Source organism: Glaciecola sp. SC05 (assembly GCF_041380235.1).
Classification (GTDB): domain Bacteria; phylum Pseudomonadota; class Gammaproteobacteria; order Enterobacterales; family Alteromonadaceae; genus Glaciecola.
In genome coordinates, this window is sequence record NZ_JBGIYY010000025.1 from 1 (window position 1) to 57,230 (window position 57,230).

The 57,230-nt window shown below is 43.6% G+C and carries 57 protein-coding genes (1 of these 57 running past the window's edge); 38 read left to right on the forward strand and 19 right to left on the reverse strand.

Features of this window, described 5'->3' with window-relative positions; translation table 11 throughout:
• Both AB9H30_RS17920 and AB9H30_RS17925 read right to left on the reverse strand, forming a co-directional pair.
• Positions 1–239, reverse strand: a 239-nt coding sequence (locus AB9H30_RS17920) for an IS3 family transposase (RefSeq protein ID WP_371196106.1), incomplete at its 3' end; no start/stop codon positions are given.
• Positions 240–298: 59 nt separating this feature from the next.
• Positions 299–607 (reverse strand): transposase, encoded by a 309-nt coding sequence (locus tag AB9H30_RS17925; protein ID WP_371196107.1) that lies wholly within the window; start codon positions 605–607, stop codon positions 299–301.
• A 76-nt stretch (positions 608–683) separates the two neighbouring features.
• Here AB9H30_RS17925 and AB9H30_RS17930 point away from each other — a divergent pair, with 76 nt between their 5' ends.
• Positions 684–1,112, forward strand: a complete 429-nt coding sequence (locus AB9H30_RS17930; protein WP_371196108.1) for a hypothetical protein — start codon at positions 684–686, stop codon at positions 1,110–1,112.
• Between the two features lie 20 nt (positions 1,113–1,132).
• Here the strand turns inward: AB9H30_RS17930 and AB9H30_RS17935 are convergent, their stop codons facing one another.
• The gene (locus AB9H30_RS17935; RefSeq protein ID WP_371196109.1) at positions 1,133–1,303 is read right to left on the reverse strand and encodes an RHS repeat domain-containing protein; all 171 of its coding nucleotides are present in this window, start codon (positions 1,301–1,303) and stop codon (positions 1,133–1,135) included.
• 257 nt (positions 1,304–1,560) lie between these two features.
• Here AB9H30_RS17935 and AB9H30_RS17940 point away from each other — a divergent pair, with 257 nt between their 5' ends.
• The 4 genes from AB9H30_RS17940 to AB9H30_RS17955 all read left to right on the forward strand — a co-directional run bounded on the left by AB9H30_RS17940 (position 1,561) and on the right by AB9H30_RS17955 (position 4,010).
• On the forward strand, positions 1,561–1,839 hold the full coding sequence (locus AB9H30_RS17940; RefSeq protein ID WP_371196110.1) for a type II toxin-antitoxin system RelE/ParE family toxin: 279 nt from the start codon (positions 1,561–1,563) through the stop codon (positions 1,837–1,839).
• 12 nt (positions 1,840–1,851) lie between these two features.
• On the forward strand, positions 1,852–2,142 hold the full coding sequence (locus AB9H30_RS17945; RefSeq protein WP_371196111.1) for a HigA family addiction module antitoxin: 291 nt from the start codon (positions 1,852–1,854) through the stop codon (positions 2,140–2,142).
• A 205-nt stretch (positions 2,143–2,347) separates the two neighbouring features.
• Positions 2,348–3,571 carry an RHS repeat-associated core domain-containing protein gene (locus AB9H30_RS17950; protein ID WP_371196112.1) on the forward strand — a complete coding sequence of 408 codons (1,224 nt, stop codon included), beginning with the start codon at positions 2,348–2,350 and terminating at the stop codon, positions 3,569–3,571.
• Positions 3,564–4,010 (forward strand): hypothetical protein, encoded by a 447-nt coding sequence (locus AB9H30_RS17955; RefSeq protein ID WP_371196113.1) that lies wholly within the window; start codon positions 3,564–3,566, stop codon positions 4,008–4,010. The genes AB9H30_RS17950 and AB9H30_RS17955 overlap by 8 nt, the downstream gene beginning before the upstream one ends.
• Before the next feature lie 400 nt (positions 4,011–4,410).
• Here AB9H30_RS17955 and AB9H30_RS17960 read toward each other — a convergent pair whose 3' ends face one another.
• Positions 4,411–4,965, reverse strand: a complete 555-nt coding sequence (locus tag AB9H30_RS17960; protein ID WP_371196114.1) for a hypothetical protein — start codon at positions 4,963–4,965, stop codon at positions 4,411–4,413.
• The gene (locus tag AB9H30_RS17965; RefSeq protein ID WP_371196115.1) at positions 4,956–5,942 is read right to left on the reverse strand and encodes an RHS repeat domain-containing protein; all 987 of its coding nucleotides are present in this window, start codon (positions 5,940–5,942) and stop codon (positions 4,956–4,958) included. The genes AB9H30_RS17960 and AB9H30_RS17965 overlap by 10 nt, the downstream gene beginning before the upstream one ends.
• Before the next feature lie 182 nt (positions 5,943–6,124).
• Between AB9H30_RS17965 and AB9H30_RS17970 the strand changes: the two genes are divergently transcribed.
• From AB9H30_RS17970 to AB9H30_RS17985, 4 genes are all read left to right on the forward strand, one after another.
• The gene (locus AB9H30_RS17970) at positions 6,125–6,658 is read left to right on the forward strand and encodes a hypothetical protein (RefSeq protein ID WP_371196116.1); all 534 of its coding nucleotides are present in this window, start codon (positions 6,125–6,127) and stop codon (positions 6,656–6,658) included.
• Complete coding sequence (locus AB9H30_RS17975) at positions 6,648–7,589, forward strand: tyrosine-type recombinase/integrase (RefSeq protein ID WP_371196117.1); 942 nt, start codon at positions 6,648–6,650, stop codon at positions 7,587–7,589. The genes AB9H30_RS17970 and AB9H30_RS17975 overlap by 11 nt, the downstream gene beginning before the upstream one ends.
• A gap of 113 nt (positions 7,590–7,702) precedes the next feature.
• Complete coding sequence (locus AB9H30_RS17980; protein WP_371196118.1) at positions 7,703–8,680, forward strand: NYN domain-containing protein; 978 nt, start codon at positions 7,703–7,705, stop codon at positions 8,678–8,680.
• A gap of 337 nt (positions 8,681–9,017) precedes the next feature.
• Entirely contained in the window at positions 9,018–10,373 is a 1,356-nt protein-coding gene (locus AB9H30_RS17985) for an alkaline phosphatase (protein ID WP_371196119.1), read from the forward strand.
• Positions 10,374–10,389: 16 nt separating this feature from the next.
• Here the strand turns inward: AB9H30_RS17985 and AB9H30_RS17990 are convergent, their stop codons facing one another.
• Both AB9H30_RS17990 and AB9H30_RS17995 read right to left on the reverse strand, forming a co-directional pair.
• Positions 10,390–11,097 carry a VC0807 family protein gene (locus AB9H30_RS17990; protein ID WP_371196120.1) on the reverse strand — a complete coding sequence of 236 codons (708 nt, stop codon included), beginning with the start codon at positions 11,095–11,097 and terminating at the stop codon, positions 10,390–10,392.
• 31 nt (positions 11,098–11,128) lie between these two features.
• Positions 11,129–12,190 carry an ion channel gene (locus tag AB9H30_RS17995; RefSeq protein WP_371196121.1) on the reverse strand — a complete coding sequence of 354 codons (1,062 nt, stop codon included), beginning with the start codon at positions 12,188–12,190 and terminating at the stop codon, positions 11,129–11,131.
• A gap of 284 nt (positions 12,191–12,474) precedes the next feature.
• Between AB9H30_RS17995 and queA the strand changes: the two genes are divergently transcribed.
• The 5 genes from queA (at position 12,475) to secF (ending at position 18,067) form a co-directional block, all read left to right on the forward strand.
• Positions 12,475–13,512, forward strand: coding sequence for a tRNA preQ1(34) S-adenosylmethionine ribosyltransferase-isomerase QueA (queA, locus tag AB9H30_RS18000; protein WP_371196122.1), 1,038 nt, complete (start codon positions 12,475–12,477; stop codon positions 13,510–13,512).
• A 128-nt stretch (positions 13,513–13,640) separates the two neighbouring features.
• Complete coding sequence (gene tgt / locus AB9H30_RS18005) at positions 13,641–14,753, forward strand: tRNA guanosine(34) transglycosylase Tgt (protein ID WP_371196123.1); 1,113 nt, start codon at positions 13,641–13,643, stop codon at positions 14,751–14,753.
• A 118-nt stretch (positions 14,754–14,871) separates the two neighbouring features.
• On the forward strand, positions 14,872–15,210 hold the full coding sequence (gene yajC, locus AB9H30_RS18010) for a preprotein translocase subunit YajC (protein ID WP_371196124.1): 339 nt from the start codon (positions 14,872–14,874) through the stop codon (positions 15,208–15,210).
• Between the two features lie 56 nt (positions 15,211–15,266).
• Positions 15,267–17,111, forward strand: coding sequence for a protein translocase subunit SecD (gene secD / locus AB9H30_RS18015; RefSeq protein ID WP_371196125.1), 1,845 nt, complete (start codon positions 15,267–15,269; stop codon positions 17,109–17,111).
• Positions 17,112–17,128: 17 nt separating this feature from the next.
• Positions 17,129–18,067, forward strand: coding sequence for a protein translocase subunit SecF (secF, locus tag AB9H30_RS18020; protein ID WP_371196167.1), 939 nt, complete (start codon positions 17,129–17,131; stop codon positions 18,065–18,067).
• An 11-nt stretch (positions 18,068–18,078) separates the two neighbouring features.
• Here secF and AB9H30_RS18025 read toward each other — a convergent pair whose 3' ends face one another.
• Positions 18,079–18,837: a hypothetical protein gene (locus AB9H30_RS18025; RefSeq protein ID WP_371196126.1), complete on the reverse strand. Its 759-nt coding sequence runs from the start codon at positions 18,835–18,837 to the stop codon at positions 18,079–18,081.
• Between the two features lie 191 nt (positions 18,838–19,028).
• Between AB9H30_RS18025 and AB9H30_RS18030 the strand changes: the two genes are divergently transcribed.
• From AB9H30_RS18030 to AB9H30_RS18045, 4 genes are read left to right on the forward strand one after another with little or no spacing between them, the layout of a single operon-like run.
• Complete coding sequence (locus AB9H30_RS18030) at positions 19,029–19,781, forward strand: tellurite resistance TerB family protein (protein WP_371196127.1); 753 nt, start codon at positions 19,029–19,031, stop codon at positions 19,779–19,781.
• A 21-nt stretch (positions 19,782–19,802) separates the two neighbouring features.
• Complete coding sequence (locus tag AB9H30_RS18035) at positions 19,803–20,432, forward strand: YceI family protein (protein WP_371196128.1); 630 nt, start codon at positions 19,803–19,805, stop codon at positions 20,430–20,432.
• 4 nt (positions 20,433–20,436) lie between these two features.
• A complete protein-coding gene (locus AB9H30_RS18040; protein ID WP_371196129.1) occupies positions 20,437–21,009 on the forward strand; it encodes a cytochrome b in 573 nt (190 codons plus the stop codon).
• On the forward strand, positions 21,006–21,539 hold the full coding sequence (locus AB9H30_RS18045) for a YceI family protein (protein WP_371196130.1): 534 nt from the start codon (positions 21,006–21,008) through the stop codon (positions 21,537–21,539). The genes AB9H30_RS18040 and AB9H30_RS18045 overlap by 4 nt, the downstream gene beginning before the upstream one ends.
• 104 nt (positions 21,540–21,643) lie before the next feature.
• Here the strand turns inward: AB9H30_RS18045 and AB9H30_RS18050 are convergent, their stop codons facing one another.
• Complete coding sequence (locus tag AB9H30_RS18050) at positions 21,644–22,444, reverse strand: inositol monophosphatase family protein (protein WP_371196131.1); 801 nt, start codon at positions 22,442–22,444, stop codon at positions 21,644–21,646.
• Between the two features lie 165 nt (positions 22,445–22,609).
• Here AB9H30_RS18050 and trmJ point away from each other — a divergent pair, with 165 nt between their 5' ends.
• From trmJ to der, 12 genes are all read left to right on the forward strand, one after another.
• Positions 22,610–23,368: a tRNA (cytosine(32)/uridine(32)-2'-O)-methyltransferase TrmJ gene (gene trmJ / locus AB9H30_RS18055; RefSeq protein WP_371196132.1), complete on the forward strand. Its 759-nt coding sequence runs from the start codon at positions 22,610–22,612 to the stop codon at positions 23,366–23,368.
• 12 nt (positions 23,369–23,380) lie between these two features.
• A complete protein-coding gene (gene cysE / locus AB9H30_RS18060; protein WP_371196133.1) occupies positions 23,381–24,190 on the forward strand; it encodes a serine O-acetyltransferase in 810 nt (269 codons plus the stop codon).
• Positions 24,191–24,381: 191 nt separating this feature from the next.
• Complete coding sequence (locus AB9H30_RS18065; RefSeq protein WP_371196134.1) at positions 24,382–25,593, forward strand: IscS subfamily cysteine desulfurase; 1,212 nt, start codon at positions 24,382–24,384, stop codon at positions 25,591–25,593.
• Between the two features lie 251 nt (positions 25,594–25,844).
• A complete protein-coding gene (gene ndk / locus AB9H30_RS18070; protein WP_371196135.1) occupies positions 25,845–26,276 on the forward strand; it encodes a nucleoside-diphosphate kinase in 432 nt (143 codons plus the stop codon).
• 141 nt (positions 26,277–26,417) lie between these two features.
• Positions 26,418–27,578, forward strand: a complete 1,161-nt coding sequence (locus tag AB9H30_RS18075; RefSeq protein ID WP_371196136.1) for a bifunctional tRNA (adenosine(37)-C2)-methyltransferase TrmG/ribosomal RNA large subunit methyltransferase RlmN — start codon at positions 26,418–26,420, stop codon at positions 27,576–27,578.
• A 127-nt stretch (positions 27,579–27,705) separates the two neighbouring features.
• Positions 27,706–29,295 carry a type IV pilus biogenesis/stability protein PilW gene (gene pilW / locus AB9H30_RS18080; protein WP_371196137.1) on the forward strand — a complete coding sequence of 530 codons (1,590 nt, stop codon included), beginning with the start codon at positions 27,706–27,708 and terminating at the stop codon, positions 29,293–29,295.
• Positions 29,288–30,394 (forward strand): RodZ domain-containing protein, encoded by a 1,107-nt coding sequence (locus tag AB9H30_RS18085; RefSeq protein WP_371196138.1) that lies wholly within the window; start codon positions 29,288–29,290, stop codon positions 30,392–30,394. Before pilW ends, AB9H30_RS18085 begins: the two co-directional genes overlap by 8 nt.
• Entirely contained in the window at positions 30,394–31,533 is a 1,140-nt protein-coding gene (ispG, locus tag AB9H30_RS18090; RefSeq protein ID WP_371196139.1) for a flavodoxin-dependent (E)-4-hydroxy-3-methylbut-2-enyl-diphosphate synthase, read from the forward strand. Before AB9H30_RS18085 ends, ispG begins: the two co-directional genes overlap by 1 nt.
• 89 nt (positions 31,534–31,622) lie before the next feature.
• A complete protein-coding gene (hisS, locus tag AB9H30_RS18095) occupies positions 31,623–32,894 on the forward strand; it encodes a histidine--tRNA ligase (RefSeq protein ID WP_371196140.1) in 1,272 nt (423 codons plus the stop codon).
• A gap of 144 nt (positions 32,895–33,038) precedes the next feature.
• Positions 33,039–33,674, forward strand: coding sequence for a YfgM family protein (locus AB9H30_RS18100; RefSeq protein WP_371196141.1), 636 nt, complete (start codon positions 33,039–33,041; stop codon positions 33,672–33,674).
• Positions 33,667–34,890 carry an outer membrane protein assembly factor BamB gene (bamB, locus tag AB9H30_RS18105; RefSeq protein ID WP_371196142.1) on the forward strand — a complete coding sequence of 408 codons (1,224 nt, stop codon included), beginning with the start codon at positions 33,667–33,669 and terminating at the stop codon, positions 34,888–34,890. The genes AB9H30_RS18100 and bamB overlap by 8 nt, the downstream gene beginning before the upstream one ends.
• 97 nt (positions 34,891–34,987) lie before the next feature.
• Entirely contained in the window at positions 34,988–36,430 is a 1,443-nt protein-coding gene (gene der / locus AB9H30_RS18110; protein WP_371196143.1) for a ribosome biogenesis GTPase Der, read from the forward strand.
• A gap of 6 nt (positions 36,431–36,436) precedes the next feature.
• On the opposite strand, the gene AB9H30_RS18115 is transcribed toward der, so the two are convergent.
• The 3 genes from AB9H30_RS18115 to wecB all read right to left on the reverse strand — a co-directional run bounded on the left by AB9H30_RS18115 (position 36,437) and on the right by wecB (position 39,623).
• A complete protein-coding gene (locus tag AB9H30_RS18115) occupies positions 36,437–37,261 on the reverse strand; it encodes a glycosyltransferase family 2 protein (RefSeq protein WP_371196144.1) in 825 nt (274 codons plus the stop codon).
• 297 nt (positions 37,262–37,558) lie between these two features.
• Positions 37,559–38,467: a glycosyltransferase family 2 protein gene (locus tag AB9H30_RS18120; RefSeq protein WP_371196145.1), complete on the reverse strand. Its 909-nt coding sequence runs from the start codon at positions 38,465–38,467 to the stop codon at positions 37,559–37,561.
• A gap of 25 nt (positions 38,468–38,492) precedes the next feature.
• Positions 38,493–39,623, reverse strand: coding sequence for a non-hydrolyzing UDP-N-acetylglucosamine 2-epimerase (gene wecB, locus AB9H30_RS18125; RefSeq protein WP_371196146.1), 1,131 nt, complete (start codon positions 39,621–39,623; stop codon positions 38,493–38,495).
• 481 nt (positions 39,624–40,104) lie between these two features.
• On the opposite strand from wecB, the gene AB9H30_RS18130 reads away from it, so the two are divergent.
• Positions 40,105–40,479: a PH domain-containing protein gene (locus tag AB9H30_RS18130; protein WP_371196147.1), complete on the forward strand. Its 375-nt coding sequence runs from the start codon at positions 40,105–40,107 to the stop codon at positions 40,477–40,479.
• Between the two features lie 96 nt (positions 40,480–40,575).
• Here the strand turns inward: AB9H30_RS18130 and AB9H30_RS18135 are convergent, their stop codons facing one another.
• Positions 40,576–41,595 carry a hypothetical protein gene (locus AB9H30_RS18135; RefSeq protein WP_371196148.1) on the reverse strand — a complete coding sequence of 340 codons (1,020 nt, stop codon included), beginning with the start codon at positions 41,593–41,595 and terminating at the stop codon, positions 40,576–40,578.
• Positions 41,596–41,810: 215 nt separating this feature from the next.
• Positions 41,811–43,232: an exodeoxyribonuclease VII large subunit gene (gene xseA / locus AB9H30_RS18140; RefSeq protein WP_371196149.1), complete on the reverse strand. Its 1,422-nt coding sequence runs from the start codon at positions 43,230–43,232 to the stop codon at positions 41,811–41,813.
• A gap of 107 nt (positions 43,233–43,339) precedes the next feature.
• Here xseA and guaB point away from each other — a divergent pair, with 107 nt between their 5' ends.
• The 4 genes from guaB to AB9H30_RS18160 all read left to right on the forward strand — a co-directional run bounded on the left by guaB (position 43,340) and on the right by AB9H30_RS18160 (position 48,905).
• Complete coding sequence (guaB, locus tag AB9H30_RS18145; protein ID WP_371196150.1) at positions 43,340–44,809, forward strand: IMP dehydrogenase; 1,470 nt, start codon at positions 43,340–43,342, stop codon at positions 44,807–44,809.
• 70 nt (positions 44,810–44,879) lie between these two features.
• Positions 44,880–46,457, forward strand: coding sequence for a glutamine-hydrolyzing GMP synthase (gene guaA / locus AB9H30_RS18150; RefSeq protein WP_371196151.1), 1,578 nt, complete (start codon positions 44,880–44,882; stop codon positions 46,455–46,457).
• A gap of 182 nt (positions 46,458–46,639) precedes the next feature.
• Positions 46,640–47,866, forward strand: coding sequence for a YjgN family protein (locus AB9H30_RS18155; RefSeq protein ID WP_371196152.1), 1,227 nt, complete (start codon positions 46,640–46,642; stop codon positions 47,864–47,866).
• A gap of 7 nt (positions 47,867–47,873) precedes the next feature.
• Positions 47,874–48,905 carry a M48 family metallopeptidase gene (locus AB9H30_RS18160; protein WP_371196153.1) on the forward strand — a complete coding sequence of 344 codons (1,032 nt, stop codon included), beginning with the start codon at positions 47,874–47,876 and terminating at the stop codon, positions 48,903–48,905.
• Here the strand turns inward: AB9H30_RS18160 and AB9H30_RS18165 are convergent.
• From AB9H30_RS18165 to tsaA, 4 genes are all read right to left on the reverse strand, one after another.
• The gene (locus tag AB9H30_RS18165) at positions 48,902–49,864 is read right to left on the reverse strand and encodes a phospholipase A (protein WP_371196154.1); all 963 of its coding nucleotides are present in this window, start codon (positions 49,862–49,864) and stop codon (positions 48,902–48,904) included. The two genes, AB9H30_RS18160 and AB9H30_RS18165, sit on opposite strands and share 4 nt — an antisense overlap.
• 22 nt (positions 49,865–49,886) lie before the next feature.
• Positions 49,887–50,726: an MBL fold metallo-hydrolase gene (locus AB9H30_RS18170; RefSeq protein WP_371196155.1), complete on the reverse strand. Its 840-nt coding sequence runs from the start codon at positions 50,724–50,726 to the stop codon at positions 49,887–49,889.
• Positions 50,727–50,734: 8 nt separating this feature from the next.
• On the reverse strand, positions 50,735–52,441 hold the full coding sequence (locus AB9H30_RS18175) for a proline--tRNA ligase (RefSeq protein ID WP_371196157.1): 1,707 nt from the start codon (positions 52,439–52,441) through the stop codon (positions 50,735–50,737).
• 90 nt (positions 52,442–52,531) lie between these two features.
• Positions 52,532–53,230, reverse strand: a complete 699-nt coding sequence (gene tsaA, locus AB9H30_RS18180) for a tRNA (N6-threonylcarbamoyladenosine(37)-N6)-methyltransferase TrmO (RefSeq protein ID WP_371196158.1) — start codon at positions 53,228–53,230, stop codon at positions 52,532–52,534.
• 133 nt (positions 53,231–53,363) lie between these two features.
• Here tsaA and AB9H30_RS18185 point away from each other — a divergent pair, with 133 nt between their 5' ends.
• The 3 genes from AB9H30_RS18185 to AB9H30_RS18195 are packed head-to-tail and all read left to right on the forward strand — an operon-like array spanning position 53,364 to position 56,844.
• Complete coding sequence (locus tag AB9H30_RS18185) at positions 53,364–54,293, forward strand: ABC transporter ATP-binding protein (protein ID WP_371196159.1); 930 nt, start codon at positions 53,364–53,366, stop codon at positions 54,291–54,293.
• Positions 54,290–55,024 (forward strand): ABC transporter permease subunit, encoded by a 735-nt coding sequence (locus tag AB9H30_RS18190; protein WP_371196160.1) that lies wholly within the window; start codon positions 54,290–54,292, stop codon positions 55,022–55,024. The genes AB9H30_RS18185 and AB9H30_RS18190 overlap by 4 nt, the downstream gene beginning before the upstream one ends.
• A 2-nt stretch (positions 55,025–55,026) precedes the next feature.
• On the forward strand, positions 55,027–56,844 hold the full coding sequence (locus tag AB9H30_RS18195) for a GldG family protein (RefSeq protein WP_371196162.1): 1,818 nt from the start codon (positions 55,027–55,029) through the stop codon (positions 56,842–56,844).
• A 24-nt stretch (positions 56,845–56,868) separates the two neighbouring features.
• Here AB9H30_RS18195 and AB9H30_RS18200 read toward each other — a convergent pair whose 3' ends face one another.
• Positions 56,869–57,230, reverse strand: partial view of a DUF1415 domain-containing protein gene (locus AB9H30_RS18200; RefSeq protein WP_371196164.1) — the 3' portion only. The gene runs 202 nt beyond the window's last position; the window shows 362 of its 564 coding nt (coding positions 203–564); its start codon lies off the right edge, out of view; the stop codon is at positions 56,869–56,871.

Here is a 57,230-nt window from a genome sequence, read left to right on the forward strand (position 1 = left end):
GGGTCAAATTTAAACTGCCGTTGACAAGGTTGTTTGCTGACCAATCCTTGCTCTTTCATTAAGCCTGCAACTTTGCAGCGTCCTAATGTTAAGCCTTCGTCTTTTAGCATGCCGATCAGCGTTCTCGTGCCTGCTGAGCCTCTACTTTTATCAAACAAGCGTTTCACCTTGGCTCGTAGAATGCGTCGCTTAGCCTGGATTAAAACGCGACGTTGACGCCGCTCATAATAACTACTCACGCCAACACCTAGCGCTCTACAGACCAATTCGGTGGTGTCGTGCTCCCTTAATCGATCTACTAACGAATATATTTCAGATCTTCGGACATCAAGAGAGCGGTAGCCTTTTTTAAAATGGTTTTTTCCCGTTCTAATCGATCCACTCTAGCTTCTAACTCTTGAATACGCTGTTGTTCAGCGGTTAATGCCTTCGAGGTCGGCGTTTCTCCTCCTCTCTCTGACTTCAACTGCTGTGCCCAGTTGCGCAATGTGTTCTCATGCACATCGACGGCTCTGCTTGCTTCAGTAAAGCTATATCCTTGATCCAAAATCAGACTAGCTGCATCATGTTTGAATTCAGTACTAAAACTACGACGTTGTTTTTTCATTAAACACCTCTTTCTTAGGGGAATATTACCACCTAAAAACGTGTTCGGGTTTAGTTTGCCACTTCAAGGGGAATATATGAATCATATTAAGTCAATGTATATAATCATACTACTGATTTTATGCTTTCAAAGCTCTGCTAAGGAGACAAATGAGCTTCGGCTTGTCTTGCAAGTAAAAGATGAGGTTTACGTTTTTACAGTTGAAAATTGGTCGTCGATTTCAATAAGTGATAAGTTCAATTTATGCTTAAACGAGCCTAATGGTATAGAACTTGGTAGGTTTGTTGAAGGACGTTTCGTGTTGATGGATGTTATAAGTCAATATTCTTCAAGCTGCATTCTTGAAGACCCAATTTCATTAAAAAAATATTCGACGATGGGAGTAATATATAGCCAAGTTATACTTTATGACATTTTTGATTTTACACGTGAGCATGATAGTCCTATAGCATTTAGAATTTGCATTAATGACAAATGCCACTATTCAAATGTGATTACACCTTAATTTGTATTTATATGAATTTTTTAAGTCAACACCGCTTTGGGACTTATTGACTTTTTGAACTCGTTGCTAACGAAGTGATTATTTAACACATAAGAATAACGATTAAAGCTCTGGCTATTCTTAGGCCCTTGTATAAAGGGGTCTGCCTGCAAGAATCTTCCCAAAATAGGATCGTAAATCCTTCCATTCATATGGACTAGTTGTCCCTGATATCTTTCTAGCCTAACAATTTTGAGCCTTTTAAAAAAATCTGTTATCAATCCAAATGAGTGTACGATACCAATAAGAACGAGAGTTTTACGTTCTGATATTTTTTTTCAACTGTCTTGAGCAGTATCCAGTATAGCGATAAATGAATAAATACAGATGTCAGATAGAATATTCCATGCGGCCATTGATTTCCGTATCGATGCGCGATACTCTAAAGTCACGTATGTAAGGGCGCGCAATGATCAAATCGTTTAAACACAAAGGTCTAGAGACTCTATTCAAGACCGGAAACACAAAAGGCGTAAAGCAAGATCAAGTTAAGAGATTGAGAAGCATATTAGCTAAGCTCAATTCAGCAACAGATATTGAAGACATGAGGTATCCAGGCTCTAACCTGCACCCTCTAAAGGGTGATTTTCAGGACCATCATGCTGTTACTGTTAGCGGTAATTGGCGAGTGATATTTAAATTTGAAAACGGTGATGCAGAGGTCGTTGATTACCTCGATTACCATTAGAGGAAAATGATTATGCAGATGTTTAACCCCCCACACCCAGGTGAGACTTTAAAAGAGTTGTATCTTGAGCCTTTAGAATTGGGGATCAAAAGCACGGCTGAAAAAATGAATATGACTAGAGCAGCACTTAGCGAGATTGTGAATGGTCGACGTGGTATTACGCCTAAAGTAGCCATAAAACTCGCTAAGGCATTTGGCGGCACTGCCCAGTCTTGGATGAACCAGCAGGCAAATTATGATCTATGGCAAGCTCAGCAGGTGTACACTGCAGATGACGTTGAAGAGATCTATCACGCAGCCTAAGGCGGTTCGCCGAACACCTAAACCTTTTAATATGAGCGCAGTAGTAAATCGAATGATTTATGCAAGTTAATTATTATCTGCCATGAGCAATGCAATTTTCTTCGCTACCATGCTTTAGACCGTAATTGTATTTTTATCAATTAGTCACCTTTCTAAATCCCTGATTATTTCTAAGCTTAATGGAGATCGGGGATAATTAATCCATATGAATGGAAGGATTTACGATCCAACCTTGGGGAAGTTTCTTCAAGCTGATCCGTTTGTTCAGGCGCCGAATAATTCGCAGAGCTATAATCGTTACAGCTATGTTATGAATAATCCGATGAGTGCCACAGATCCATCTGGCTTCATCAGCATTTTTAAAAATGTGCGTAAGTTTCTAAAAAAGAACTGGCGGGTAATAGCTGCGGCGGCCGTTACATACTTCACCGCTGGTGCTGCCAGCGGTTGGGCTGCAGGCTGGGGGTTCACAGGTGCAACAGCTGGAGCGGTTTCAGGTGCAATTGCTGGTGCAGCAGGTGGGTTTGTAGCGACAGGGACATTAAGAGGGACATTAACTGGTGCATTTACAGGAGCGGCATTTGGTGCTATCGGTGGCTATTTTAAAGGTACTTCCTTAGAAGGAGGGCTTGCACATATTGGTTCACACGGTTTGGCTGGGGGAGTTATCTCAGACTTACAGGGTGGGAAGTTTGGCCACGGATTTTTTAGTGCAGGCCTCACAAAAGGATTGAACATAAATGCTTCATTCGATAAATTTGGCGCTGGTTGGGACATAGTAAGAATAACAACGGCTGCCATTGTTGGCGGAACTATCTCAAAGATCACTGGGGGTAAGTTCGGGAACGGTGCGGTAACTGCAGGAATGGCTCAAGCTTTAAACGGGAACTCACAAATTGAAGATCCTGATATTGGTGGTTATTCGCCAGCATCAGGAAACTATGCAACTGAAAATGGTGGAAGAGTCGAGTTTCTGCAAGCAAATGGAACTAGCTCATTGCTCACTGATCAAGCCGGAAACTGGTACGAAATTGATCCTACCTCAGGAATTGCTTCAATTAGGTTCGAAGCTGGGAATGGAGCAGCAGTGAGCGTTTCCCCTGAATCTTATCTAATGGGTGGACTTGGTTTAGGTAGAGCAATTGTCGCAACAGGATATAAAGCAATAGCATATGTAACAGGACGAGGTACTCCTACTTATGCAAACTTTGCCCGAGGGGCGAATGCAAGAAACATGTGGAAAACAATGACGTTTGGCCGTGCTTTTAGAAGTTATCAACAGCCAGCTTCCTTTTATTGGAATAAAGCCGGCGGGAATTTTGGCAACGCTGTAAATTCACTTGGCAGGTCGAATGCCATGTATAATAGGGCATTAATTCCTTTGGGACCTGTTGGTGGAGCTGGCATAGCCATAAACAATTATGAATAACATTGTAATACTTGATAACTTTAATGATGAAGGGATATATGAATTACATACCCAATTACCATTGCGGTATAGTTTAGTTCATAGTGCTGAGCAACCTGTGACTGGTTTCGGGCAGCAATTTAAAACTAAAATATTTTCAAAAAAGGATAGTTTCATTGCCCTCTTCCAAAATGAAAATAAGCTTTTTATAAGCTTGGATGGAAAAACTCATGACCTTACAGAGGGTGACTACAAATTCAACACAGAATATTTGGGATGCTGGAAAATACGGTTCGAAGCAGCTCGTAATGGAGTTGTTTTGTTTTCAACTGTGTATGTCGGGTTAAAATCTGAATTATATTCAGCGCCGATGGATTGTAATATTTTTCAAGAAATCATTGCTCGTTCGAATGATGTTAATTCAAGGCGTAATTTTATCGAGTACTACGGGCAAAAATAAAGTAACTACTACAAAAATAAAGTAACTACTATATATTATTCGATTGGTTGAATGGCTACGTCCATTTGAATCAGAGAGCTGGTCCAAACAAAGAATGTCAATGGTACTGCTCGTCAATTTGCATGGTCCAAAGTGACCGTAATGTGCAAATGCTAAGTACGGCGACCCTGAACCAGCAGCAAGATAAAATTGGCGCACCTACTTTTTCTATTTGGACCATATAAAACACCAAAGCGGACCAGTAAGAAAAAATATAAGCATTCCATTTTTTTAGAGGGCGTTCAATATCCCACCAACACAAACATTTAACATATATTCTTATGTGCATGTCAGCAAAGCTGCGTGCAGGGAATAGGCGCGCTAGCTCAGCTAATTAATCCAAAATAATTGAGTAATATATTTATTTGGAATAAATAGTCCCTCGAACCAAATGTCCATCTTTAGGCTCGCGAACTATTTTCAATCGGCCAAGATCGTCTTCACTCAAAATCATTCTAAATTCATCGCAGATGTAAAACGTGGCTGAAAGTGCGCCTTCAGGGGGGAAATATAAAAGAAAACCACCCACTTCGTCCTCACTCGCAAAACGTATACGCTTATTTTTTGCATTTTGTATCCGTGTCGCGATTGTTTGATAGAACTCAGGCTCGAGAATATTAATAAAAAATTTGCCGTTGTCGATGGTCTGATTATATATCCCATCACTATCGACACTTCTAAACTCCAAAAAACTCATATTTTCAATAGATGAAAGCTTAACTTCTGCCCCGTCGGGAATGAACACGCCTTGCTCAAAATAAGTAGTGTCTTCTACTAATGCATAATCTTTGAGTTTGGCTTCACAATTTTGAGGAGACACTTCATATTCTATATCTGATTGGACTATTACTTTTTCAGAGTCACATCCGAAGCTTGGCAATACTAACGAAGCTAAAAAAATCAGTCTTAAAAACATTGAATTTCCTTTTGACAATTGTTGATATAATAGTCAGTAGCTGAGAGTTCAAGCATTCTCAATCGGTCCTCAAACCTAGGGTTTTTATCAAAAAATTTATTGTCAACTTGCGACCTATTGTAAAAATCACGGAGAGAATTAACCTGCCCAACGGCACCTATAAGTTTCCCATATTTGTTATCCATGCTACCCCCTAACAGGATAGCAGCGCTTTGCGCATCTTGCGGCACTGAGCTCGCACCGGTCACTATTGCTATGCTAGTTAGATGAACGCTGAGGAGCACATCAACATTTAACGCATTTACCATTTGGTTTCGTTCGAATTCCGCATGCCTGCGGCTTCTAACCAAAGCGGCAGCGTGACTGTGTGTGTTACGAAAACCTAATACTTTTGCGTGCGTTGCAATCTGTATTCTGCCCATGAGTGTCCGAGGATCTAACTCTGCAATGTATTGCCTGTATTGAAAAGCATAGTTCTTTAAGTCTTCGTCAGAAACCGATTGCATTTGCATAAAGCGGGTGTTTTGGTCTTTTGTATTCACTGAACTTTCAAGCGCAAAGTTTATAGCTGCCTTTTGAAAGCCATTGATACTCTCGCTTGCGCCAATATATCCACCGACTACTGCGGTAAACGCTGCCCTTAAAGCACCTGATGATGAAGCTCCGTGAGCGCGCGCAAACTCGTAGTTCCAGTAACCAGAACAAGCTGGCGCAGCAGGACCGCATGCGAGTGAAGCAATATTGCCCAAGCTTTGAACCAAGTTCTTACCAAACACTTTAGACAGCCCTTTGATAACTGCTCGCTGAATCTTTTTGAAAGGATTTAAACTTATGTATCCGCTTGGGTCTGTCATCGTCATCGGATTATTCAAGACGTATGAATAACGGTTAAAACTTTGGCTATCATTTGGAGCCTGAATGAAGGGGTCGGCCTGAAGAAATCTACCCAAAGTAGGATCGTAAATCCTTCCATTCATATGAATGTGTTACAAAAGCCTACAACTATTATTATTAAATTAGTANAATGTGTTACAAAAGCCTACAACTATTATTATTAAATTAGTAGGTTAGAAGCAAGTAAATAAATGTCAAAACTCATTTAAGGTTCAAAAAATGCTTCTTGTTAGTTGGTTCAAAATCAACTTATAGGAGAAGAATAATGAATCACTTAAATTCAATGAATATCGCTGTAGGCGCAATGTCAAACATGCGAGTATTGATCTCTTGCGTCGATTACAATCACGATATTTTGTCTGTTTCGGATTTTCAAGAGCAAGTCATCGAACAACTACTTGATTATTATCACAGTAGGCTATTGTGTAACTTGGCAACGCTCAGAAAATTAGAATCTATTGGCGTATCAAAGACAATTATCAAAAAGTACAAAATTGGGTTATGTGATAGAACACTTAACCATCATGTTGACCATTCTAGGACGCCTGAAGGTGCAAGCGTTAGAGGTGTTTTAGAGGTTCACGGACTTATCCGTCCTTCAGGTCATGAAGAATTGAGAGGTTGTCTTGTCGTTCCTTTGTTTGATGAAAATGGACTGATTGCGGGTGTGTTTGCGAAACGTTTGGCGCAATATATTCGTAGAAATGGCCGTCGATTCACTCTATGGCTTGCTACTCAAAATGCAATAAATACCTTAGTTTTTCCAAACATCATAGAGGTACTTAGGCATGAAAACTAATCCATCATCGCTCCAAATAAATGAATGTATTTCTTTTTACCTGAACAATCTCCTTATTAAAGATTACACTATGAAGACAATAGATAACAAGTCTGAAAATCTTCGCTTTTTTCGTGAATGGCTGCATAGTCAGAATATTCAAAATCTTCAATCCGTCGATTTAGATGTTTTTGAAGATTACATGGCTTTTTTGAGAAATAAGAAATGTAATAATAAAGATAAAAATTTAGCGCCAAGCACAGTAAGAAGCAGATTGACTAGCGTGCGAGTGTTTATCCAATTTCTAACGAAAAGAGAAATAGTCACTCACAGAGAAGTCGAAAAATTTGAATTACCTACAATAGGGCTCATACTGCCTAAACCAATATTAAGCTATGAAGATGTATTACGCATTATTAAACAAATACCTCAAAATACAGTTAAGGGGATCCGTGATCGTGCCATAGTAGAATGCTTTTACGCATCCGGCATTAGACGAAGTGAATTAGCAGCCCTGAATTTGTTGGATGTTGATTTCTCCAACTATCAGTTAAGAGTTGTACAAAGTAAGAATAAAAAAGACAGGTATGCACCATTTGGTAAAACGGCTGGTAAGTGGCTAAAGAAATATTTAAGGGATGTTAGACCATTATACGCCAGTTTATGTTCAGGAAATGCGTTCTTTTTGAATACAGCAGGCATGAGATTTGGCACATCAAACTTATCAAGTCTGATGAGTAAATACATTAAAAAAGCGAATATAAATAAAACGGGAGCCTGCCATCAATATCGACATGCAGCGGCTACTCATATGTTAGATAATGAAGCGGATATCCGTCATGTGCAAGAGTTTCTTGGACATGCAAGCATATCAACCACACAGCTGTATCTCCACGTTAGTAAAGCTAAGCTCCGTCGTGTTTATACTAAAACCCATCCGAGGGCGGACTGATTGTTTTTAATGTCGAATACACAAAGTTTCCTTGTGCATATTCGTTTATTTAGTTAGACTCTAAATCAACAACTGACTCGATTTCTCACGCGTGGCATTATGACCCCTGGAAGTTGAGTGAAAAAGCCGGCATCTATGTCGGTTTTTTCATTTCTGATAATGGCAATATGAAAACAAGAATATACGTAGATGGTTATAATTTTTATTATGGTTGTCTAAAAGGTACCCCTTATAAATGGCTAAATCCATTGACTTTATTTAGCCAGCACATTATTCCGAGCTCCGCTCAGCCCCTACACCAACCATCGAGTTTGGATATACGTTATTTTACTGCAAGGATAAGTGGTAAAGTGGCTAGAAATGACCATTCTGTCAACGACCAAAACACCTATCTTAGAGCATTAGAAGCACTATATCCTGAGGATGTTTTGTCAATTATTGAAGGGTATTTTTCTGTATCAGACACTGAAGCGTTTAAGATAGACGTTAACAATCCACAACTTGCTCCCAGATTTTGTGAAAAGGTAAAAATATGGAAGTTGGAGGAAAAACAGTCGGATGTGAACATTGCTGTAGAAGCTCTATTCGATGCGCTAACTGAAACAGACATTGAACAACTCATTTTTGTGACCAATGATACAGATATTGCACCTGTAATGAGAAAAATCAGAAAGCACACTAACAAAACTTTAGGGCTTATCGTGCCAACAAAACCGAACACCAGGCCTCCCAGTTCGAAACTTATAGATTATGCCGATTGGACTAGACATAGTATTAAAAACTACGAACTGAAAGCTTCGCAAATGCCTCGTGTCATAGCTAAGTCCTCTAGGGCAACTTTAAGAAAGTCTATCATCAAACCTACATCATGGTATGGTCATCCAGAATTGCTTTCTAAAATTTTTGATACATTACAACCTTGCATGAAAGGCAAAGTAAATAAAGTTTGGCAATGGCTAGAAACTGAGAAACCGAATGTTGAAGGGCTCCCTATTTTAGATAAATTACCCATTGAAATGCTTGATACAGTTGAAGATGCGAATGCCGTGCTTGCTCATGCCATCGCATATGCTTATTATCATCAAAGATAGAACATACTTGTAAATTTATTTTTTTGACTTTTGTGAATACTCATATTTCGTGCAGTTTTTAGCTAGGTTAACATAACACATTCATATGGGTGGTCGGATTTATGATCCGACGAGGCTGCGACAAGGGCGGAGACCTGCAATTACAACGACACTAAGGATATTCAGTATTCAAGGGAAAATCCGAAAAAATCAACAACCAACCCTCAACAATTTCTTACTCTTAATTATCCTTAATAAGTTGTATACTTTTAAGCTAGAGCATCTGCATGCTGTTTTTAAGCAAGGTTTTAGACTTAATAGCGAATAATAAAACGCGCATACAACTATGAGAATGAATATGAAAATAAGTAAATTTTGGGGGCAGTCTTCTGTGGTTTTGGCTGGCATCATTGTGTTGGGCTGCGCTAGCGCGACTGTGCCGCCACCGGTCAAAGACGAGCTTAAAGCCAATGCTGCTCCGCAAAACATTATTATGGTTGTGGCCGATGGTATGGGACCAGCCTATGTGTCTGCGTATCGTTATTTCAATGACGACCCGAACACGCCAGAGGTAGAAACTACGATATTTGACAATATATTGCTTGGAACGGTGCGCACGTACCCGCATCTGCAATCGGGCTATGTCACCGATTCTGCGGCAAGCGCCACGGCCATGGCGGCAGGCGTAAAAACCTACAATGGTGCAATTGGTATGGATGTTAATAAGCAAGCTGTTGAAACAGTGCTGCATCGTGCCCGCAAACTCGATATGAAAACAGGTTTGGCAGTGACCTCTACCATTGTGCATGCAACCCCCGCAGCTTATATGGTCGCAAACGAAGCACGCCGCAATTATGCGCAAATCGCCGATAGCTTTTTTGACGACCGTATCAACGGTAAATTTTTAGCCGATGTTATGTTAGGTGCTGGCACCGATCATTTTATTAGAGAAGACCGTAATCTCGTTGATGAATTTGTTGCCAATGGTTTTCAATATGTGTCTAGCTACGACGAGCTTGGCAGCGTGCATGCAAACAAACCTCTAATTGGCCTATTTGGCAAAAGTAGTTTGCCGTGGTCGCTTGACGACAGCAACCCCAATCGTCTGAGTGCCCTAACAGCGGTTGCACTCGAGCAACTGAATAACGATAAAGGCTTCTTTTTATTGGTTGAGGCCAGTCAAGTTGATTGGGCAGGCCATGGTAACGAAATCGCTTCGGCAATGGCAGAGATGAATGATTTAGTGGCGACCATGAAGGTCATTGAAGCGTTCACTCAGAATAATCCAAATACGCTTGTACTGTTAACTGCCGACCACAGCACAGGGGGCTTAACGGTTGCTGGTAAGGACGGTTATCGTTGGGATCCAAAGTGGATAAAAGCCTTTAAGGCCTCGGTGCCTACTATTGCCGCTGGCATGATGAAAGCAGAGGACCGCACCGCCTATGTTTCTGAAATGTTTGGCTTTGAATTAAGCGAGCAAGAAAGCGCAAACTTGACGGCTGCAAATTCTGAAATGACTGGTAGAGACATTGAAAACATGCTGAAAAACATTGTTGACGAGCGCACTAACACCGGATGGACCACAGGTGGTCATACGGCGGTAGACGTCAATATGTATGGCTATGGCCCGGGCGTAAGCCACTTTATGGGCAACATGAATAATACTGATATCGCGCATCGCTTATTTGATATTTTAGATGCCCGTCAGTAACTGCTAGCCTGTGGGCCTATTGATTAAGAAAAGTATCAATAGGCTCGCCAGTACAGCGCGAGATTTGCTTGAACAAATAAATAAGCGCGGTGACTAACAAAATCATACTCGGAATAACAATCACTGGATAGCTCAAGGCCGTCATTCTGCCGAGCTCTTCAGTGTAGGCGGTGGTGCCTGGTTCTGAGACCAATATCCACTTAGCGAGACCATAGTTTAATCCTGCAGATAAAAAGAAAGACGTAGCGACTATATAAGAACTGACGGCGACCTTTTTATTAAACTCTGCATTTGCATTATGTTCGTCTAAGCTCGCGTTGAGCTTATCCCAATTAATTATCTGATCGTTTAAAATAAGCATTTTAACTAAAGGTTTTTTCCCAAATTGCGTCACCAATACTGCAATTCCAATCGCGGCAGGAATAGCCGCTTCTTTTATAGCCATGTATTCAGCGGGCAGTTTCAGCAAGCTGATACCGCCGGTTAACAAAACGCTGATGATGCCCAATATTGAAAAGCCATTCACTTTTTTAGTCTTTTTTAAGTCGTAAATTCCAAAGCATAAGGGAAAGGCTAGAGCAACCAACACACTCCAAGCGGGGCCTAAGTATTCTTCGGAGCTCGCGTAACTCATGATCAGTACGGGTATCGCAATATTAAAAACGAGATTGCCGAAGAAGCCGGTTTGCGGTGGCTTAGTAGGCGGGGTATTTTGCTCTGTCATTTACTACTTGCTCTTTGTATGTGAGGTGAATTTAGTCACTTTGAATGTTAAAAGTATGCCAAGCGATGTTATGGATGCGTTTGTCGGCGATGTAAAACACTTTATCGCCAGCGTGCATTATGGCATCTAACGAAGGGTTTACCGCAATATTATGAAAATCATTATGTTCAGCATACCCGATAAATGTCGCGTTATAGCGTTTTTTAAGGGCCAAAAATAAATCTTCAACTTTTACGTTATCGGCATCCTCTGGGATCGTTGCAGAAAATTGCGCTTGCCCTTCGTAAACGTCTAATAGGTCATGGTGGAGTAAACTTGAGCCGGGATCAAAAGCAGATTTAGCTAGCATTTCAACCGCGACACTGGGTGTACATTCAATTTCGGGGCAGTGCTTTTGCAATAGAGGGACAAGACTCTCATCGTCAAAATAAGCGACTTTATGGGCTTTTAGATTTCGCTTTGAGCAATACAGGGCCGTAGTCATGGTCATGTCGTCCTGGGGATTATCGATAATGATGGTGGCCGCAGTAGCAACGCAGGCTCGGTTCATATCGTCATCATTATTAAACGAATGCACTTTCACAAAATCAATTTTTGATGGCATGGGGTTTTCAATATCGGCTTTCACGCACAGCACAATATCGGGATTGTCGGAGGTATTGGCTTTTTCAATCAGCAATAACTTGAGCAGTTGCATGGTGCGTTTGCCATTCCAACCAATGATTAACACATGATTTTCTAAATTAAGATCGTTCAAACCCTTTGCTCCTTTTTGCCACTGCTTACCTACCCAATTAGCCACTCTGCCTAACAACAACGCAAATATACTTAAACCCATTGGAATAATGTATAGCGCCACTGCCCATTTGCCGGCTTCGGTGCTTGGCGACATGTCACCGTAACCCACCGTAGAGCCTGTCACCACTAACCAATAAGCGAAGTCATGGGGCACTAATAGGTCGTGCTCGCCGGCTGCATACAGCAACAGCCAACTTGAAATGGCATATACAATCGTGAACGAGAGGATCACATACCAGCGCATTTCGCTGAGGTATTTTGCCATTATTCGTTTGGTTTTCATCCATGCAATCATGATAGTGTTCGCTGATCTAGTAGGGCAGTTTGTTAGTCAGACGCAAAGTTATCATAAACATGCATCTTTTTGTTGGCTTAAAAGTATAAACAACTAAAAAAGAAAAACCCAGCACGAAGCTGGGCTAAAAGATTCGACAAGTTTGGGAGATGTCTGAATTTTGTACAGCCAATACTAGGGTAAGTGCGTATAATATGCGACCGATTCAGGGTATCTATTGCCACCTATAGGTATATAAATCCATACGCATTGCTTTCGAGCTTTTAACTGATGTAGTGAGATATATGAAAATAACTGATTTTGATTTTGAATTGCCAGAACATTTAATTGCAAAATACCCTGCTCAGCAGCGCACGGCGAGTAAGATGCTGCGTTTGAACGGTAATACGGGTGAAGTAAAACATGGTAAATTTACAGATATCCTCGATTTGTTGGAGCCTGGCGACTTGTTGATTTTTAACAATACTCGCGTTATCCCTGCGCGACTTTTCGGACAAAAATCCTCAGGCGGCAAAGTAGAGGTCATGTTAGAGCGGGTCCTTAGCGATAATACTGCATTGGCGCAAGTCCGCGCGAGCAAGTCACCTAAGGCCGGTGCAAAGCTTGAAATGGAGGGTGGCCTGCAGGTAGAAGTTTTAGGTCGTCAGGACGCGCTATTTCATATTCAATTTTTAGGTGCAGAGAATGTCTTTGACTTGCTCGAAAAGCACGGGCACATGCCCTTGCCACCCTACATAGACCGACCAGACGAAGAAAGCGATAAAGAACGTTATCAAACCGTATACAACGAAAAGCCTGGAGCCGTGGCTGCGCCAACCGCAGGCTTGCATTTCGACCAGGCTATTTTACAGTCGCTTGCTGAAAAAGGCGTAAATACCGCGTTTGTCACCTTGCACGTGGGAGCGGGTACTTTCCAACCGGTACGGGTGGAGAATATTGAAGAGCATCAAATGCATGCTGAATATGCTGAGGTAAGTGACGAGGTCGCGGCGCAAGTTTTAGCCACGAAAGCCGCCGGAAAACGTGTTATAGCGGTGGGAACCACCTCAGTGCGCTCGATTGAGTCTGCCGCTCACCAGCAGGATCATACTTTGATTGCTTCGTTTCTATCTGACACTAGTATCTTTATTTATCCGGGCTTCAATTTTAAAGTTATCGATGCCATGATCACCAACTTCCATCTGCCGCAATCTACCTTGATGATGCTGATTAGCGCATTTGCTGGTCGCGACGAGGTCATGAACGCATACGCCCAAGCGATTGAAAATGAGTATCGTTTCTTTAGCTACGGCGATGCGATGTTCATTGAAAAGAAAGTGTAAAGGTAAATAAATCGTTATCGCTAGCAATAGCAGATGCCAATAGGCAAGAGTTTTTGCTATACTCACGCCCAATTTTTATGCGCATGAAAGCTTGTGCGCGTTTAGTAACAATTTGTTTAGAGTAACCGATGAAATTTAATCTACTTAACACTGATGGCTTGGCCCGTCGCGGGCAATTAGTGTTTGAGCGCGGCACAGTAGAAACACCAGCATTTATGCCGGTAGGCACTTACGGAACCGTGAAAGGCATGACGCCTGAAGAACTTGCAGATTCGGGCGCCCACATTTGCCTAGGAAATACCTTCCATTTAATGCTGCGACCCGGCACCGAAATCATCAAATCCCACGGTGATTTACATGACTTTATGCATTGGGACAAACCTATTTTGACCGACTCTGGCGGCTTTCAGGTGTTTTCTCTAGGGGATTTACGCAAAATTACGGAAGAGGGCGTAACGTTTCGGTCACCAATCAACGGTGAGAAAATATTATTAACGCCTGAAAAATCTATGCAGGTCCAGCGCGATTTGGGCTCAGACATTGTCATGATTTTTGACGAATGCACACCATTTCCGGCGACCGAAAAAGAAGCCGAGGTCTCGATGCAGCTATCGTTACGTTGGGCGCAGCGCAGCAAAGATGAACATGGTGATAATCCTTCGGCTTTATTTGGTATTATTCAGGGCGGCATGTATGAAGAGCTTCGTGATGTATCACTAGCTGAACTAGAGTCTATCGATTTTGACGGCTATGCCATTGGCGGACTCTCGGTGGGAGAGCCTAAAGAAGATATGATGCGGATTGTTAAGCACACCGCGCCTAAAATTCCTGCGCATAAACCTCGTTACTTAATGGGCGTGGGTAAACCGGAAGATATCGTTGAGTCTGTGCGCAGAGGCATCGATATGTTTGACTGCGTTATGCCAACCCGTAACGCTCGAAACGGTCATCTGTTTGTAAATGAGGGTGTGGTTAAGATACGGAATGCGAAACATAAAACTGACACTGCACCGCTTGACGAAAATTGCGATTGCTACACTTGTAAAAATTATTCTCGGTCATACTTACATCACTTAGACAAATGCAATGAGATACTAGGCGCCCGTCTAAACACCATTCATAATCTACGGTATTACCAAATTGTGATGGAAGGCTTGCGCGCGGCTATCAGCGAGAATAAGCTCGATAGTTTTGTTGCCGATTTTTATGCAAAAAAAGGCTTAGAAGTCCCAGCACTCTAGATTCTGTGCCTTAGGCACGAACCTAAAGGCTTAATAATTAAATGTATCGGTGCGAAAAGCACAGATGCGAATTGATAATAACAACGATAAACGAATTAACTTTTAAAAAGGAAATACTATGAGCTTTTTTATCTCAACTGCACAAGCACAAGAAGCAGGTGGTGCGACACCAGGTTTTGGTTTTGAGCCGCTTATTATGCTGGCAGTGTTTGGTTTGATATTCTACTTTTTGCTATATCGTCCGCAGGCAAAGCGTGTAAAGGAACATAAAAACTTAGTGAGCTCGTTAGCCAAGGGTGATGAGGTCCTCACGCAAGGTGGCGTTGTTGGTAAAATTACCAAAGTGGCAGACGACAAAGATTTTGTTGAAATTGCACTAAATGAAACTAACCATATTATGGTGCAAAAATCAGCTGTAAGTGCAGTGCTACCTAAAGGCACGCTTAAGTCTCTATAATTAATTAACAAAGCCGCATGATGTTGATTGTTAAAGCGGCTTTTTAGGAAGTGAATGTGTTAAACCAAACTCCTATATGGAAATATGTGCTGGTGGTATTTATGCTGGCACTTTGCAGTCTGTATGCGCTGCCGAACCTATACGGTGAGGACCATGCGGTTCAGATATCTTCGGGGCGCGATACTATAGTAGGCGAAGCGCTCGCTGCCGATGTTAAAGGCTCCTTGGAGCGCGCAAACATTGCAGTTAAAGCTATCGAGTTTGAAAATGACCGTATATTGGTGCGTTTACCAGATTCTGATACACAACTTCTTGCCAGAGAAGCCCTTGATAAAAAATTAGGCGACGAATACTTTGTCGCGATGAACCTTGCCCCAGATACTCCTGATTGGTTAGATAATCTTGGTGGTACGCCAATGAAGCTTGGTCTTGATTTGCGCGGTGGTGTCCACTTTTTGATGGAAGTAGACATGAAAAGCGCAGTCGACACGGTTGTTGGCGGTGTGGTAGACGAATTCCGAGACCGTTTGCGTGAAGAAGGTCTGCGCTATCGTACCGTGCGCAAAGTAGGTGATTCAGTTGATATTATATTTAGGGATGCTGATGTGCTCGAAAGTGCACAGTTTTTTTTGCGTAATAGCTATCCAGACATGATGATTAATGAGCGCGATGATCTCACCCTTAGAGCAACTTTTACCGAAGGTAGATTAGCCGAAATTCGCGACTATGCTGTTAAGCAAAACATCACGATTATTCGTAACCGGGTGAACCAACTTGGCGTGGCTGAACCTTTAGTTCAAAAGCAAGGTCAAGACCGCATCGTTGTGCAGCTACCGGGTATTCAAGATACCGCAAAAGCCAAAGAAATATTAAACGCCACCGCGACCTTGAACTTTCGCTTAGTAGATGGCGATGGAGACGTGCGTGACGCAATGAATGGGCGCGTGCCAGCGGGCTCAGAACTTTTATTTAGGCGTGATGGACAACCGGTGCTGCTTAGTAAGCAAATCATGCTAGAAGGCAGCCACATTATTGATGCGACCAACAGCATGGATGAAAATGGTTTTCCACAGGTTAATATCGACCTAGATTCCAAAGGCGGCAGCAAAATATCAAAGGTCAGTAAAGACAACATTGGCAAGCCCATGGCGACTGTTTTTATTGAGTTTAAAGCCACCGACGAAAGAGATGCAGAGGGTAAACTTATCTTCGAAAAGTCAGAAGAAGTGATCAATGTCGCGACTATTCAATCTCAATTAGGAAGCTCATTTCGAATTACCGGCATCGATTCTGCTGGCGAAGCCAGAGATTTAGCACTGTTGCTTAGAGCGGGCGCACTCATTGCGCCCATTCAGATTGTAGAAGAACGTACGGTAGGTCCAAGCTTGGGTAAAGAAAATATCGAGCTGGGTATGCAGGCAATAATGTATGGTTTGATTGCAGTTTTGGTATTCATGTTGATTTACTATCAAGCCTTTGGAATTGTTGCGAACATTGCTTTGATCACCAATGTGGTCATGATTGTGGGGATTATGTCAATGATCCCAGGAGCGACGCTGACCTTGCCAGGCATGGCAGGTATTGTATTGACGGTGGGCATGGCGGTTGATGCTAACGTGCTTATCTTCGAACGAATACGTGAAGAATTAAGAGATGGACGAAGTCCGCAGCAGGCCATTCACTTTGGTTACGATAATGCATTCTCTACTATATTGGATGCGAATATCACTACCTTTATCGCTGGTATGATCCTCTTTGCAGTGGGCACCGGGCCGATTAAAGGCTTTTCTATAACGCTTATGATTGGAATCATTACTTCCATGTTTACGGCGATAATTTTCACTCGCGTGCTGGTTAACCTCATTTGGGGTGGAAAGCGCGTGACGAAGTTAGCGATTTAAGGAACGAGACAATGCAAATACAAATATTGAGGCTCGAAAACACCGTTAACTTTATGAAGTATCGTTTTCCGGCGATGATTTTTTCAACCATACTTATATTCGCGTCTATTGCGTCACTGGCGGTGAATCAATTGAATTGGGGATTAGACTTTACTGGCGGTACGGTAATTCAGGTAAATTATCCTGACGGAGCAAATCTTGAATTAATTCGCGATGAATTAACTGCCGCCAATTTTCCTGATGCGGTTGTGCAAAATTTTGGCAGTAGCCAAGAAGTGCTGATTAGAGTTGCGCCAAGGGACGACGTAAAAGCAGAGGCCATTGGCGACATTGTTATGGTTGCACTCAAAGAAGGCAGTTCTAATGTAGAGATGCAACGCATAGAATTCGTTGGTCCTAATGTGGGAGAAGAGCTCACTGAACAAGGCGGCTTGGCAATGCTGGTTGCCTTAATTTGCATCTTGATTTATGTCGCAATGCGTTTCGAATACCGCTTTGCATTAGGCTCTGTTGGTGCGTTAGCCCACGATGTTATTTTAACCCTTGGCTTGTTCAGTTTTCTACAGCTAGAGTTCGACCTCACCGTATTAGCGGCGCTGCTTGCAGTGATCGGTTACTCTCTCAATGATACGATAGTGGTGAGTGACCGTATCAGGGAGAATTTCCGGAAGGTTCGTAAAAGTGAACCAGAAGAAATAGTTAATATTTCGCTTACGCAAACAATGAACAGAACGATTGTTACCTCTTTGACTACAATCTTAGTGCTCATCGCGCTGTTTTATAAAGGCGGTGCCTTGATCCATGGATTTGCCACAGCTCTATTGTTTGGGGTATTCATTGGTACTTATTCGTCGGTTTATATTGCGTCTTCGGTCGCATTGTTGCTTGGCGTAAGTAAAGAAGACTTAATGCCGCCAGAAATTGAAACAGAAGGTGAAGATTTAGAGCCCTTGTAAGGGCGCTATCGCTAATTTTTAGCGTCAATTTGGTCAATAAATTGCTTTGAGTATATGCTCGATTTGTTCACTACAAAATATGTGGGCACTTTGAGCAAGCTCTTTTCTTCAAAAGTTAAATGTTCTCTCGCAAATGCGCTTCTATCTAAAATTTGCTCTACATAATATTCAAACGGCCCTCTATAGCTTAGCACCGCGTCTGTGCCGCCCCTGATAAAGGTAGTAATGGCTTCTTTGCCGTTTGGTTGGTCAAATATTTGGTAATTTTCTAAGAGAAGCTGTTCTCGCATTCCATGGTAGTTAAACAAGTGTATTGCTGAAACCGAAGAGGTCGTGTCGAGATCCTTTGCGTATAAAACAACCTCAAGTACATCTATTGGGTTCTCAGAAAAGTACACGGTATCGACCAGGCTAACCGTGCTCTTTACGTTTATGGTAATGTCTATTTTGCCATCTTCGAAATCTCTATAAACCCTAGCGGGTGTTGCACAATATAGTTCAATATTGTAGTCACTTGCCGGGAATGTGCGGTAAATGGTATCTACGGCACTGCCGGTGCAGCGGCCTTCATTATCCTGTTGGATAAGAGGCGGAAATACGATCAAGCCGACTTTAACTGATAGCTTTATTTGACCAGACGAAACTGAGTTTTGCACAAGTTGGCTAGCGGGACTCGCCGATACATATGGTGGGCATAAATTAAGAGAACCCAGCAGGATACCTGCAGTCCACCTGAAAAACGATACACATCTTGCGTTTCGCATATTCATCCAAATTACCGTTAACAACTTAAATATAGACGGTATTGTCTGGTTTAGACATTAATTTGATCATTAAATGTTAAAAAATTGTGTATTTCATCGATAAAACCAGTGAATTGAACACTTTATTGAACAAACCTTTTCCTCGATACTCTGTATATATAGTATTGGCTCGTGTGAGCTCAGCGTAGGAGTAACATATGGATTTATCAAAACTAGTTGGCGGTTTAAGCAAATCAGGTGCGCTTAGCGGTTTTATGGGCGGAGTGGCTGGTGGTGGCTTAACGAGCATGATTGCTAGCAAAAAAGGCCGAAAAGTCGGTAAAGGAGTACTCAAAGTAGGGGCTTTGGCCGCGGTGGGGGGGCTTGCATGGAAAGCATATCAAAGCTACTCAAACAATAAGACAGACCCAGCGGCGCAGGCTCAACAAAGCCAAGTAAACCCAGCCAATCAATATGCTCAGCCTAATCAGGCTAGAGCACTTGCTAACGATACCTACACGCCATCTGGCGGGCATTCGTCTAACAATCAAAACGCTAAATTCGACTTTAGGCCAGCGGCTCTGCCGCAACAGGCTTTTGAGGAAGTCGTGCAGGAAGACAATGAACAAGGGCAAATGATTTTAATGCGAGCAATGATTGCGGCTGCTCATGCAGATGGTCATATTGACGGGGAAGAGCGCCAACGCATCTTTGCACAGGTTGAAACGATGGATTTAAGCGTGCCTGAAAAAGCGATGTTATTTGACGAATTACGCAAGCCACTCTCATTGACCGAGTTGGTGCAACAGGTGCCTAATGCGCAAACCGGCATAGAAGTTTACGCTGCAAGCGCCAGTGCGATTGATACCTCAGAGGCATCTTCGCAAGCGTTTTTAAATGAACTCTCGCAACAACTATGTATTCCAGCTGAATTAGTAGATAGTATCCATCAGCAATTAGCGCAATATTAAGCATCTATGAATAGGAAAAATATGAAGCCGATAAAAATATCAATTCTTCTTGCCACACTCGTGCTCGCCAGCTGTGTATCTTGGGTATTTGCAAAAAGTCCATTTAATGATATGCCGCAAGGCAAGTACGTTTTGGATTTAACCCACGCAAGCGTGGTGTGGAAAGTTTCGCATTTTGGTTTATCTGACTACGTGGCACGATTTGCAAATTTTGACGCGGCCATCGATTTCGATCCAAACAATGTAGAGAACAGCAAAATTACAGCCACTATCGACCCCATGTCGATTCAAACCGCTTATCCTTATGCTGCTGAGAAAGACTTCAATAATATATTGGCAACCGATGAAGGGTGGTTTAATGCTGGAATGTTTGCCTCTATTGATTTTGTTTCAAGCGATATCGAAATGACAGGAGATAATACAGCGATCATGAAGGGCGAATTGACGTTCTTAGGCACTACCTTACCGGTCTCCCTCGATGTAGTATTTAATGGTGCTATGCAGCTTCAGCCTTTTACACGCAAACCGACGATGGGCTTTTCAGCGACCACAACCATTGAACGCTCTAAGTGGGGAATGACCAAGTTTTTGCCAAACATTGGCGATAGCGTCGAAGTCATGATTGAAGGTGAATTTGCGAAAGCCGATTAAGCCTATGAATATTGCACAATACCCTCATTCTCGCTACCACAGCGCTAGTATTGTGCTGCACTGGCTGATTGCTTTAGGTCTACTGTTTATGGTGGTCAGCGGTGTGGTAATGGTGAATGTGGAAATGTCTAAAGCCGACCAATTTCGGTTATTTCAGATCCATAAGGCTGCTGGGGTGATTATGCTTTGGGCAATTGTTTTACGTATTATTGTTAGGAGCCTTACGCAGCAGCCTCCATTGCCTGCGGTGATGACATCAGCCGAAAAAACCTTGGCGAAAATCGGCCATATTGCCCTGTATACCGGGTTAATCATCATGCCGCTTAGCGGATGGCTAATGGTCTCAGCCAGCCCCTTTGGGCTCCCGACCTTCGTATTTGTAGACTGGATAAAATGGCCGCACATACCTTTTGTTGAGCGTAATAAAACGATTGAAGGAATTGCCAGAAACATACACTGGATAATGGCAAGTACTTTAGTTGTGTTGATTGTGGGGCATATAGGGGCGGTGTTTTTACATCGTAAAAAACAAGGTATTTCTTTAATTCAACGTATGTGGTGGAGTAAAGCAAATTGAAGCAGTTTAAATGGGCAATCGCGTTAGTATTGTTGGTGGCAGTACAAACAAGCTTTGCCGAGTACAAGGTAAGTGACAAAGACGGTTCAGTAGGGTTCAGTGGTGAACATGCCGGCATGAAATTTAGCGGTACGTTTAACAAATGGAGCGCGACATTAAGTTTGCCTTCAGCGCCGGCTGAGGAAGGCTTTATACAAGCAAACTTCTCACTAAAATCGGCAAAAACTGGCGATAGCATTTATGACGAAACGCTGCCCGAGGGAGACTGGTTTGACGCCGTCAATCATCCTACGGGGGAATTTAAAAGTTCTAGTGTGTTAAAAAGCGCGAATGGGTATGAAGTAAAGGGCACATTAAGCTTGCGCGGAAAAACGCTTCCTGCAAGCTTTGCTTTGATTCGAAGTGGAGAGCGGCTAAACGCAAGCTTTGTAATTGACCGGCTCGCCTATGGCATTGGTCTTGATTCCGACCCCGATGCAGAATGGGTCAGCAAAGATATTCAAATGACCTTAGACATCCCTCAATCTTGAGGTGTGATTGTTGCGAGTGTCAGGGGCTCTTTGGTTAAGAATGGCCTCAGTAGTGTTTCGTACCGAGGCCAATGTGTGCATCACTGTGTTGCGTGGTTAATGGCTTAAGCTTTTAACTGTTTTACGATGTGCTGCACCAAACGGGGGTTGCCTGCTACGATACCGTTGGCGCTGCCCGCTTGTTTTAGCTCTGCGTAAAGTGGATCGTTATTGCCATCGTAGTCAGTAATTAGACCACCAGCCTCTTTGACAAGTAGCTCGCCCGCTGCCATATCCCAAGACTTGAGTCCCTTTTCCCAATAACCGTCATAGCGTCCGGCGGCAACATAAGCCAGATCTAAAGCTGCTGAGCCTGAACGACGCACATCGCCCACTTGTGAAAATATCCGATTAAACTGCTGTAAAGATTCTTCTAGGCGTCCTTTGTCTCTGAACGGGAAGGCGGTGGCAACGATCGCATTTGAGATGTCTTTGCTTTTTGTTGCGCGCATCCGATAGCCGTTTAACTGCGCGCCGGCGCCTTTGCTTCCGGCAAATAATTCACCGCGGATAGGATCAAATACTACGGCTTGGTCGAGTTTGCCTTTGTGAAGCAAAGCAATGCTCACTGCAAAATGGGGGATGCCTTTAATAAAATTGGTGGTGCCATCAAGTGGATCTATTATCCAAGTATAGTCAGGATTGTTTTTGATTGAGCTACCTTCTTCGCCGATAAACGAATGATCAGGATACGACTCTTGAATTTTACTGATTATTGCGGCTTCTGCTTCTTTATCGATTTTAGTGACAAAATCGTTCAGTCCTTTTGTTTCGATGTTAAGGTCGTCGCGGTTTTCAAAACCTCGAGCGATGATTGAACCGGCTGCGCGTGCGGCGCGCACGGCAATATTGAGCATAGCATGCATAGAATCCACCAAATAAAGACAAATTGTAAAAAGAACGGGATAAAAACGCGCGGAGTGTATCAGACAAGCGCCCGACATGCTATATTATGCGCCGATTTTTAAATGCCTAAGTAGTGTCTTTTACACCGTTTCACTGCTGATATTTCAGATAAGGACTCTACTCGAATGCTCGAGAATATTCGGATTGTACTGGTAAATACTTCGCATACCGGCAATATTGGATCGGCAGCTAGAGCGTTAAAAACCATGGGCTTATCGTCTCTTTATTTAGTTGGCCCCTTGACGCCTCCTGACGGAAAATCTAGCGCGCTTGCTGCCGGTGCAGGAGATGTTTTAGCAAACGCAATTATTGTGCCCACGCTGGCTGAAGCAATCGCCGACTGTAGTTTAGTGATTGGCACATCTGCAAGAACGCGCACGCTTTCTTGGCCAATGCTTACGCCGCGCGAAACCGGTATAAAAATCAATGAAGAAGCTCAGCATCATAAAGTGGCCCTAGTGTTTGGCCGAGAGAGTAGCGGCTTAAATAATGATGAGCTGAGAATGTGTGATTTTCATACCTGCATTGAAGCAAACCCTGAGTATAGCTCACTAAATTTAGCCGCGGCTGTGCAAACCTTTTGCTACGAAATTCGCACTGACTTCCTTAATCGTCAGCGCCAACATTTGCCACCAAATAAAGTTTATGATTATCCATTAGCCGAAGATTTAGCACGGTTCTTTGTGCATTTAGAAAGTACATTAGAAAAAACTAGTTTCATCCGAAAAAACCATCCAGGTGCGGTGATGGAAAAGCTTAAGCGACTTGTCAATCGTGCTCGCCCAGAAGCCCTTGAGTTGAATATACTGCGCGGCATTTTGGCTTCCATTGAAAAACATCACGACAATATACAACGGCGTTCTAAGAACAAAAACGAAGAGTAAAGTTAGGTTATTATGTTTACACGTATGAAAGAAGATATTAAGAGCGTTTTCCATCGCGATCCTGCAGCGCGCAATACGCTCGAAGTGTTGTTTAATTATCCGGGCTTGCATGCTATTTGGATACATCGACTGAGTCATCGCTTGTGGAGCCTAAAACTGGGCTGGTTGGCGCGCTTTGTGTCAAATTTAGGGCGCTTTATTACCGGTATTGAAATCCATCCAGCAGCACAACTCGGGCGTCGCGTATTCATCGACCACGGTATGGGTGTGGTAATAGGCGAAACAGCCATCGTAGGTGATGACGTGACCTTGTATCATGGCGTCACCCTAGGCGGCACTAGCTGGACCAGCGGAAAACGCCACCCAACCTTAGAGCGTAACGTGGTTATTGGTGCTGGCGCTAAAATTTTAGGGCCGATCACCATTGGTGAAAATGCCCGCGTGGGATCTAATTCCGTGGTTGTTAAAGACGTTCCGAACAATGCTACCTGTGTGGGAATTCCTGGTCGCAATATTTTACAAAAAGCAGAAAACCAAGAGCGCGATGAAAAGCGCCATGCGATTGCCGCAAAGTATGGTTTTGATGCCTATGCGATTTCTGAAGAGAATCCCGATCCGGTGGCAAGTGCACTGGGCGTCATGCTTGAGCATGTGCATCTTATGGACACAAAGGTTGAAGAAATGTGCAAGGTAATTCAGTCTCTAGGAGGCGACGTTTGCACCGAGTCATTGCCTAAACTGAATGCTGAAGATTTTGTACAAACAGGTATATCTCCAATACTTAAAAAGGCTGCCGCAGAGGCTTTTGACCCTCATATTTAAGTGTTTAAGAATGAAAATTGCGTAAATATTCAGTGGACATTTAGTTACAAAGACAAGCGAACAAGCTTTTAAAGTCATTGGGCAAATACTTGACAATATTACTCAGGTAATTAGACTTTCTCGCATTCAAGTTCGCTAAAGGCATGCTTCATGACACTGAAATCAGCGTGCAATGACCAACAGAGCAACAAATGAGCACCCTACACTTGCCGATATATCTCGATTATTCCTCTACAACACCAGTAGATTCACGTGTTGCCGATGAAATGAAAGAGTGTCTCACTCATGAAGGTACTTTTGGTAACCCCGCCTCGCGCTCTCATAAATTTGGCTGGCTTGCCGAAGAAGCCGTCGATATCGCAAGAAACCAAATCGCCGATCTTGTCAATGCTGACCCGAGAGAAATTGTTTTTACCTCGGGAGCAACCGAGTCAAATAATCTGGCTATAAAAGGTGCTGCGCAGTTTTATCAGGAGCGTGGCAAGCATATTATAACCCTCAAAACCGAACACAAAGCGGTACTCGATTCTACTCATCAGCTAGAGCGTGAGGGCTTTAATGTGACGTATTTAGACGTAGAGCCCAATGGTTTAGTCGATCTTGATAAGTTACAAGCCCAAATGCGCAGCGACACGGTGCTAGTAAGTATCATGCACGTCAATAACGAAATTGGTGTTATCCAAGATATTGCTGCTATTGGAGAACTTTGCCGTCAGCGAAACATAATTTTTCATGTGGACGCTGCGCAAAGTACCGGTAAAGTCGCTATTGATCTGCAAAACATAAAAGTCGATTTGATGTCCTTCTCTGCTCATAAGACCTACGGGCCGAAAGGTATCGGTGCGCTTTATGTGCGTCGCAAGCCTCGTATCCGTATTCAAGCTCAGATACATGGCGGCGGGCATGAGCGCGGCATGCGCTCAGGTACTTTAGCAACGCATCAAATTGTGGGAATGGGCGAGGCCTTCCGTATTGCGAAAGACGAAATGTCTACTGAAAATGTGCGCATTACCCAACTGCGCGATCGTTTGTGGAATGGCATAAAAGATATAGAAGAAGTTTACCTTAACGGAGATTTTCAACAACGCGTCCCACATAACCTAAACGTGAGCTTCAATTTTGTTGATGGTGAATCGTTAATGATGGCCCTTAAAGACGCAGCGGTTTCGTCAGGTTCGGCCTGCACATCTGCCAGTTTAGAGCCCTCTTATGTGCTTAAAGCGCTGGGACTCAGTGACGAACTTGCTCATAGCTCAATACGGTTTAGCATCGGCCGTTTTACTACGAAAGAAGAAATAGATTATGTGGTAGGTTTGATAAAGCACGCAATTAGGACATTACGTCAAATTTCGCCGCATTGGCAGACATTCAAACATGGTACTGATTTAGAAAGCTTAGGATGAGCTTAAGAGCGAACGTTGTGATTAGTATAAACGTAGAGTAAATATAGCGCCCAGATATCGACATAGCATAAAAGGTGACGATTTAAAGGCAAAAATCCTTAAATCTTCAATAAACTCGGCTTGTTAGCAACATTAATTAAAATTTGATTGGGATTTTGCGTCGAAAGTGCATATAATCGCGCGCTATTGTAGTGGGTGAGGCTATTCTTTCCCGACATTACACAACTTAACAGAATTTATAGGAATTAATCATGGCTTTAGAACGCACTTTTTCAATCATAAAACCTGATGCTGTAGCGAAAAATGCAATTGGTGCCATTTATAACCGTTTTGAAAGCGCTGGCTTGCGCATCGTTGCATCTAAAATGCTTCATCTTAGTAGAGATAAAGCTGAAGGCTTTTATGCAGAACACAAAGAGCGTCCATTCTTTGGTGCCTTGGTTGATTTTATGACATCTGGCCCAGTAATGGTTCAGGTTTTAGAAGGCGAGAACGCCGTAGTAAAGAACCGTGAAATTATGGGTGCAACCAACCCTGCGGATGCTGCCGCTGGAACGCTTCGTTCTGATTATGCTGCGTCTATCGATGAGAATGCAGTTCATGGTTCAGATGCACCTGAGTCTGCGGCAAGAGAAATTGCATTTTTCTTTTCAGATGAAGAGATTTGCCCACGCACTCGTTAATCGGCGAACAATGATATACTAAGGGAGCGAGCGCTCCCTTTTTTTGCTCTTACAAACGTAGAATATTGAACGCTTCAAATTTAGGTTTTACACTATCAACACTTAGCACAGCAGTGCGACGTATAAAGAAGGCACGGAAACATGTCAGATGTACAGCAGGTAGTGGCTCTCAAGCCGACTCAAGCGAAAAAAATAAACTTGTTAAACTTTAACCGTCAAGGTTTACGGGAATATTTTGCTTCTATCGGCGAGAAACCGTTTCGTGCCGATCAACTAATGAAGTGGATTTATCAAGCGGGTGAATCTGACTTTACAAAAATGACGAATATCAATAAAGCCTTGATTGCAAAATTAGAATCGCAGTGCGAGATTCGTGCGCCTGAAATTTCTGAGTATCAACAGGCTACTGATGGCACCATCAAGTTTGCTATTTTGTTGGATGGTGGGCAAGAGGTCGAGACAGTCTGGATCCCAGAAACCGATCGCGCCACCTTGTGCGTATCCTCGCAGGTCGGGTGTGCATTGGAATGTACGTTTTGTTCGACTGCCCAGCAAGGCTTTAATCGTAATCTAACCGTCGCCGAAATTATTGGGCAGGTTTGGCGTGTCGCAACCTTTATTGGTTTATCGAAAGATACTTCACAAAGACCTATTACCAACGTGGTAATGATGGGTATGGGCGAGCCGTTACTAAATCTCAAAAACGTGGTGCCTGCAATGGACATTATGCTTGACGATTTCGGCTTTGGATTGTCGAAGCGTCGCGTTACCCTTTCGACGTCGGGCGTGGTGCCTGCCTTAGATATGCTCGGAGACCAGATTGACGTGGCCCTTGCCATATCTGTGCACGCAGCAGACAACAAGCTTCGTGACGAAATTGTACCGGTAAACAAAAAATACCCTATTGAAGAGTTCTTAGCGGCGGTTCGAAGGTACTTAGCAAAGTCGAAGGCGAACCAAGGCAAAGTGACGGTAGAATATGTCATGCTAAGTCACATTAATGACAGCACCGATCAAGCGCATGCTTTGGCTAAGGTGTTAGAAGATACACCTAGCAAGATTAATCTGATTCCTTTTAATCCTTATCCGGGCTCCCCATATACTTGTTCTAGTAATTCTAGAATCGACCGTTTTGCAAAAGTGCTAATGAACTATGGCTTTACAGTGGTAGTCAGAAAGACGCGAGGCGATGATATCGACGCCGCATGTGGTCAATTGGTGGGTGATGTAGTGGACCGCACAAAGAGGCTTTTGAAGAAGCAAATGCAGGGTCAGCCTATTTCAGTAAGAGTGACTGATTAATTAATAAGGAAAGGAATCAATACGTCTAACTTGGATCAATTATTGCTTTATATTTTTGCTACTGCACAAACAAACATAATTATAAAACGTTGAAAAATAGCTTAAATCTAAAAGGATCGTAACTACCATGTTGAGAGTTCTAATTTGTATATTAGCCGTGCTAAGCTTATCGGCATGCGTGTCTGAACCGAAGGATCCATCGTTTATCGGCGCAAGAGCGTTTGACGCCGAAGAGGCGGCAAAAACTCGGGTCAGCTTAGGACTAACGTATTTAAAAAACGGTAATTTTAGTCAAGCAAAATTTAATCTAGATAAGGCATTAGAGTTTGCTCCACGAAATGGTCAAGCGCATTTTGCAATGGCGTTTTACTATCAGCAGGTTGATGAAGCTGAGCTTGCGGAAGAAAGCTATGAAAAGGCGCTGGATTTCTCTCGAAACGATCCTGACATTGTGAATAGCTATGGTGCTTTTCTATGCAGAGAAGGGAAATATGAGAGAGCGAAAGGCTACTTCTTAAAAGCAGTAAATAGTAAAAACTATGTGTCTACCGCTGAAACTTACGAAAATCTGGCCATTTGTAGTCAAAACCAAGGTAAGAATCAAGAGGCAATTGAGTTCTTTAATAGCGCATTGAATCACCAGCCAACGCGGCCTCAGAGCCTGTATTTGTTAAGCCGTCTTTACATCGAAGAGCAACAGTTCGAAGAAGCCAAGCGTATTTTATTTAAGTATGAGCGAAACGCACCGATTTCAGCAGAAACGCTTTACATGCAATATCAAATTGCACAAGGCTTAGACGATACCAAAACTGCGGTTGGCTACGGCGAGATATTAAAGTCGATGTTTCCTGATCACCCAAACACTGAAAAATATCTAGCGCAGATGGGAAAATTCAAACCCTCTGCCACCATTACACGGAAAATACGCACGCAGGCGAATAATCAGGACCCCATGTCACTAAATGCCGAAGTGCTTGCTGATGTGTTTAGCGAGACTGATAAAAGTGTGCAAGCCTCTGTTCCTTCAACATCTGTAGGTGATAGTAATGATGATATGCCGCAGATTGTGATTATCGATACCACAAAACCAGATCTTCAGGCAGATGAGTCACCTATTGAAAACCCTTCTAGCAACACAGTTGTTGTTAATAACGAAACTGAATCAGATGAGAACGTTCTCGCTGAAGCCGACATATCGATGACTCAGGTTGAAACATCACTCACTGGAACTAATGAGGCTGAGACCACTCAAATACAGCAAGCTTTAACGCAAGATGTCGTCGCGGTCGTATCATCTTTAAAGTCTGGAGAATCACCTGCAGGTGCTGTCGCCATGCCTGAGCAATCAGATTTGCCTGCAATAGATGTTGAGCAGCGAGCCGAAGAATTTCTCGTTGAACAAAAAATTGATGACAGTATAGCAAAAACCCCAGATAGCAGTGTTGATGCATCGCTTGATGAGCCTGATATGGAAGCCGCATTGGCTGCTGCTTTAGACAGCGAGTCTGGGGCTTCACTGCCGCAGCAGAGCGATAGTGTAGTGAGCGCCTCAGACGACGATTATCATACCGTTCAAGCAAAAGAAAATTTATATCGTATTTCATTGAAATATAATGTAAAAATGAAGACATTATTGGAGTGGAACGGTTTAGCTGACGCATCAGCTATCCAGACTGGGACAAAATTAAGGGTAAGGGACCCAAATACTAATGATTGATAACGAGAATGACCCAGGAACGGATGGCGACTCTGCTGTGGTTTCTGTTGGCGAAACGTTTAGTGCAGCTCGCAAACAACAAGGTTTAACGCAGCAACAGGTAGCAGATCGACTGCATCTTCGTATTAGCAGTATTCAAGCAATTGAGTCTGACGGTATTGAAAAAGGCGTGTCACTGACCTTTACCAAAGGATATGTGCGGCTATATGCGCGTTTGCTTGGCTTGCATGCAGACCCTTTGATGGTCGCATTTGGCCAATTACACGCACAAGACACACAACCGGCTAAACTACAGAGCTTTTCTAAACGTGTGGCGCGCGAAGCTAACGACTCTAGATGGAATATGGTGACCTATATCATCGTCGCCTCAGTGATTGGCCTAGTTATACTCTGGTGGATTGATCAATCACATTTTAGCTTTACTGATTCATTTAACTCCTCTCTACAGGCACCGACTCAACAAAGCGGTGAGCTTACACCTGCCCCGGTTATTAGCGCCGCCGAGCAAAACGATATCGTGAACGACCCGAACTACAGCGGAGAACTTGAAGCAGTATCGCCGAACGACCTGTTTTCTGCAAATACTCCAGACCAAATGCTGTCGCAGGAGCAAAGCCCCATCGCGCCTTCGCAAGACAGCGAAATATCCAATGACGCTGATCTTGAGAGCCCAATTACTGTTGCCAGCAGCGCTGAGCAAACAGAGCAAACCAGTCCTGCTGAAGCGAGCGATCCGATAGCGTTAAATGATCAGATAAGCGAGCTGGCAGAACCACTAGAAGACTCCACACGGCTTTCGATCACAAGAGCATCCGATTCAGACTTACCCTACAAGGTGAACTCTGATGGCACCGTTGACATGGTATTTACCTTTTCCGATGATTGTTGGGTGAGTGTTAAAGACCGATTCGATGAAACAGTTGCGGTAGGTGTTAAAGTAAAAGGCCGAGTAATGAAAGTGTCTGGTATCCCGCCGATTCAAGTTGTTTTAGGCGCTCCACAGCATGTTGCAATCGATTTTGGCGGTCAGCCAGTGGATATGAGCGAATACGATGGTAGTCGTTCTGCTAATTTTCAACTGCCAATACAGGGTGAGTAATGTTTGCTGAAAATCCAATAAAAAGACGCAAATCTACACGGATTAATGTGGGCACGGTGCCAATTGGTGATGGTGCACCCATTGCTGTGCAGTCGATGACGAATACGCCGACTACCGATGTTGCAGCAACGGTAGCACAAATTAAAAGAATACAGGCGGTTGGTGGCGATATTGTGCGAGTCTCTGTACCGACAATGGACGCTGCCGAGGCGTTTAAACAAATCAAACAACAAGTTGATATTCCCTTAGTTGCGGATATACATTTTGACTACCGAATCGCCCTTAAAGTGGCTGAATACGGGGTTGATTGCTTGCGAATCAACCCCGGTAATATCGGCAATCTTGATCGCGTTAAATCGGTGGTCGATTGCGCAAGAGATATGAATATACCTATTCGGATTGGCGTTAATGGCGGCTCTCTTGAGCGCGACTTACAAGAAAAATACGGCGAACCTACCCCTGAAGCGCTTGTAGAATCAGCGATGCGGCATGTAGATATTCTCGACAAACTTAATTTCGACCAGTTTAAAGTATCGGTAAAAGCATCAGATGTATTTCTAGCAGTGGGTGCGTATCGCCTGTTGGCAAAGCAGATAGACCAGCCTTTGCATTTAGGTATTACCGAAGCCGGTGGACTGCGCGCAGGCTCAGTTAAAAGCGCGGTAGGTTTGGGTATGCTCTTAGCAGAAGGCATTGGGGATACTATTCGCATATCTTTAGCCGCCGATCCGGTTGAAGAAATAAAAGTCGGCTTTGATATCCTGAAGTCCTTGCGTATTCGTTCACGAGGCATCAATTTTATTGCTTGTCCAAGTTGCTCCCGACAAGAGTTTGACGTGATTTCAACCGTGAATGCACTTGAGCAACGTCTTGAAGACATTATCACGCCGCTTGACGTATCAATCATTGGCTGTGTTGTAAATGGTCCAGGTGAAGCTGAAATCTCTGATATTGGCCTTACTGGCGCCCGCAACATGAGTGGCTATTATCTTGATGGTCAGCGTCAGAGAGAGCGCTTAGCAAACGATAATCTTGTTGATGCCCTTGAGAAAAAAATACGCGCAAAAGCGGCTGCTAAAGCTGCTATGTTGGATAAAGATAACCGGATAGAAGTTAGCGACCTATCACAATCTAATTAAGCAAAGCGAAATAATCACCCTCATTAATTTACCCAGCGCGACAAACTCCCTATAATGTCGCGCTTTGTAACATCGATTTTGAGTTAACTGTGGCTAAAAATATTCAAGCAATTCGTGGAATGAACGACTGTTTACCATCACAAAGTGGGGTGTGGCAGTATGTTGAGCAAAATATTCGCCAGCTTGTAGGCAGTTATCAATACCACGAAATACGTACTCCCGTTGTTGAAAGTACTGAGCTGTTTAAACGCTCTATTGGCGAAGTCACTGATATTGTTGAAAAAGAGATGTACAGTTTTGATGACCGCAATGGTGATAGTTTAACGCTTCGTCCTGAAGGCACGGCTTGCTGTGTCCGCGCCGGTAATCAGCATGGTCTGCTTTACAATCAACAGCAGCGTCTTTGGTATATGGGCCCAATGTTTCGCCATGAACGTCCACAAAAAGGACGCTATCGTCAATTTCATCAGTTTGGAGCCGAAGCCTACGGTTTTGAAGGGCCAGACATAGATGTAGAGGTGATTATGATGGGCGCGCGCTTATGGAAGGCATTTGGTATCGCCGACAAAGTCACCCTGCAAATTAACTCCTTAGGCAGTAACGAGGCACGAATTGCCTACAAAGAAAAATTAGTCCTGTTTTTACAAAGCGTTGAGAGCCAACTAGACGAAGATTCCAAGCGTAGATTGCACAGCAACCCACTGCGAGTGCTCGATAGTAAGGACCAAAATACGCAAACTCTCCTAAAAGACGCGCCACGTTTAATCGATAATTTAGATACTCAATCCCAGCTTCATTTTGAGCAAGTGTGTGAAATGTTAGATGCACTGGGCATTGAATATCAGGTAAATCCGTCACTAGTGCGAGGCTTAGATTATTACAATCGCACGGTGTTTGAATGGGTAACTGATTTATTAGGAGCGCAAGGCACTATTTGTGCTGGTGGCAGATATGATAATTTAGTTGCTCAGCTGGGCGGCAAACCAACACCTGCTGTTGGTTTTGCTATGGGCATAGAGCGTTTAGTATTGTTGATAGAAAGCATTCAAAGCAGCGATGAATTTTCCCCTAAAGCTGATGTCTATATCACCGCACTGGGTGATGCAGCACAAACCCATGCCATGCAAGTAGCCGAACGTTTACGTGATGCGCTGCCTGCGCTCGCGCTAGTGCTTCATTGTGGTGGGGGCAATATGAAAAAACAATTAAAAAAAGCAGATGCGTCTGGGGCTAGACTTGCGGTAATTATAGGTGACGCTGAAATTGAAAATAAGCTTTATAGCCTAAAGTATTTGCGCGATGAAATGCCTCAATCCCAGGTAAGTATGCAGCAACTGTTAGCATTGTTAGAAGATATTTAAGTACATTGCTCATTATCGTAAAGATTGAGCGGGATCGGCGCTAGCAAATAGGATATACTTTGCGCCACTTTGTATAGCCAAGCGGCTATTTTTGATACTGCGTGGTCACCGACTGCGCAAAGAAAGCGATAGATAGAGGATACGATGGAACGCTTTGAAACCGAAGAACAACAAGTTGAAGCCATTAAACGATTTTGGAAAGAGAACGGCACCGTGATAATACTGGGTGCTGTTTTGGGTTTAGGCGGTCTTTGGGGATGGCGCGCATATAACGACAGCGTAATATCTGCAAAAGAGTCGGCTTCTCGTGAGTACACTAGCGCCCTTGAACAGTTTGTTGAAAGTGACGACATCCAAGGCTTAAGTCAATATGTTGAGGCAAACAGCGATACTGGTTATGCGCCGTTGGCATCTTTGATAGTCGCGCAACAAGCGGTAGAGGCTGAAGATTTCGAAACTGCAAAAGCGCAGTTATCGCTTGCCAGCAAAGGCAAGAACGAAATCGCTGATGTAGCCAAATTAAGATTAGCGAAAGTGCACCTACAACTTGGTGAATATGAGCCGGCAATTGCACAATTAGATTCGATTACAGCCCCTGCATTTTCTGATCAAGCACACGAACTCAAGGGTGATGTTTTATATGCGCAGGGTTCGTTTGATGCGGCTAGGGATGCCTACAGTTTGGCGCTAATTGAACTTCCGAACGATCTTAACATCAAAATGAAACTTGATAATATCGCGTATGCAAAAACGCAGGCAATGAGCAGTGCTAGTGAATAATAGTGTAAAAATTCTTGGATTAGTGTTGCTGTTAAGCGGCTGTACGACAGTTTCTAATTGGTTTGCTGATGATGAAGAAATCGAAATAAGAACCTTGCCAGTGATTGATATGGCGTTTGAAACACAAGTGATGTGGCAGCGTGATGTTGGCGACGGCATTGAAGGTTATTTTTCAAGACTTTCGCCGGCGGTTGGTTATGGTAAAATTTTTGCCGCCGACCGAGAAGGTACTATCGTTGCACTTTCACCCGATACTGGTAAAGAAATATGGAAGCTAGATATTAGCACCCGCAGCACTCGCAGCTATATCGGAAACTTGTACGGTTTGTTTGCCGGACGAGTTTCTGCGAAAGTCTCCGGCGGTATTACTTTGTCGTATGAGCGCTTGTTTATTGGTACCGAAAACGGCGAAGTGCTCGCCATTAACCAAGCAGACGGCTCGATTGAATGGCGTACTAAAGTGCCCAGCGAAGTCCTTGCAGCGCCTGCTGTTGATTCTGGGATAGTGGTTGTGAACACTGTTGCGGGCATATTGCTAGGACTAGACGCCAATACTGGCGAGATAAAGTGGCAGAACGAATCAGACGTCCCACCTTTGACCTTGCGCGGAGTCTCTGCGCCATCGGCAGCCAACGGCGGTGCTATCGTCGGTTTAGCGACGGGGCGTTTGCAAGTAAGCATTATTGAGTCCGGTTTAACAGCGTGGGAACAAGTTATTGCAAAAGCATCAGGTGCGACAGAGCTTGAGCGTATTGTAGATGTGGACAGCAAACCGCTTGTGTTTGGCGGTACGGTGTTTGTGATAAGTTATGGCGGCGCCTTGTCTGCGGTTGAGCTGCGCACGGGTCAAGTTATCTGGAGCCGCGAATATGCGTCTTTTCGCAATGTTAGCATAGCTGGAAATCGTCTATTCGTTACCGACAATGGTTCGAATGTATATGCGATTGACCGCAGAAACGGTGTGGAATTATGGTCTTCAGGCGAGCTGAGAAGACGCAATCTGACGGAAGCTACCCCAGTCGGTGATCACATCGTTGTCGGTGATAAGTTTGGTTTCTTGCATTGGTTTACCCAAGATGAAGGCAAATATGTATCGCGGATGGAAGTGGGTGACGATGACGAGGATGAGGGCATATATGTTGCGCCTATTTATCAAGATAGCGTACTTGTTGTGCAAACCAGAGACGGTGAAGTTAACCGAATATCTACACCCTAATAGTTATTTTACGTTAAAATAGAAAAACGCCATTGGTACTGCCACTGGCGTTTTTACACTTTTAAAGGGGCAATCTCCCCTAAAACCGAGGAAGTATATGTTACCGGTAATTGCACTTGTAGGACGGCCTAATGTAGGCAAGTCCACACTGTTTAATCGCCTTACTCACACCCGCGATGCACTAGTAGCTGATTTTCCAGGCCTAACTCGTGACCGAAAATACGGTCAGGCTAAATATGAAGAACGCCAGTTTATTGTGGTAGATACGGGCGGTATTACCGGCGACGAGGAAGGTATTGACGCTGCGATGGCGCAGCAGTCTCTGCTCGCCATAGATGAAGCTGATGTAGTGCTATTTATGGTTGACGCGCGCACAGGTCTCACGCCTGCCGACATCGGCATTGCCGACCACTTACGTAAACAAGATAAGTCTATTCATGTAGTCGCAAATAAAGTTGACGGCATTGACGGTGACAGTGAAAGTGCCGATTTTTACTCACTTGGGTTTGATAGCTTATTTCAAATAGCAGCCTCACAGGGGCGAGGAATTGCACAGCTTTTAAATGATGTGCTTAGCCCCCTCGAAACAGACTTTCCGGACATGGAAATTAAGCAAGAGGAAGTGTTAGACGAAGAGGACGCTCAAGCAAAGCTTGAAAGACTCCAGGCGCTTCCGATTAAGCTGGCAATAGTGGGCAAACCTAATGTGGGTAAGTCCACACTGACCAATCGCATATTGGGCGAAGAGCGGGTGGTGGTATTTGATCAACCCGGTACCACTCGTGACAGTATTTTCATTCCAATGGAGAGAGATGAGCGCGAGTATATACTGATTGATACTGCCGGAGTCCGTAAGCGCAGAAAAGTTTCAGAAGTTATTGAGAAGTTTTCTATTGTTAAAACCCTTCAGGCAATCGAAGAAGCTAACGTTGTACTCTTAGTCATTGATGCTCGAGAGGGAGTGACCGACCAAGATTTAAGTTTATTGGGCTTTATTTTGAACTCAGGACGTTCGCTAGTGTTAGCGGTGAATAAATGGGATGGTTTAGACAATGATGTTAAAAACGAAATTAAGCGAGAGCTCGATAGGCGCTTAGGCTTTGTGGACTTTGCGCGATTGCACTTTATCTCCGCTCTGCATGGAACCGGGGTAGGGCATTTGTTTGAGTCAGTGCAAGAAGCTTATGGCAGCGCTACTAAGCGTATTAATACCTCGATGCTCACCGAGATTATGGAAATGGCGCAAGATGACCATCAGCCGCCTCTGATCCGCGGAAAACGCGTAAAAATGAAGTATGCGCATGCTGGCGGTTACAACCCACCGGTTATCGTTATCCATGGCAATCAAGTAAAAGACTTACCGGATTCATACAAACGCTATCTGACTAACTATTATCGTAAAGCCCTCAAAATAATGGGCACGCCGATAAAGATAGAATTTAGAGAAGGCAGCAATCCGTTCGAGGGTAAAAAACCCAAACTAACGGTCTCTCAAGAGCGTCAGCGCAAGCGTCTATTTTCGTATCATCAAAAAAAATAGCGACGATTAATCTGCTATTTTCTTTTGTACTTTGCGGGTAGCAATACGAACCTCAGTGATCTTGCTGTTTTGATCGTAGCGGCCTTTTTGGATATGACGTATTTGAAATACGCCGTCTACCGCAATTGGCACTCCGTCGCTGCCCACTAACCATCTAAATGCCGTATCTTCGTATGTTTTACGCCAGCGGTCAGACTCTGTTTGAAAAATTCGCACTTCGTCGCAATAGCCAATCGCTCTGGCCACATCGCCATGCACAATTTGATAAGGACCAATTGCTTTTTGACGCGCGTAAGATTGAAAAGAATTGGTGTCCACATCAATCACCTGGGGCTCTTCCTTTGCCTGTAGCAGTGGGTCATTTTCTTCTAAAATGTCGGTAACTTGGATTTCTTTCGGAAAATAAAGTGTATCGGTTTTGCCTTGCAACTGACTTGCTAGTGAGTCGAGGCAGTTCTCGTGAAAAATAATGTCGCAATCAGTAAACCAAATCCAATCTGCTTTTGTCGCCAATGCTGACATGTTCCGACCAATAGCACGCCTAACAAGCTTTGGTTTCTCCATTGGCTGCCAGTTCCAAATAACATTCTCAACCTGTAATTTACCAAACATATCTAAGGTCTTTTGCGTGCCAACGTCCTCAGGGGAATAGAACACCGTGACCGTTAGGCTTAAATCTTTTGGTGGGTAGTTAACAAAGGAGCTCAGTTGATACACTAGCATATGAGAATACTGCCAGCAGTGGCTCACAATCTCTAGGGTCAAATGGCCGGTTTTCGCTTGGCGTGTGGCCACATCTGGCAATGGTCTTCGATAAAAAGACGCCGGCATGATGTGTTTAATAACGAGGCGAAAAACCTGTGTGAGAAACTTATTAAACTTTGAATAAGGATATGTTTTTGTTGGTAACATGAAAGCGCGCAATTTTCAGAACGTGCTACGAACTTTATCACAGTTCGTTTGGTTTTTGTGTTGAAAAATACTCCACCTAATGCCTTCTTTTTGTATCAGGTGAAATTTTACCACCGTGAACGTCTTAGCTCTATATCCGCGATAGAAATCAAAGAAATTGAAAAATTGTGAGGTGCAATGGCATTCAGCACCTTTTGTCCTATTCAAGCTGTTTTTTTAACTCTGGAGCTTTTTAACTACTTTCCAACCATCTTTAACATGATGGTCTACGACTTCGCTTCTCGTATTTTTATGGTTCTTAGTTTTGTAAGTTGCTACATTCAGGCGTCCGACTACCTTCCCAAAATCTGGTCGGCAGCTCCACAGGCTCTGGTCGTTTTGAGGGTGAGGTGGCACTATAGTTTTGATGCCGCCATATTTTAATGCCATATAGCTTAGGTGAATATCTTCACCGTTGTCCCATGACACGGGCTCTTCTCGCCACATATAGTTAACGTATTCTTTTTTCATAAACCATGAATGACCGACTAGGTCGACTTGCACAGGCGTATCAAAAAGATTGCCGTTCCAGCCTGCTTTATGTTTACTTGAATAGCCTCCTTCAACAGGCAACAGAACTCCAGAGCCACCCAAAATACCATCATGTCCAGACTCTATTGTTTGTAGGCAATTTTCAAACCAGCGAGGCTGCGGCAAGATATCATCATCAAAGAAGGCGACATATTTAGTGCGAACTAAACTTGCAAGTGCGAAACGCCCCCAAAAAAGAAAGTTACTATTTGAAGCGATGACCCGGTCTGCCAATTTAGATACGTCGCGCAATTCAGTATCGCTGCGATTTGACCATACCCAGATCTCTTTTGGCGGGATAGTTTGTGCGCGAAGCGCTTCTATTTGTTGTTCGAGATATTCCGAGCGTTTATAAGCTGTGAGTATGACGGTAATACCGTCTTTGCTAGGCGCCTGCATTTCGCTAGCGTCTTGATTAAAGGTAATTGTGTCTGGGGAAGCTGAGATTTTTCTCTCTACAGCGCCGGCGACTTTAATTCGCCAATAACCTGCAATTCGCGTGTTAAACCACCAACTTATTTTCTGACCTAAGGTTTTTTTTTGTTTAAATGACATGGGCTATTTCCAATAAATTTAATGGTCAAACATCCGAGCTAGAACTAGCTAAGGCGTCTAAAATTCTTTTACAAGCCAAGCCGTCGCCATATGGATTATGCGCAATGCTCATCTGTTTATAAATTTGCTCATTATCCATCAACTCAGATATATTATCCGTAATGGATTTAACATCGGTACCTACTAACTTTACTGTCCCAGCTGCTATTGCTTCGGGCCTCTCGGTTGAGTTTCTCATTACCAATACAGGTTTGCCAAGAGAGGGGGCTTCTTCTTGGATACCTCCCGAGTCGGTCAAAATAATATATGCTTGCGTCATCAAGTACACAAAGGGCAAGTACTCTTGAGGTTCTATCAAAAATACGTTACTGATATTGTTCAATATTCGATTGACGGGCTCTCTTACATTTGGATTCAAATGCATCGGATATAAGATCTGTGCATTTGGATAGCGCTCTGCAACTTTCGCTAAAGCGCAACATATATCCTCGAAGCCTCTACCAAAACTTTCACGACGATGTCCAGTTACTAAAATAAGCCTCTTTGCTTCATCGAGCATTGTAAATTTGGCCCTTAAGCTCTTTCTCAATGCTTCGTTATTGTCTATTTTGTTTTTTATCAGTAACAAGGCATCGATTACGGTATTACCTGTGACTATAATGTCATTTGCAGAATAATTTTCAATCAGCAAGTTTTCTTTTGAAGTCTCAGTAGGAGCAAAGTGATATTTGGTCAATGCTGCTGTCAATTTTCTGTTGCCTTCTTCAGGCCAAGGTGAATAAATATTGTTTGTCCGCAGACCTGCCTCTATATGACCCACTGTTATCTGCTGATAATAGGCAGCAAGTGAGGCGCCAAAAGTAGTTGCAGTATCACCATGCACTAATACCATATCAGGTTTAAACTCGGACAATATTGGTTTCAATTTCAATAAGATGCCAACAGTAAGGTCTTCTAATGATTGACCGGCTTTCATTAAATTTAGGTCGAAATCGGGTTTAATTTCAAATAAATCTAAAACTTGGTCTAACATTTCTCTGTGTTGAGCAGTGACACAAACCTTAGAATCAAAGCGCACATCTGCCTTAAGGGCATGAACAAGAGGCGCCATCTTAATTGCTTCAGGGCGAGTGCCAAAAACGGTCAAAACTTTCATATAATGTTAGTTACTCTTGTTTGTGTTTAGTTTAGCGTTTAAATATTGCTTTATTTTAGGTGTTGGCACAATGGTAGTGCAAAGAATCGCGTGATGTATAGCGTCAAATATTTATATTATCAACGATATTATTATTCGTTAACAGTTAAAGCGCCGTGATATTTTTTTCTTAAATTATTAAAATTTAAAGGTTTTACGCGCGAGATGATATAACTTTTATGCTTGAAAATGAACGTTTAAATCAACAATGATTGTCATTTTTCATAAATGAAAAATAAGAAGTTTGCGCTTTGATCAACATGAGTATAAGCAGCAGCCCTGAAAAATTACTCTAGGAACCCAAGGATTATGATAACCCTGCTTATCAATTGCTTTTTAGATTTGCAATACTCCAATCAATCTGACATAACTTAAGTACTAAGAAATCAACCGGAATTGCCATTAGCTGACAATTTCAAAAGTACTATCAAAAGGAGTGAATATGGGTTTATTTGACGCAATACTGGGCAATGCCAGTGAGGTTGATGTAAATGAAGTTGCCGAAGAACTGTCGCCGGTACTGGCCGACAATGAGAATGTAATACAAGCTTACAAGATGGTAAGAGATCTATACGTATTTACCAACAAACGATTAATTTTTATCGACAAACAAGGGCTTACTGGCAAAAAAATCGACTATCTTAGCGTTCCGTACAAGTCTATTACTACATTCAATGTGCAAACGGCGGGGCGGTTTGACACTGACTGTGAACTCAGCATTTGGATGTCGGGTAGAGATGAGCCTATCAAAGTGGAGATTGCAGCAAAGCTGGCAACAGATGTTCAGAAGTCACTTGCTAACTGTATGTTCATCTAGCCTAGTATGGATGATATGCAAGTATTTTGCGCAATATCGCCCTTGGCGTAACATTAGTCCAAGGGCTGTTTTGTGTTGAGAGGATTCGAGTGTTACCTATTGCTGCCGCATCGACTGCATAAAGGTAGATTCTTGCGGAACAGTAATTTGCCCAATCGATTCTTGCACTAATGCCAGCATCATAGTCTTTGGCAAGTTCCCCGTTACTTTTATAAATTTATCATTTTTCGTAAATAAAAACTGAGTACTGTAAATCGGGTCGACACGGGTTTGCAAAGCCACTTCCATCGATAATCCCTTCATTTCGCCAAGCGTGGATGTAAACTGTGTGCTTTGAATGTCAGATATTTGGTAGTCGTCCAACTGAGCTTGCAAAATCAACTGCTGAATATGTGACTTTTCAATTGCCATTTCGCTTTCTAAAGGCGCAGCACCCTGTGTCTTGTGAATAAATGGGGAGACTGGATAAACAGACACGTCTACCACTGCGTCGGCAAATAATGGATGGATGTAGCGCGAAATACTGCCCTGCATTGGATCGTGATATAAGGCGGTTTCGGTAAATATAAAATCACCAATTTTTTCAGGCAGTTGCATATGCTGATGATAGTCACTGGCGCCAATTTTTTGATAAATGCGCTGGGCTTCAAAAACGCCATCGTTTTGCACACGATCTACCCATGCATTAATTTGTAGTTCAGCCGCTTCGTTAACAGAGCCTTCAAATTCACTGGTGATATTGAAGTCATCTACTGGAATGCCGCGCCAACTGGTGGTCATCTCAAGTACTAAGGTTTTGCTATGTGCATCTGCAGCTTCTGGGCTTGAAGATATAGCAGCACTGCTCACTAGCAGTTCGTATTCCGAGAGCGTCAGGGCTTCAAATATCTCGAGACTTAGGGGATGTTGGTTAAGTATAGCTTCAAGGGTCTGGCTGTCTAAGACATTGAGTTCACAATGCTGAGTTTCACAGATTTGCAATATGCCATCGCTAAGCTGTGCGGCAAACACAGGCCAAGAGTTTGAGGTTTCTGCTTGTGTTAGGAAGCATGAAAACAAAAGGGTAATTGACGCGCACACTTTCGCGCTTTTAAAACTATATTTGGGAAACACCATGTGTACAACATCCGCAATAATTCATATGTTTTAGTTAGTGTTAGATTAGCATTTGAGCATCTTTCAAACAATCGGAACAAAATTTAGGAAATCAATGCCTTAGCAATTAGGCTGTCAAATTAATGACGCGAGTGTGGTTTTTTTGGCGATTTTTATCGACATGTGAATGCGCTTTTATGGTTATTTTGCAAAAAATTTTACGTCGTTGATTTTAGCTATTGCGCACTTCTTTTTGTTGATTCGACAGTCGATACAATCTCACCGTCGGCGATTTTAGTGATTAATGTCTGTTGTGTTTTGACCTGTTTCACGCTACGAATAATCTGCTTGTCTTGGTAACTGATACTGTAGCCGCGAGACAAGGTCGCTAGCGGACTCACTGAATTGAGCACACCAGAGAGGGCTGCCAAACGACCCTGTCGCTCTTTTATTCGGTCATGTTGACAGCTACGAAGTCGCTGTTTGAGCTGCTCTGTGTTCTTTTGATGCTGCTGAATGTCTTTGCTAGGAGACAGTGCGCTTAATGCTTGAGTGTTTTGTTTTAAATGGCCTGTAAGTGCATTCATTTGATTGTGGGTGGCTCTTTGTAGACGCTCTTGCAGTTGTTTGCAGATACTTTGCTGTTGTGCGATAGCGGTTTTCGGGTGGCTATTGGCAAGTCTAGTTTGTAATGAGCTAAGGACTTGGCGGTGCTGCGCCATTTGTCTTAAGGGGCTAGCAGCATTGAAGTTCGCCTGCACGATATCCAAACGCTGTGCATTATGCCTGAGTTGTTGTTTAAACGATTGCTGCAGGCGCTGGCGTGACTGCATAATGTTGCGGAGCAGCACTTGACTGTCTTGGCTAATGGTTTCGGCAGCAGCGCTAGGGGTCGGAGCGCGTGCGTCTGCGACAAAATCAGCAATGGTAACATCTACTTCATGACCAACCGCAGAGACAATCGGCAGTCTCGATGCAAATATAGCACGAGCAACGGCTTCTTCATTAAATGGCCATAAGTCTTCTAGTGAGCCGCCGCCTCTGCCAACAATGAGCACATCGACTTCATTGCGTTGATTTGCCATTTCTATTTGTTTGACGATAGATGCTGCCGCTTGCTCACCCTGAACCAAAGACGGGTATATGATGACTTCTATTGCAGGGTTTCGCCGTGCCAGTACATGCAAAATATCATGAACCGCTGCGCCGGTAGGCGAGGTGACGACTCCTAGTCGGGTGACTTGAGCCGGAATCGCTTGTTTATGTGATTGGTCAAACAGTCCCTGCTCTTGCAAGCTAGCTTTTAGCATTTCGTAGGCTTGCTTTAACTGGCCTACGCCCTCAGGCTCAATGTGTTGAGCAATGAGCTGGTAATCACCACGAGGCTCATACAAACTGATGTTGGCGCGCACAACTACCTTGTCACCAGCTTTGGGGCGAAAGCCTGCGCGCTGATTAGCGCCTTTAAACATTGCTGTTTTTACCTGCGCTTGGCTATCTTTTAGAGTGAAATACCAGTGCCCAGAGCTTGCCGCCACAAAATTACTGATTTCTCCACTTACCCATACAAGGCCAATTTCGCTTTCAAGCACACGTTTAGCAAAGCGATTAAGCTTACTGACGGTTAAAATACTGACTTGGCTTGGAGTGGCAAACATAGGCACCTAAATTTATTGACTCAATTTGTTGATTGTAGTTTACCCAGATACAAAAAAACACTACAATTACGCCGCAATTAAGCCCCTACTTAAACAGGTAAAATTGCATGCTGCGCATCGAAAAAGAAGCACTCACCTTCGACGACGTACTTCTAGTGCCCGGACACTCAAATGTCCTCCCTCATATGGCCAATCTTTCTACTAAATTAACCAAGGGTATAACCCTAAATATGCCTTTGATGTCTGCTGCTATGGATACGGTGACCGAAGCACCCCTTGCCATTGCGCTTGCCCAAGAAGGTGGAATTGGTTTTATCCATAAGAATATGACCGCCCAAGCGCAGGCTGAACATGTCCTGCGCGTGAAAAAATATGAAAGCGGTGTCGTGCAAGACCCTGTCACTGTCAAGCAAGACGCCACAATCGGCGATACTATTGCCTTGAGTAAAAAGCTAGGCTACAGCGGATTCCCGGTAGTCGATGAAGACAACAACCTAATTGGTTTGGTTACCGGACGGGATTTACGCTTCGAAAATCGTTTGGTTGAGCCCATTAGTAAAGTTATGACACCAAAAGAAAAGCTCGTTACCGTCACCGCCGACGCAAGTCCCGATCAAGTGATGGAGCTGATGCACGAATATCGCATCGAAAAAATACTGGTGGTTGATGAGGCGTTTAGATTGACCGGCCTGATCACTGTAAAAGACTTCCAAAAAGCAAAAAGTAAACCGAATGCATGCAAAGATTCGCAAGGGCGTTTGCGTGTGGGTGCGGCGGTAAGCGTAGGCGAGGGAACCGACGAACGTATTCGTTTACTAGTTGAGGCTGGGGTGGACGTGTTGCTGATTGATACCTCCCACGGCCACTCTCAGGGCGTCATTGACCGCGTGAAATCGGTTAGACTGCAATATCCTGACTTACAGCTAATTGCCGGTAATGTGGCAACAGCTGAAGGTGCGAGAGCCTTAGCAGATGCTGGCGTTGATGCCGTCAAAGTGGGCATCGGTCCGGGCTCTATTTGTACCACGCGTATTGTCACCGGATGCGGCGTGCCGCAAATTACTGCTATTTCTGATGCAGTATCTGCCGTTGATGAGTTAGGTGTTCCGGTCATTGCTGATGGCGGCATTCGTTTTTCGGGCGACATCGCAAAAGCACTTGCCGCAGGAGCCAGTTCAGTTATGGTGGGCAGTATGCTTGCAGGCACAGAGGAAGCGCCCGGCGAAGTTGAGCTGTATCAAGGCCGGTATTACAAGTCCTATCGCGGAATGGGTTCTTTAGGCGCGATGAATCAGAGTCATGGTTCGTCTGACCGCTACTTTCAAGATAGCAACAGCGCTGAAAAATTAGTACCGGAAGGTATTGAAGGCCGTGTGGCATATAAAGGCCCTATCGCAAATATCATTCATCAGCAGCTTGGCGGTTTGCGTTCTGCAATGGGTTTAACAGGCTGCGCTACCATAGAAGAAATGCGTACCAAGCCAAAATTTGTGAAGGTCACTGCTGCTGGAATGGGCGAGTCACACGTCCATGATGTGAGCATTACCAAAGAAGCGCCTAACTACCGTTTAGGATAAAATATCATCTTTAGCAAAGAGGTCATTGTGGGCATCACATTGACCTCTTTTATATTTCAGGAATAAACACATGTCGGCCAATATCCATAGCCAGAAAATTTTAATTTTAGATTTCGGTTCACAGTACACCCAGTTGATCGCTCGTCGTATTCGCGAAATCGGTGTTTATTGTGAACTTTGGGCATGGGATGTAAACGAGCAGCAAATTCGTAATTTTGCGCCAGACGGTATTATTCTCTCAGGCGGTCCAGAATCGGTGCCAGAGGCTAACTCACCCCGAGCCCCGCAGTATGTCTTTAGTGCAGGAGTGCCGGTACTCGGCATTTGCTACGGCATGCAAACTATGGCGCACCAGTTAGGCGGCAGTGTTCAGGGCTCAGATGTCCGTGAGTTTGGCTATGCGCAGGTCGAGCTGCTAGAAGCCACTCAGTTATTTGAAAAAATTGAAGATGAAATCGGCGCTAATGGCAATGCATTGCTAGATGTATGGATGAGCCACGGTGATAAAGTGAGCGCCATTCCACCAGGGTTTAAGACGATTGCACAAACGCCTAGCTGTCCACATGCCGCCATGGTAAATCCGCAGAAAAAGTTTTATGGCGTGCAGTTTCACCCAGAAGTGACGCATACAAAACAAGGCATGCGCGTACTAGAGCATTTTGCGATGCAGATCTGTGCTTGCGAAAAACTATGGACGGCCGGAGCGATAATTGAAGATGCCATAGCGCGTATTAAAGAACAAGTCGGTGACGATGAAGTTATCCTCGGCCTCTCAGGCGGCGTTGATTCATCGGTAACCGCCATGTTACTGCATCAAGCCATTGGCAAGCAGCTCACCTGCGTATTTGTCGATAATGGATTATTACGCTTAAACGAAGGTCAGCAGGTAATGGACATGTTTGGTGACCATTTTGGCCTGAACATTATTAAAATTGAAGCCGAACAGCGTTTTCTAGACGCGCTTAAAGGCGAGCAAGACCCTGAAAAGAAACGTAAAATTATCGGCAATCAATTTGTCTATGTGTTTGACGAAGAAGCGAAAAAGCTAAGCAACGCAAAATGGCTGGCGCAGGGCACGATATATCCCGACGTAATCGAGTCGGCGGGTTCGGCTACGGGTAAGGCTCATGTGATCAAATCTCATCACAACGTTGGGGGCTTGCCTGACGATATGGAAATGGGCTTAGTAGAGCCTTTGCGCGAATTGTTTAAAGATGAAGTCCGAAAAATTGGCCTAGAGCTCGGTTTGCCTTATGACATGCTTTATCGTCATCCCTTCCCGGGGCCCGGTCTCGGCGTGCGAGTGCTTGGCGAAATTAAAAAAGAATATTGTGATTTGCTTCGAAAAGCCGACGCAATTTTTATTGAAGAACTCCACAAGGCAGGGCTTTATCATGAAGTGAGCCAAGCGTTTACCGTATTTTTACCTGTTCGGTCGGTTGGTGTGATGGGTGACATGCGTAAATACGATTGGGTGGTATCTCTCAGAGCGGTCGAAACTATTGATTTTATGACGGCGCGGTGGGCGCATCTACCCTATGAGTTTTTGGGCAAGGTATCTAACCGTATCATCAATGAAGTAAATGGAATTTCGCGCGTGGTTTACGATATTTCTGGCAAACCTCCGGCCACGATTGAGTGGGAATAGGCAAATTCGGGGATGCACTTCCAGGGTGTGTATCGAGGCTTACACTCTGCCTTAGACTACCCAGAATTTTCCCTATGAAACTGCTGTTTTTTGGTGTACTTTCTTGCTTTTAGGCAAATGTGTACAGTGTAGTCTGTGATCATTTACTAGTTGGATAAAAAGCCCCCAAAAAAGGAAGTTGTATGTCAAACATGGATGAATCAATCCCCGATTATAAACATTATTCTCTAGCAGAGTTACTCGAAGCTAAATCGACTATCGATAAAGAAGCCTTTCCTGAGCGTTTAGCAATCATCGAACAGTGCATTGCCCAGTTCGACACCCACAGCGCTGCACAGCAAAATGCTAGCGAAAATGCACCACCTGCAAAGGCCTTGAGAAGCGTACCCGTTCGGTTTTTAGGCAATGGTCGAGAGTTTTTCAATATCTGGATCGTAAACTTACTGCTCACTATCGCAACATTGGGTATCTATTCCGCATGGGCAACCGTCCGCAACAACCGTTATTTATACTCGAATGTTGAAATAGACGGGCACAGAATGTCATATCTGGCCACCCCAAAACAAATTTTGATAGGACGAGCGATAGGCGTTTTGCTATTCGCTAGTTACTATGTTTTGAGCGTGCTGAGTCCTTTGCTTTCTGGCTTACTTTTGCTTTTGCTGTTTGCCCTTACACCTATGTTGGTTTGTATGAGTATCCGCTTTCGGATGCGCATGACCGGCTACAGAAACGTGCGTTTTGGTTTTACGGTTCGCTATGGCAGAGCATTTGTCGTATTCGTGTTGTATACCTTATTGGCCCTTATTACTTTCGGTATTTTGTATCCCTTATTATTCAAAAAGATTGATGAATTTATCTATGAGAATATGACCTACGGGGATGCCGAATTTGAGACAGATTTATCCACCGGTGAATACTTTTTGGCAACCATTGCAGCAGGGGTAATTGCAGGTGTGGTTATCGCTCTTCTTTTTGGTGTTTCTATTGGAGCCGGCGCTGCTGCTTTCTCATCTGCTGATGATGCAAAACCCATTTCACAATTTTTTATCATAGGCATGTTGTTGCTATATATGATTGCACTTGCAATTTCTTCGAGTTTTTACAAAGCACTGATCCGAAATCACATATTTACTAACACTCAAATTAGGAATGTAGCAAGATTTGATTCTAAGGTAAGCGTCATGGGTTTGATTTATTTGCGTCTAACTAACCTAGCTTTGTTAGTGTGTACCTTAGGTTTTGGGATGCCGTGGATAAAAGTTCGTTCGGCCCGATTTTTTGCGAGAGCCACAACTGTCGAAGTGTTACCTGGTTATGAAGAGGTGATCGCCAGCGCTGAAGAGTCGGCAAACGCCATAGGCGATGAGGTGTCAAGCGTGTTTGATGTAGATGTTGCCATTGGATAATACCGCTATGTTTAAGCGTCAGGGGCAGTTCTACCCTCAGGGCGGTTCAAAATGTATCGAGGTTGAAGTGCATCTGCATGAAGCCGGCGAGCTTCGGCTAGTTAATGAGTCTGAAAACCTCGATATATTGCAAGACCTAAAAGACTGTCATATCAATCCGAAATTAGGCGACATTCCGCGAGAGTTAAGCTTGCCCAATGCAGGTTTGCTAAGCATTGCCGCATGCACAGAGCTGGATGTTTGGCTTGCTGGCAGCAGTGGTGCCTCAATTGACAAGCTTGAGCGCTCATCATGGTTAATTTTAACAAGCGTTTTATTGGTGCCCCTACTGTTGTACGGCCTGTTTAAATATGCGATCCCCTATGCAGCCATTATTTTCGCAGATGCAGTGCCTGATGCAGCAGTTTCAGTTGCATCTCAGCAAACTCTGAAAACCTTGGAGCGAACCGTTCTGGACCCCTCGAAAATTGACCAAGCTGAGCAACAGGCATTGATGGACTATTGGCAAACGGTGTTGGCGCAGATGCCGAGTACCGATAAGCAATTTAATATCCTATTTAGAGACTCTAGTCGGCTAGGAGCTAACGCATTTGCTTTGCCTGACGGCACTATCGTGTTTACTGACCAACTAGTAGAACTTTTTGAGAGCGATAGGGCATTGCTGACCTCAGTTTTGCTGCATGAGATAGGCCATGTAGAGTATCAGCATTCTATGCGTTTAATTGCTGAAACTTTAGTTGCTACTGTTGCGTTAAGCTATTTTTTTGGTGATGTTAGTAGTCTTTTAGAGTTTTTTGGAGGGGTAAGCAATACCATCTTGCAAAATCAGTTCACCCAAGACTTAGAATGGGAGGCAGATAACTTTGCGTTGTCCCACCTTGAGCAAGTAGGCTTGTCTAATCAGGCTTTTGCAGATGCAATGACTAAATTAGCTGAAAAAATTGGTGAACAAAGCCAGATGGACAGTATTTTACAATCCCATCCGCTTATGCAAGAGCGCATACAAAACGCGCTCGAAGCGAATCAAAAAAAACGCTAAATAAAGCGCAACATAACGCCTAAACTCACCCGCTGAAGATGACGGTCGTAATCAATTAAAGAATCACCATAGCCGTTGAAATACTGGAGTAAAACGTCATAACGGTCGTTAATAGGGTAGGTGAAGTTAAGCTCTATTCCACTTCGATTATCATCAAATGATAGGTTGTTTCGGATTCGAGCAAATAGGTCGACGTCGCCAAACTTATAAGCAAAACCCAACTCTACGCGGCCATAAAAATCTAAGATATCAGGATTGTCGTCGCCGGTTGGGTCCAATGCGTCGATTTTTTCATCTTCGGGTAAGCGATACCAGGTTTTTAAATAGTAGGCAGAGTCCTCTGAGCTAAAAAGGGCGGTAGCTACCACACGATTCCAACTGCGTGATTTCAAACCATCTTGTCCATTGGACATGTGATTCAAACCAATTTGCGCGCCATTAAAACGGAACCCAAATACATCCCAGTTTGGCTTCCACTCATAAAATACTTCAGGCTCGTAGTTTGTTTCACGAAATGGTTTTGAAGCCTCAGAGTTATATACTTGCCAAAACGATACGCTCGTAAAGCCAAAAAAAACGCCCGTGTTGTTGGACGCTTCTATGTAAAGCGGCAACTGTACGCTTATTTGAAATTTCGCTTCGTACCTATCTACATTTGCGTTATTCAAACCATCTACGGTTATAGTGTTGGCTGAAGTTACGTAGCTTATAGGCATTAGGTAGTTAAATCGATGTTGAGTAATCGCGAATGGATTTTGGTTGGTGAGCGAATCAGCTTTTGCTTTTTCGTCTAACATCGACTTGCTTTCTGGTGCAGTATCGATGTTCTGTTCAACGGTCTCTTCAATTTTTTGCAGAATGGTGAGTTCTTTTTCCGGTTCTTCCTGTGTTGCTATTGCGGGAGCGGATAGGGTAAAGACGCTAAGCAGTAGCGACCCGATTAGCCATATTTTCAACATGTCCTTTCCTTATTTTATTATTCTAAATAGTGATTTGCAGACCTTCATATGCGCCAAAGCAAGTTGCATCGGCTCCACCAATTTCAAAAATCTCACTAGCGTGCTCTACGATTTCATCAATATCGGCATCAGTTCGCTCAGGGTCATGACTATATAGTGCCAATTTCTTTGCAAAACTTGCTAATGCTAGCTTAACAGCTTCTTCGGCAACGGAGTGCCCCCATCCGAGTTTAGCAGGCATATCCTTGACCACATACTGTGCATCGTGAATGAGCAGGTCGGCATTTTTTGCAAAATCGACAAATTCTAAAAAGTCAGTGTCTTTTTTGTATGGAGGGTATAGCTCATTGTCTGTAATGTAGGCTAGTTTGCTGTTACCTTCAACGATAGTGTAACAGCTTCCGCCTCCAGGATGGTTCATAGGGTGACGTTTTATTGTCGCTTCACCGAGTTTCCATTCAGTAACGTCATAGGGTAGGCGCTTGATTAGAATATTGGAGGCCAAAACCTCCTTGCTGACCGGAAAATAAGAGCCAGACATCTGTTTAATAACAGCCTCTGGTTGTTCGAGTTTGGTCATACCCGGTGTAATAATAATGTCGCGACCCGGCTGATAAATAGGGATAAAAAAAGGGAAACCTTGAATGTGGTCCCAATGATTATGACTTAGTAGCAGATAAATAGGCGTTTTCTTTGCTGCCAGTTTTTTGCCAAGCAGGCGAATACCTGTGCCTGCATCCAGTATAACGTCGGTGCCGTCTGCAAGCTCAACGTGCACGCATGCCGTATTGCCGCCATATTTATTGTACTCAGGGCCTGGCGTCGGAATTGAACCCCGCACACCATAAAAAGTCACTAGCACCCACTACCTCACTGATTAGTTACGAAAGCAATCACCTCATCGATATTGATAAGTGTCTTCTCTCCGGTCAATCGGTTTTTATATTCAACTTGTTGGTTGTCTAAATTGCGCTCTCCAATCACAATGCTGTGAGGAATACCAATCAGTTCCATATCGTTAAACATAACTCCCGGCCGCTCTTTACGATCGTCAAATAATACTTCAACGTTCTCGGCTAGGAAGTCTGCATACAATTTTAGTGCCGTTTCCATAATTCTGTGAGATTTATGCATATTCATAGGAATAATAGCAACCTGAAATGGTGCGATTGCCGGTGGCCATTTAATTCCATGCTGGTCGTGATTTTGCTCTATAGCAGCTGCAACTATGCGAGTTACACCGATTCCGTAACATCCCATTTTTAATACTTCATGCTTGCCCGATTCGGTTAACACGCCGCAATTCATCGCTTTAGAATATTTATCTCCTAATTGAAATATATGCCCAACTTCGATGCCTTTACGAATTTGCAATGTACCTTTGCCATCTGGTGATGCATCTCCGGCAACTACGTTCCTAGCGTCAACAATTTCAAAATCAGCAACATCACGCTCCCAGTTTACGCCGATGTAATGGAAACCGTCTTCATTGGCACCGCACACAAAGTCAGAACATGCAGCCGCACTGCGGTCGACTAAAACTGGCAGAGGCAAGGCAACTGGACCAATTGAGCCAAACTTGCAAGATAAATGAGCACTTACTTTAGCTTCATCGGCAAATGTGAGCGGTGAAGCAACTAAGGGATGTTTTTCTGCTTTTATTTCATTGAGCTGGTGGTCGCCACGCAGCACAATGGCGACAAACGGATGGTCGCAACTTTCATCCGCATCTACTATTAAGGTTTTTATACATTGAGTAGCGGCCACAGATAGCATGGCCGCAACGTCGCTAATGCTGCTTGCCTCAGGCGTTGCCACTTTGCTGATATCAGCAGATGCGCTTGCACGGGTATCTAGGCATACCGCCTCGGCAAGCTCAATGTTTGCGGCATAGTCAGAGGTATCACTGAATGCGATATCGTCTTCGCCAGAATCTGCTAATACATGAAATTCGTGGGAGACTGCGCCGCCGATAGAGCCACTGTCAGCAATTACGGGGCGAAATTCTAGGCCAATGCGCTCAAATATATTGCAATAAGCTTGATGCATCCTTTGATAGGTCTGTTCGAGAGACTCCTCGCCTAAATGGAAAGAGTAGGCGTCTTTCATAATAAATTCGCGAGAGCGCATAATGCCAAAACGGGGTCGGACTTCATCGCGAAACTTGGTTTGTATTTGGTATAGGTTAAGGGGCAGTTGTTTATAGCTGCTGACTTCGTTCTTGACCAGTGCGGTGACGACTTCCTCATGGGTAGGACCCAGCACAAAATCCCGCTCATGACGGTCTTTGATTCTGAGCAACTCCGGGCCGTATGCCTCCCATCGCTTAGATTCTTGCCATAAGTCAGCAGGCTGTACTACCGGCATGCTGATTTCTATCGCACCGGCTTTGTTCATTTCATCGCGCACAATTGCCGCTACTTTATTGAGGACTCTAAGACCCGTTGGTAACCAGGTGTATAGGCCAGATGCTAGTTTTCTGACGAGTCCGGCTCTCAACATTAGCTTGTGACTGATAACCTCAGCTTCAGCAGGGGATTCTTTTTGGGTGGCAAGCAAATAATCAGTAGTGCGCATAGTCTTCTTATTATTGTGATACGAATATCGCTAAATTCTATCAGCGCAACCGCTACGACTAAAGCTAATTAACGACTTTTACTTGAATTGTTAGAACTTTATTCGATGGATTGACTGAACCAATACGTAATTGTGCTTTACTGTAAATCTAATTTCGATGTCATAAAGGCGGATATGATATTGTTTTTCATCATCTTTTTTGCTTTTATAGGCGGGGCGAGGATCGGCTGTTAAGCTAGCTTCAATGAGCTCGCGTAAGTCCGCATATAATTTTTGATATATTGATAAATGGTTTAACACTGACGGTTCATATTGAACTGTCAGAGTGTTCTCTGGAGATTGCGCTGCATATCCGCTTTGCGCATTCTCAATGCTGTCTGCATAGCCAACATAGGGTTTAATGTCGATAATCGGTGTGCCGGATAGCATATCAACACCTTCTACTTCTAAGGTATTGTTTTTGAAATTGAGCAGTTTAACCACCGACATACCGATTCCATTAGGTCGAAAGCTAGAACGAGTAGCAAACACCCCAGTTTTTGCATTGCCGCCTAACCTAGGTGGGCGCACTTTAGAGGACCAGCCTTTGTCTGTATTTTGATGGAATTTAAATATAATCCACAAGTGTGAAAACTGCATTATTCCTTCACAAGCATCAATTGCCCTGATATGTTCATCAAAAACAATGGTACCCTTAGCAATGCTCAGTCCAGCGCCTTGCCTTGGAATCCCAAATTTTTGCGTATAGGGTGTTAGAATATGCCCTATGGGCAGAATGTTATCAGTCAAAAGTTATTGTTTACCTTTTATTAAAAATGCTGTTTTACGAGTTGAAATTTATGTAAAAAGAGCTTACTTCTTGGTATTAGCAAGGCGATGAATAACCATAGACAAATAGAAAACATAAGTACAAGGAAATCTTATGATTTGTGTAAACAATCTGACAAAGGTATTTGGAGACAGCACCGTTGTCGACGATCTTTCGTTTGAGGTAAATGCAGGAGAAGTAGTTGGCTTTCTGGGGCCAAATGGCGCGGGTAAATCGACCACCATGAAAATGCTCATGGGGTTCCTATCGATCACAAGTGGCAGTGTGCAGATTAACGGCAAAGATATTTTAGATGCCCCACTAAGTATCAGAAAAGACATTGGATATCTGCCAGAGGGTGCGCCGGCTTATACAGAAATGACGGTCTATCAGTTTTTAACCTTCATTGCCCAAGCGCGAGGGATCCCAAGCAAACAACGTAAGCAAGCGATTCTGGATGTGGCTGAAAAAGTGGCTTTAAAGAATGTGCTAAATAAAACGATTGATACTCTTTCTAAAGGCTTTAAACGGCGGGTTGGCATTGCACAGGCGATGATCCACGATCCTAAAATTCTTATACTGGATGAACCTACCGACGGACTCGATCCAAATCAGAAACATCAAGTTCGTAAGCTGATAAAAGATTTGGCCGAAGATAAAATTGTGATTATCTCCACGCATATTCTTGAAGAGGTCAGCGCACTTTGCAATCGAGTGATGATCATCGCTGAAGGTGAAATGCGTTTTGACGGCACACCGCAAGAGCTGCTTTTGAAGTCTAAGCATCACAATGCTGTGAGCATGCAAATGCGCGGGCTTGCTGATATCTCCGGATTGCTCGAACTAGAGGGTGTCGCAGATTTACATTACGACCGGCAAAACAGTCAAATTACCTTATTTGCTGATGCAGGCACTTCGATTGTAGAGCCCGTGAGTGCGTTTATTTATGAAAATCAATTGCCGGTAGAAAGCTTCTATCAGGTGAAAGGGAGCTTTGATGATGTATTCAGAGAAGTGACGCAGTCGCGCGAGGGCACAATATGAATGCTATATGGATCGTAAGCAAACGAGAGTTCGCTAGTTTTTTTGTGACGCCGGTGGGCTATATATTTATTGCAATATTTTTAAGTATGTCGGGCGTATTCACGTTTATGTTCGGCAATTTGTATGAGCGGGGAGAGGCGGATTTGCTGCCTTTTTTCAATTTCCATCCTTGGCTGTATTTGTTTTTAGTACCGGCCATTGCCATGCGCACTTGGTCAGAAGAGCGAAAAAGCGGCACTATTGAGCTATTAATGACCTTACCGCTTTCTACCTTTCGTATAGTTGTTGGTAAATTTTTAGCGGCTTGGTTGGTATTGGCTGTTTGCCTATTGTTGACCGCACCTCTGTGGATTACGGTAAATTATCTGGGTGATCCTGACAATGGCGTAATCTTTGCCTCTTACATTGGCAGTTGGTTAATGTCGGGAGCTTTTTTAGCGGTGAGCATGTGCATGTCAGCACTTACAAAAAATCAAGTGGTGGCGTTTATTCTGGCCATTGTGCTGTGTTTTTTCTTTGTACTCACAGGTTCACCAATTGTTCTGAATCTGCTTTCCGATTGGGCTCCGAACTGGGTAGTAGATACCGTTGCTAGTCTGAGTTTCTTGGGGCAATTTCAAGATATTGCTAAGGGAGTAATAAACGCCAACGATGTTGTGTTCTTTGTCGCAACAATTGTTATTTGGCTATTTGCAAACCAAGTCATTATTGACCATAAAAAGGCGAGCTAGTGATGAATAAAACCGTATCCACAATTAGTGTGTTAGTCCTTTTACTGGTGCTGTTTTTTGCGGTCACGCTGGCTTCAAATAGCCTTTTGCGTGGCTATGGCGTGGATTTAACAGAAGACAAAATATATTCGGTAACACCGGGTACTGAAAGCATTTTGAGTGAGTTAGAAACCCCCGTAGAGCTAAATTATTTTTTCTCTGATACCACCAGTAAAAGCATGCCGGCACTGCGAAATTACGCTGCGCAGGTTGAGAGTCTATTGAAAAAGTACAGTGAATTGGCTGGACAAAACATCAACCTTAATATTATCGACCCACAGCCATTTTCTGTGCAAGAAGACAAAGCAGCCGGCTTTGGTTTGACTGCAGCTGCAGTTGGTCCGGCTCAGGATAGTGTGTATTTTGGGCTAGCGGGCACAAATGCAAATGGCGATGCGATGATAATTGGCTTTTTTGACCCCAGCAAAGCCGCGTTTTTAGAATATGACATATCGCGTTTGATTTACCAGTTAAGTAAGCCTGAGCCAATAAATCTGAGTATTGTGACTGACATTGCTATGATGGGTGAGCAAAACCCACTAACAGGCGAAGTTACCCAGCCTTTCGTTGTATATCAACAGTTAAGTGAGTTGCTAAACGTTACTTTAGTTGCCAATAGTGACGATGGCATTCCTGAGAACACCGATGTTTTAATGGTGGCCCACCCTCAAGGGCTTGGACGACAAATGCTCTATGCCATTGATCAATATTTGATGCAAAATGGCAAAGCTATTTTTCTTGTAGACCCGCATTTTGAATCAGATGTTATGGCAATGATGGGGTCGGTGGGTGCAAATAGCTCGGATGTTACACTTCTGAATGCTTACTCTGTAAACGTCGGAATAAACGAAGTGGTGCTAGACAGTCAAGCCGGCCTTGAAGTTCGCAGCGCAGATGGTGGGGCTGTTCGACACTTTGGATTTTTAGGCTTAGGAAGTGCAGAGATTAATTTAGATGACGTCTCGACAGCGGATCTGAATACAGTGAATGGTGCGTCGTTTGCCAATATCTCTTTGGCCAATGACAGCGGGCTTACATTAGAGGCCTTATTGCAGAGTTCATCAAACTCGTCACTAATTGGTACCGCTGAGTATGCCGCAATACCAGAGCCTAAACTGCTCGCGAATGGCTTTGAGAGTGACAATACGCGTAAAGTTCTAGCGGCGCGCTTAACTGGAAGTGCCACATCTTTCTTTAAGCTTGATGATCCTGAAACCAAAGAGGGATTCTTGGCGCGGACAGAAAATCTTAATATAGTGGTTATCGGCGACGTAGACTTTTTAACCGATAGGTTTTGGGTGCAGCAGAGCAACTTCTTTGGCCAAGCTATGTACTCACCCTTCGCCAATAATGGCGATTTGATCATAAATTTAGTCGAAAACTACGGAGGCGCACAAGCGCTTATTGGCCTACGAGGACGCGCTGCTTTTTCTCGACCGTTTGAACGAGTAGCTGAGATAGCAGTAACTGCCGAGGCAAAATTTAGAGAACAAGAGAGCCGTCTACAAGAACAATTACAACAAACTGAAGCCCAGCTGGCCCAGCTACAGAGCCAGCAGGCTGATGCTATTTCAGTAAGCGCTGAACAACAGCAAACGATTGATGCTTTTATAGCCAAGCGGATTGAAACCCGCAGCGCACTCAGAGACGTGCAGTTCCAGTTGCAAAAGGACATTAACGCCTTGGGTAATCAACTTAAATTGATAAACATCATCATCGCCCCGATCGTGTTGACGGTGTTGCTGTTTATTGGAGCGAGGCTAATGAAGCGGCGCATATAGTGCGTCGCTTGTCGCAAGCAACTATTATTTGCGAGTTGTTGGTAAATATGCTTTGAAAAATGCTTCCCCTAAGGTTTTTGCGTGGGCAATGTTGCGCAGCGGGATGTTTTCGGGTTGAGAAAAGTTATCTAAGGCATCGCTGATACTGTCCTCTCTTAAAATATGCAGCATGGGCAGCGGTGATCGGTTAGTGTAATGGCTAGGACAGTTTGCCGGTGCGCCATCAAACAAATAGTCAGGATGAAAACTCGCTAATTGTAAAATTCCTTCAAATCCCGCATTTTCGATTAATTCGTTTGCCATTTCCAAAAAATCGAGGTAATCGTTGAAATCGCCAAAGGCGTCAGTATATATCAGCAGACTGGTTTCGATTTTGTCATTTCTGA

What these genes read in the sequence shown, in the direction of transcription:
- AB9H30_RS18030 (WP_371196127.1), top strand. Translation starts at nt 19,029, where the DNA reads ATGGATTTATCAAAACTAGTTGGCGGTTTAAGCAAATCAGGTGCGCTT.
- wecB (WP_371196146.1), bottom strand. Translation starts at nt 39,623, where the DNA reads ATGAAAGTTTTGACCGTTTTTGGCACTCGCCCTGAAGCAATTAAGATG.
- AB9H30_RS17955 (WP_371196113.1), top strand. Translation starts at nt 3,564, where the DNA reads ATGAATAACATTGTAATACTTGATAACTTTAATGATGAAGGGATATAT.
- AB9H30_RS18120 (WP_371196145.1), bottom strand. Translation starts at nt 38,467, where the DNA reads ATGTCATTTAAACAAAAAAAAACCTTAGGTCAGAAAATAAGTTGGTGG.
- AB9H30_RS18135 (WP_371196148.1), bottom strand. Translation starts at nt 41,595, where the DNA reads ATGGTGTTTCCCAAATATAGTTTTAAAAGCGCGAAAGTGTGCGCGTCA.
- AB9H30_RS17945 (WP_371196111.1), top strand. Translation starts at nt 1,852, where the DNA reads ATGCAGATGTTTAACCCCCCACACCCAGGTGAGACTTTAAAAGAGTTG.
- AB9H30_RS18130 (WP_371196147.1), top strand. Translation starts at nt 40,105, where the DNA reads ATGGGTTTATTTGACGCAATACTGGGCAATGCCAGTGAGGTTGATGTA.
- AB9H30_RS18040 (WP_371196129.1), top strand. Translation starts at nt 20,437, where the DNA reads ATGAATATTGCACAATACCCTCATTCTCGCTACCACAGCGCTAGTATT.
- AB9H30_RS17950 (WP_371196112.1), top strand. Translation starts at nt 2,348, where the DNA reads ATGAATGGAAGGATTTACGATCCAACCTTGGGGAAGTTTCTTCAAGCT.
- guaA (WP_371196151.1), top strand. Translation starts at nt 44,880, where the DNA reads ATGTCGGCCAATATCCATAGCCAGAAAATTTTAATTTTAGATTTCGGT.
- AB9H30_RS18075 (WP_371196136.1), top strand. Translation starts at nt 26,418, where the DNA reads ATGTCAGATGTACAGCAGGTAGTGGCTCTCAAGCCGACTCAAGCGAAA.
- AB9H30_RS18035 (WP_371196128.1), top strand. Translation starts at nt 19,803, where the DNA reads ATGAAGCCGATAAAAATATCAATTCTTCTTGCCACACTCGTGCTCGCC.
- pilW (WP_371196137.1), top strand. Translation starts at nt 27,706, where the DNA reads ATGTTGAGAGTTCTAATTTGTATATTAGCCGTGCTAAGCTTATCGGCA.
- AB9H30_RS18190 (WP_371196160.1), top strand. Translation starts at nt 54,290, where the DNA reads ATGAATGCTATATGGATCGTAAGCAAACGAGAGTTCGCTAGTTTTTTT.
- guaB (WP_371196150.1), top strand. Translation starts at nt 43,340, where the DNA reads ATGCTGCGCATCGAAAAAGAAGCACTCACCTTCGACGACGTACTTCTA.
- trmJ (WP_371196132.1), top strand. Translation starts at nt 22,610, where the DNA reads ATGCTCGAGAATATTCGGATTGTACTGGTAAATACTTCGCATACCGGC.
- AB9H30_RS18185 (WP_371196159.1), top strand. Translation starts at nt 53,364, where the DNA reads ATGATTTGTGTAAACAATCTGACAAAGGTATTTGGAGACAGCACCGTT.
- AB9H30_RS17935 (WP_371196109.1), bottom strand. Translation starts at nt 1,303, where the DNA reads ATGAATGGAAGGATTTACGATCCTATTTTGGGAAGATTCTTGCAGGCA.
- cysE (WP_371196133.1), top strand. Translation starts at nt 23,381, where the DNA reads ATGTTTACACGTATGAAAGAAGATATTAAGAGCGTTTTCCATCGCGAT.
- AB9H30_RS17990 (WP_371196120.1), bottom strand. Translation starts at nt 11,097, where the DNA reads ATGACAGAGCAAAATACCCCGCCTACTAAGCCACCGCAAACCGGCTTC.
- AB9H30_RS17965 (WP_371196115.1), bottom strand. Translation starts at nt 5,942, where the DNA reads ATGAATGGAAGGATTTACGATCCTACTTTGGGTAGATTTCTTCAGGCC.
- ispG (WP_371196139.1), top strand. Translation starts at nt 30,394, where the DNA reads ATGTTTGCTGAAAATCCAATAAAAAGACGCAAATCTACACGGATTAAT.
- AB9H30_RS17995 (WP_371196121.1), bottom strand. Translation starts at nt 12,190, where the DNA reads ATGATTGCATGGATGAAAACCAAACGAATAATGGCAAAATACCTCAGC.
- AB9H30_RS18050 (WP_371196131.1), bottom strand. Translation starts at nt 22,444, where the DNA reads ATGCATGCTATGCTCAATATTGCCGTGCGCGCCGCACGCGCAGCCGGT.
- AB9H30_RS17960 (WP_371196114.1), bottom strand. Translation starts at nt 4,965, where the DNA reads ATGTTTTTAAGACTGATTTTTTTAGCTTCGTTAGTATTGCCAAGCTTC.
- queA (WP_371196122.1), top strand. Translation starts at nt 12,475, where the DNA reads ATGAAAATAACTGATTTTGATTTTGAATTGCCAGAACATTTAATTGCA.
- AB9H30_RS18195 (WP_371196162.1), top strand. Translation starts at nt 55,027, where the DNA reads ATGAATAAAACCGTATCCACAATTAGTGTGTTAGTCCTTTTACTGGTG.
- AB9H30_RS18155 (WP_371196152.1), top strand. Translation starts at nt 46,640, where the DNA reads ATGTCAAACATGGATGAATCAATCCCCGATTATAAACATTATTCTCTA.
- AB9H30_RS17940 (WP_371196110.1), top strand. Translation starts at nt 1,561, where the DNA reads ATGATCAAATCGTTTAAACACAAAGGTCTAGAGACTCTATTCAAGACC.
- xseA (WP_371196149.1), bottom strand. Translation starts at nt 43,232, where the DNA reads ATGTTTGCCACTCCAAGCCAAGTCAGTATTTTAACCGTCAGTAAGCTT.
- AB9H30_RS18160 (WP_371196153.1), top strand. Translation starts at nt 47,874, where the DNA reads ATGTTTAAGCGTCAGGGGCAGTTCTACCCTCAGGGCGGTTCAAAATGT.
- AB9H30_RS17970 (WP_371196116.1), top strand. Translation starts at nt 6,125, where the DNA reads ATGAATCACTTAAATTCAATGAATATCGCTGTAGGCGCAATGTCAAAC.
- AB9H30_RS18115 (WP_371196144.1), bottom strand. Translation starts at nt 37,261, where the DNA reads ATGCCGGCGTCTTTTTATCGAAGACCATTGCCAGATGTGGCCACACGC.
- yajC (WP_371196124.1), top strand. Translation starts at nt 14,872, where the DNA reads ATGAGCTTTTTTATCTCAACTGCACAAGCACAAGAAGCAGGTGGTGCG.
- AB9H30_RS17925 (WP_371196107.1), bottom strand. Translation starts at nt 607, where the DNA reads ATGAAAAAACAACGTCGTAGTTTTAGTACTGAATTCAAACATGATGCA.
- ndk (WP_371196135.1), top strand. Translation starts at nt 25,845, where the DNA reads ATGGCTTTAGAACGCACTTTTTCAATCATAAAACCTGATGCTGTAGCG.
- der (WP_371196143.1), top strand. Translation starts at nt 34,988, where the DNA reads ATGTTACCGGTAATTGCACTTGTAGGACGGCCTAATGTAGGCAAGTCC.
- AB9H30_RS18175 (WP_371196157.1), bottom strand. Translation starts at nt 52,441, where the DNA reads ATGCGCACTACTGATTATTTGCTTGCCACCCAAAAAGAATCCCCTGCT.
- tgt (WP_371196123.1), top strand. Translation starts at nt 13,641, where the DNA reads ATGAAATTTAATCTACTTAACACTGATGGCTTGGCCCGTCGCGGGCAA.
- AB9H30_RS18085 (WP_371196138.1), top strand. Translation starts at nt 29,288, where the DNA reads ATGATTGATAACGAGAATGACCCAGGAACGGATGGCGACTCTGCTGTG.
- AB9H30_RS17975 (WP_371196117.1), top strand. Translation starts at nt 6,648, where the DNA reads ATGAAAACTAATCCATCATCGCTCCAAATAAATGAATGTATTTCTTTT.
- AB9H30_RS18065 (WP_371196134.1), top strand. Translation starts at nt 24,382, where the DNA reads ATGAGCACCCTACACTTGCCGATATATCTCGATTATTCCTCTACAACA.
- AB9H30_RS17930 (WP_371196108.1), top strand. Translation starts at nt 684, where the DNA reads ATGAATCATATTAAGTCAATGTATATAATCATACTACTGATTTTATGC.
- AB9H30_RS18025 (WP_371196126.1), bottom strand. Translation starts at nt 18,837, where the DNA reads ATGAATATGCGAAACGCAAGATGTGTATCGTTTTTCAGGTGGACTGCA.
- AB9H30_RS18100 (WP_371196141.1), top strand. Translation starts at nt 33,039, where the DNA reads ATGGAACGCTTTGAAACCGAAGAACAACAAGTTGAAGCCATTAAACGA.
- AB9H30_RS17985 (WP_371196119.1), top strand. Translation starts at nt 9,018, where the DNA reads ATGAAAATAAGTAAATTTTGGGGGCAGTCTTCTGTGGTTTTGGCTGGC.
- AB9H30_RS18165 (WP_371196154.1), bottom strand. Translation starts at nt 49,864, where the DNA reads ATGTTGAAAATATGGCTAATCGGGTCGCTACTGCTTAGCGTCTTTACC.